This window comes from Micromonospora sp. NPDC000316, assembly GCF_042898885.1.
Taxonomy (GTDB): domain Bacteria; phylum Actinomycetota; class Actinomycetes; order Mycobacteriales; family Micromonosporaceae; genus Micromonospora.
The window spans coordinates 56,277-112,233 of sequence record NZ_JBIAZG010000013.1; the positions used below are offsets into that span (position 1 = coordinate 56,277).

Genomic DNA, 55,957 nt, shown 5'->3' on the forward strand with positions numbered 1-55,957 from the left:
GCGCCCCAGTCGGAGATCCCGAACCTGTTGCCCTGGCTGTGGCAGCCGATGATGCGGTAGCCGCGCGGTGGTGTCCAGTAGTCCTTCTGCAACTCCAGGAAGATGCCGTTGGTGCCGTTGGCAAGTGTGGTGCAGTTGGCGATGGTCAACCGCTCCATGTCGCCCCACCCGCCGATGCCCACACCGATGCCGGCGCCGCCCATCTGCTCGCCGTTGTCCAGCCGGCCGCAGCCGACCACCACCACGCCGTCGATGAGGCTGTCCTGGAGGAAGTCGCAGCCCAGGCCGGTGGCCGCCGTGTGGTGGATGAAGAGGTTGCGGAACACGCCGCGCACCACGTACTGCAGGCCCAGGCCCTTGGCGAGGTAGTTGTACTCGGCCATCGCCACGCCGGACCCGTCGATCTCGAAGTCGGCGAAGGTGCAGTCGGCGATGTGCCGGTCCCGGTCGGCGCCGTGTTGCAGCGTGGTCCAGAACGCCAACGGGGTGGGATCGGACCTGTTGCCCTCGTTGCTGAGCAGGAACCGGGTCGCCGCCGGGCCTGCCCCGATCAGCGAGACGCCGCTGCGCCACACCGTGCCGGCGTCCCGGATCGAGTAGATGCCCGGTGGGCAGTAGATGACCCGGGCTCGCCCGTCCGCCGCATAGCCGGCGCCCAGGCGGTCCACGAGGGCGGCCAACGCCGGCTGGTCGTTCGTCTCGCCGTCGCCGCGCAAGCCGTAGTCCCGCGCGTCGCATTGCAGCGGCGCGCCGGCCGAGGCGGGTCGTCGCTCCCGGACAGCGTTGGGTAGCACCTGGTACGTCACGGACCGACTCCCTCCGAGCGTCTGGCGCGCTCCGGCGGGGCCGACTTCCCGATCCGACGCCCGGGAAACCCCTGGGACGCGGGCGGCCCCGGCACCCGCACAAGGCGGCGCCGGGGCCGGGGTACGCCGTGTCAGACGGCGGCGATCAGCAACGCCGGGCGCTCCACGCAGTCGGCGACGTGCCGCAGGAAGCCGCCGGCCACCCCGCCGTCGCAGACCCGGTGGTCGAAGGTGAGGCTCAACTGGGTCACCTTGCGCACGGCCAACTGCCCGTCGACCACCCACGGCTTGTCCACGATCCGGCCCACGCCGAGCAGGGCCGCCTCCGGGTGGTTGATGATCGGTGTGGAGCCGTCCACGCCGAACACCCCGTAGTTGTTGAGCGTGAAGGTGCCGCCGGTCAGCCGGGCCGGGGGCAGCGTTCCCGCCCGCGCCGCAGCGGTGGTGGCCGCCAGCTCGGCGGCCAACTCGGCGGTGGTGAGCCGATGGGCGTCGCGCAGCACCGGGACGAGCAGACCCCGCTCGGTCTGCGCGGCGATCCCCAGGTGCACGCCCGCGGACTGGACGATCCGCTGCCCCTCGGTGTCGACCCGGGCGTTGAGCTGCGGGAACCTGCGCAACCCGCTGAGGCAGATCCGGGCCAGCAGGGCCAGGATGCTCACCGGCGCGTCCGGGGTCGCCGCGTTTATCGCGGCCCGGGTCTCCAGCAGGCCCGTGGCGTCCACGTCGACCCAGATGGTCACCTCGGGGATCTCCCGCCGGCTGCGGGACAGCTTGTCCGCGATCACCTTGCGCACGCCGGTGAGCGGGACGATCACGTCGCCGTCGCCGGTCGGCGCCGGTGCGACGTGCGGGTCCGGAGCGGCGGCGAGCCGGGCCGCGGGCGCGGCCAGCACCGCCTCGACGTCGGCGCGACGGATCACACCACCGGGGCCGGTGCCGCGTACCGTGCTCAGGTCGACGCCGCGCTCGCGGGCCAGCCGCCGGACGATCGGCGAGATGACAAGCGCCGTGCCCGCCGCGGAGTCGGCTGACGGGCCGGGGGTAGGCGCGCTGGCGGTGGCCAGTCCGGCGCCGACCGCCGGGCTGCTTCCGGCGGCCGGGGCGGCTGCCGCGCCCGCGTCGGTCGGCTCGGGCGCCACCACCAACCGGGGCCGGCGTCGACGTCGGGTCGCGCCGCCGTGCCCGGTGCCGTACCCGATCAGCACGTTGCCGGAGCCGGCCCGCTCCTCCTCGCGGTAGGTGGCGTGCCCCGCCGGTTCGTCGCCGTCGCCGTCCAGCGGCGCGATGGTGATCAGCGGCTGGCCGACCGGGCGAACCTCACCGGCCGCGCCGTGCAGGGTCACCACCCGCCCGGCGTACGGGCAGGGCACGTCGACGACAGCCTTGGCGGTCTCCACCTCGACCACGCTCTGGTCCACGGTGACGACGTCACCGACTGCCACCCGCCACTCGACGATCTCGGCCTCGCTCAGCCCCTCGCCCAGGTCGGGCAGGAGGAAGACCTGCGTCCGCTCGACAGTGGTCATGCCGCGCTGCCCTGCGTCGCCCAGCGCGCGTCCGGCTGGTCGTCCCACTGGAGGCGGGCCACCGCGTCGAGCACCCGGTCCACCCCGGGCAGGTGGGTGTGCTCCAGCATCGGCGCCGGGTACGGGATGTCCAGCCCGGCCACCCGCAGCACCGGCGCGTGCAGCGCGTGGAAGCAGCGCTCCTGCACCCGGGCGGCGATCTCCGCGCCGACACCGGCGAACCCGGGCGCCTCCTGGATCACCACGCACCGCCCGGTGCGCCGTACCGAGGCGGTGATTGTGGCGTCGTCGAACGGCACGATCGTGCGCACGTCCACCACCTCCAGATCCCAGCCCTCCTCGCGGGCGGCCTCGGCGGCCTCCAACGCCACCGGCACCGCCGGCCCGTACGCGACAAGGGTGGCGTCGCGTCCGGGCCGGCGGACGACCGCCCGGCCGAACGGTTCGGCACGCGTCGGCAGCTCGGCGTCGGCGCTGGCGAAGTAGAGCTTCTTGGGCTCCATGAAGACCACCGGGTCGGGGTCGTCGATCGCCTCGCGCAGCAACGAGTACGCGTCCTCGACAGTCGCCGGGGTGACGACCTTCAGGCCGGGCGTGTGCGCGTAGTACGCCTCGGACGAGTCACAGTGGTGCTCCACCCCGCCGATGCCACCCGCGTACGGCACCCGGATGACGATCGGCACGCTCAGCGCGCCCCGGGTCCGGTTGCGCAGCTTCGCCACGTGCGAGGCGATCTGCTCGAAGGCCGGGTACGCGAACGCGTCGAACTGCATCTCGACGACCGGCCGCAGACCGGACATGGCAAGGCCGACGGCGAAGCCGACGATGCCGGCCTCGGCCAGCGGCGTGTCGAAGCAGCGCTTCTCACCGAAGCGGGCCTGGAGGCCGTCGGTGATCCGGAAGACGCCACCGAGCTGGCCGACGTCCTCACCGAAGACGACAACCCGCTCGTCGGCCTCGAGGGCGTCGGCGAGCGCGGTGTTGAGGGCCTTCGCCATCGTGGTGGCCATCAGGCGTCACCGTCCTCGTCGCTCGCGGCGGCCAGTTCGGCGCGTACCTGCTCGCGTTGCTCCACCAACTGCGGGGTCGGCTCGGCGTAGACGTGGTCGAAGAGGCTCAGCGGGTCGACTGTGGGCTGGATGTTCATCCGGGCCCGCAGGTCCGCCGCGTACGCCTCGGCCTGCTCGGCGATCTCGGCGACCGCCGCGTCGTCGAGCACCCCGCGCGCCCGCAGGTAGGTCTCCAGCCGGGCGACCGGGTCGCGGTCGCGCCAGGCGTCGACCTCGGCGCCGTCGCGGTAGCGGGTGGCGTCGTCGGCGTTTGTGTGCGGCTCCATCCGGTAGGTGTGCGCCTCGACCAGGAACGGTCCGTTGCCGGCGCGGGCGTGCTCCACCGCGCGGGTCAGCACGGCGAGCACCGCCACCGGGTCGTTGCCGTCGACCTGCTCGCTGGGCACCCCGTAGCCGACGCCCTTGTAGGCGAGCGACGGCGCGGCGGTCTGCCGGGACAGCGGGACACTGATGGCGTACCTGTTGTTCTGGACGAAGAAGACGACAGGCGCCTTGAACACGGCGGCGAAGTTGATGCCCTCGTGGAAGTCGCCCTCGCTCGTCGCGCCGTCACCGATGAAGGCCAGCGCCACGGTGTCGCGCCCCTGGTACGCCTCACCGTGGGCCAACCCGGCGGCGTGCACGCACTGGGTGGCGAGCGGGGTGCACTGCGGTGCGGTCCGTACCTCGGTCGGGTCGTAGCCGCAGTGCCAGTCGCCGCGCAGCAGGGTGAGCACCTCGACCGGGTCGATGCCCCGGGCGACAAGCGCCATCGACTCCCGGTAGGTGGGGAACACCCAGTCGGTGTCGCGGACCGCGAGCACCGCGGCGACCTGGCAGGCCTCCTGGCCCCGGGAGGACGGGTACACGGCCAGCCGACCCTGCTTGGTGAGCGCTGTCGCCTGGGTGTCGAACCGGCGGCCGAGCACCATCCGGCGGTACATCTCACGCAGCGCCTCGACGGGCGGCTCCGGATAGTCGGTGCGGGCCGGCAGCGGCGTGCCGCGCTGATCGAGCAGGCGGACCGGTTCGGCGGTCGGCAGCAGCGGGCGCGCCGGGTCGGGCGGGGTGGCCGCCCGGCGGGTGCGCGGGGATGCCCTGCGGACCGCCTGGGGTGTGGTCGTCACGGCGGGACCTCCTGGGACGTGTGGTGGGCCTATGCTTCCGCCTGACGGATGATTGACTCAAGATCCACGGAGAAGGCGGGACGATCGGCATGGTAGGGACGCTTCCGTGAGCCAGGAGGCCGCCGACGGGGTGAGCCGCGCCACCGGATCGGGACGTTCGGCCCGAGCGCTCGACGAGGTGGACCGCAGGATCATCGACGAGCTGACCCGGGACGGGCGGACCTCGGTGCGAACCCTCGCCGAGCGCATCCACATCTCGCGCACCAACGCGTACGCCCGGGTGGAGCGCCTGCTGCGCGACGGGGTCATCACCGGGTTCCGCGCCCAGGTGGCGCCCGAGGCGGCCGGCTTGGGCACCTCGGCGTACATCGCGTTGACGATCCAGCAGAACACCTGGCGGGAGGTGTCGGCCGAGCTGGCCCAGGTGCGCTACATCGAGCACGCCGCGCTGCTCGGCGGCGACCACGACGTGCTCCTGCTGGTCCGCGCGCCGGACAACGCCGCGCTGCGGGACGTGGTGCTGGGTCGGGTGCAGAGCATCCCCGGGGTGCTGTCCACCCGCACCTGGCTGGTCTTCGAGGAGTTCGACGGCACCGGCAGCCCCTGGGCGTGACCGCTCAGCGCTCCGGCGGCGCTTCCAGCCCTTCCCGGTCGGCGAGCTCCAGCAGCGGTTCCAGGGAGTGCCGCTCACCGTCGAGGCCGGCGTGCGGGTCACCCCGCTCGGCGAAGCGGGCCGGCATCGACAGCACGTCGAAGTCCTCCGGCCGGGCGTCGTCCAGCTCAGCCCAGTCCAGCGGCGCCGACACCAGTGCCCGGGGCGTCGGCCGGATCGAGTACGCCGACGTCACCGTGTGGTCGCGGGCCATCTGGTTGTAGTCGACGAAGACCGGCCGGTCCCGTTTGTCGCGCCACCAGGTGGTGGTGACCAGTTCCGGCAGCCGGCGCTGCATCTCCCGGCCCAGCGCGAGCACCGCGCGGCGGCACTCGCCGAAGCTCCACCGCGGCTCGATTGACAGATAGACGTGCAGGCCGCGCCCGCCGGTGGTCTTCGGGTAGCCGGTCAGGCCCAGCTCGGCGAGGAACGCCCGCACCTCCCGGGCCACCGGCACCACCTGGTCGAAGTCGACGCCCGGCATTGGGTCCAGGTCGATGCGCAGTTGGTCGGGGCGCTCCACGTCGGCGGCCGACACCGGCCACGGGTGGAAGCGCAGGGTGCCCAGGTTGACCGCCCAAATCACCACGGCCAGCTCGCTGGGCGCGACCTCGTCGGCGGTACGGCCACTGGGGAACGTGATGTGGGCGGTGCGCACCCAGTCGGGCGCGCCCGCCGGCAGCCGCTTCTGGTAGAAGGCGTCACCCCTGTTGGTCTGCCGGGTGGCGATCGTCGCGCCCTCGAAGACGCCACGCGGCCAGCGTTCCAGCATTGTCGGCCGGTCGCGCAACGCGCGCAGGATGCCGTCGCCCACCGCCAGGAAGTAGCGCACCACGTCGAGCTTGGTCAGCCCACGCTCGGGAAAGTACGGCTTGTCGGGGCTGGAGACACGGACCATCCGCTCCCCCACCTGGATCTCCTGCGCCGCCGCGGCCACGCCCCCGAGGGTACGACGCCGACGGCGGGCCCGGGGGCTACCGGCCGGGGACCAGCGTGGCGCGCTGCTGCGGCAACTCCTGCGTCGCGTCGCCGACCGACACCTGTGGCGTGGAGGGCGGTTCCTCGGCCACCGCGGTCTGCTGCTCGACAGGCACCTTCTGGGACGTCCGGCGGGCCACGAAGCCCGGCGTCCAGTCCTTCAACCGCAGCGCCGGCCGCTCGACGAGCTTCCAGGACACGAACGCGGCGGCGAAGGCGACAGCCACCGACATCGCCGCGAACGGCACATACCCCCAGCGGCTCCAGCCGAGGCTCGCCATCACCTGCTGGAAGATGAACCCGTAGATGTAGATGCCGTACGAGTAGTCGTTCTTGCGGCCCACCCAGTGCAGTTGCTTCGGCATCCGCACCGACAGCCAGACCAGCAGGTACGCGAACGCGGGCAGCCCGATGACGAAGAAGCCGCCGAAGAGCAGCGACAGCCCGAGTGCCACCGCCGAGCCGATGCCGAGCGCGTCGTTGATCGGCACCCGCTCCCGGTAGAGGTCAAGGGTCGCGCCGAAGGCGAACAGGAAGCCCAGGTAGACGATGTAGTGGAAGCTCATGACGCCCACCAGGGGCGAGTCGAAGGTCCAGGCCGCCGTGGACACCGGGCCGCTCACCCGCCCGGAGCTCACCCAGTCCTGCAGGATGCTCAGGTAGAGGGCGACGGTCAGGAACAGCACGAACCGGCGGGCGTTGCGCAGGACCGCCGTCACGGCGAGCACGCCCACCACGACGTAGCAGAACATCTCGTACTTGAGCGACCACAGGGCGCCGTTGAAGACGCTGGAATTGCTCTTCTCACCCCACGGGGTGGTCTCCTTGAGCAGGTCCCCGATGCCGTACTGACGGACGCCGGTCCACCAGTTGGCCTGCAGGTATGCCAGCGGGCCGCCCCGGTCCCAGGGGTTGTCGAAGAAGCCGCTCGTGGTGCCGTGCTCGCGCAGCGCGACAAGCGGGGCGACCACGAGCGCGGTGATCAGCAGGCAGACCCAGAGACCGGGAAAGATGCGCAGGGCGCGGTGCCACGCGTAGCGGATGATGCCGGTACGCCTGGCGCTGCGGGTGATCAGCAGGCCGGAGAGCACGAAGAAGCCGTACACGGCCATGGTGCCGACGTTTGTCTGTCGACCGGTGAGGTGGTAGCCGAGGTCGTTGGCACCGAAGCCGAGCGGCTTGGAGTGCGACAACACGACGCCCACCGCGAGGCAGAGCCGGATCAGCCCGATGCCGTTGCTGCGGCCGGAGAGCAGGTCGGCGAGTGTGCCACGGGACCGGACGAGGGCGGGGGTAGTCATGCGGTCAGGAACCTCTCGACCATCAGGCGGGCACCTCGGCGCCGGCGTGCTCCCACAACTGCTTCATCTCGGTGTGCAGATCATCGCTTGGTGCCCAGCCGAGCACCTCGGCGGCCAGCCCGACGTCCAGCCGCTGCCAGGTCGTCTCGGCCGGACCGGTGCGCTCGCCCTCGACCAGGTCGGTCGGAACTCCACTCACATCAATGAGGAGCTGGACCATATCACGCGCGCTGGCCGCCACCCCCCGACCGATGTTGATCACTCGACCGGCCGCCTGGGGTCGGGCCGCGGCCAGCAGCACGGCGGCGACGACGTCGCTGAGCCCGACGAAGTCACGGCGGGAACCCAGCGGGGCCAACTCCAGCCGGGCCCGCTCACCGGCCCGCTGGGCGTCGCGCAGCTTTCCCGCGACCACACCGAGCAGGCTGTGCCCGGGCTGGCCGGCGCCGATGACGTTGCCGACCCGCAGGGTGACGCCCTCGATCAGACCCCGGCGGTCGGCCTCGGCGACCGCCGTGGTGCAGCGCAGCTTGAACTCGCCGTACGGCATCACCGGCGCGGCGGGCAGCTCCTCGGGCATCGAGGTGTCGACCGGGACCAGCCCGTACTCGTGCACGCTGCCGAGCTGGATCACCCGGACCCGCCGGGGCAACCGGCCGGCGGCCTCGATCAACCGCTCGACGAGTGTGACGTTTACCGCGAGCATCTGCTCGTCGGTGAGCCCCCACATCCCACCCGCCGCGTTGATCACCACGTCGGAGTCGAGCTCCCGCAGCACGTCGGTGATCTCGTCGACGTCGGCGGCGGCCAGGTCCAGTGCGCGGACCGCCACCCCCGGGCCGAGGTCTCTCGGCTGGCGTGCGACGGCGACCACGGCGTGCCCCTGGTCGGCGAGCGCTCGGCAGATGGGGCGGCCGAGGAAGCCCGTGCCGCCGAGCACCGTCACCCGCAGGGACGGCCCGGCGTCCTCCCCACGGTGCCATGACGTGATGTTCATACTGTTCCCCCGGCTGTCGTTCATCGGCCCGGCCCGAACGCGTGTCGCGACAGGCTGCGCACGCCGGTCATCTTGCCCGACCGGACGGCCGCCGGCAGCAGCGTGATGGCGTGCAGGCGCGACGAGGTGTAGCGGCGGGCCGCCCGGGCCGCCCGGGGCCAGCCCTGCTCGTCCATCCGCCGTGCGACGTCGACGAAGTAGGCCCGCGCCTCGGTGAACCGGGAGCCGTTGACCGCGTCGGCGGCGGACTTGCTTACCGCGTGCCGGCGGAACTGGAAGCAGAGGGTGCTGTCGACGGCCATCTGCTCGCCCCGCTGGACCAGGTCGATCACCAGGGCCAGATCCTGGATGACCTGGAACTCGTCGCGGAAGTTGACGGCCTTCAGCGCGTCCGTGCGCCAGCAGATCGACGGGAAGTAGAACCAGCAGCCGCGCAGCAGGCTGGCCGCCAGGTCTTCGCCGCCCATCAGCTCCCGGGTCTCGACCCGGGGCGCGTAGAGCCGTCGCTTTGCCTCGTCGACCATCGTGTTGACCACGTTGCCGTCGGCGTCGATGATCTCGACCCCGGGCTGGATCATGCAGACGCCCGGGTATTCCTCGATCACCGATCGCACGGTCGCGACGTAGTTGGGGTGCATGATGTCGTCCGTGCCCATCATCACCAGGTACTCGTGCTCGGCGAGGCCGACGCACTTGCGGTAGTTGCCGGTGACCCCGAGGTTGCGCTCGTTGCGCTGGTAGCGGACCCGCTCGTCGTCGATGCCCGCGAACCACTCCGGCACCCCCGGCTCCCGGCCGTCGTCGACTACCGTCAGGCGCCAACCAGGGTCACTCTGTGCCATCACGCTGCGTACTGCCGCCTGCATGAGGGGCACACTCCCGTAGTACGGCAGCATGATGTCGACAATCATCGGTCCGCAGGCCTAACTGTGCGTGGTGGAAGTGCGCGACAGGCGCGGGCCACATTATCAGGCATCCCGCTCGGATCGGTGATCGGCGAACCGCCCGCGCGACGCGCCGCGGCACCGCTGTGGGCCACGCCGCGCTGAGGGGTCCGACGGCGGGCCCGGTGACGGCTATCATCGTCGCGCCCGCACCGCACGCCCCCCGATCGGATGCCGATGTCAGACCGCGCCGTCACCACGGACGCGCCTCCCGCGCAGACCGACGTGGGTTCGCCCTCGCCGACCACCGAACCGGACCGTCGATCACTGCCACTCCTCCGTCGGCTGGCGCTGAGCGTCTGGTTCTGGCCGACGGCGTTCGCCGCCCTCGCGGTCGGCTGGCGCATCGGCAGCCCCGAGATGTGGCACGACGAACTGGTCACCGTCGACGTGGCGACCCGATCCACCCGGCAGATCCTGGGCATGCTGGTGAACGTCGACGCCGTGCACGGGGCGTACTACCTGTTCATGCACGGCTGGACCACCGTGTTCGGCACCGGGCCGGCGGCGGTGCGCCTGCCGTCGGCGCTTGCCATGACCCTGGCGACCGCGTGCGTGGCGCTTGTCGGGCTGCGACTCTTCGGCCGGACGGCCGGGATCGCCGCCGGTTTCGTCTTCGCCCTCGTGCCCACCGTCACCCGTTTTGGGCAGGAGACCCGCTCGTACGCCTTCGTCGTCCTCGCCGCGGCCGTGGCCACCCTGTTCCTGCTCCGGGCGTTGGAGCGCCCGGGGTGGCTGCGGTGGGCGGCGTACGTGCTCGCCGTGGCCGGCATCGGCCTGGTGAACGTGGTGGCCCTCACTCTGCTGCTCGGACACGGCGTGGCCGTGCTGCTGCACTGCTGGCGCCAGCGCCGCTGGTGGTCGCTTGCCTGGTTCACGCTCGCTGCCGGCGCCGGGGCGGGCATCGCCGCGCCGGTGATCCTGCGGGGCATGAAGCAGGCGGGGCGGCAGATCAGCTGGATCCCGGACAGCGCGCCCTGGACCGTCTGGCAGCAGGTCCTCGGCTCGACGTTGTTGGCCGTCGCGGTGACCGCGCTGGCCGTGGTGGGCGTCGTGACCCACCTGCGCCGCGACGCCGTTGCCCGGGCGGTCATGGCGGCGGTGATCGCGGCCCTGCCGCTGCCGGTGATCCTGCTGGCCTCCACCGGCGACATCAACTACTTCTTCTCCAAGTACCTGCTCTTCCTCGTGCCGGCCTGGGCGGTGCTCGCCGGTGCGGGGATCGCGGCGCTGCGCCGCGCGCCACTGGTGGCGGCGGCGCTCGTGGTGCTCGCCGCCCTCTCCGTGCCCGGTCAGCTCGCGCTGCGCGACGAGTTCTCGCATGGCTGGTACACGTACCCCCAGGCTCGTGCCTTCAAGCCGCTGTCCTACTCGGAGGCGGCACGGGTCATCGAGGCGGGCTACCAGCCCGGCGACGGGCTCGTCGCGGGCGGCCCCTGGTGGTGGATGCACGAGCCCGGGGTGCGCTACTACCTGCCGGCGGACGTGTCCCCGCGCAACGTCTTCCAGCAGCGGTCGGCGGCCCAGCGCAACGAGTTGTTCGGCGCGGACTGCGCCAACCCGGCCCGCTGCCTGCGGGACGAGCCTCGCCTGTGGGTGCTGTTGCCGACCGTCACTGACGCGCCGCTGACCGGGCTGCCGAAGAAGCAGTCGGCGGCGCTCGCCGAGCACTACGACGTGGTCCGCGTCACACACGTGACCGGGCTGACCGTGGCACTACTGCAACGGCGCGGCTGAGCGGCACGACGGCTGGCGCGGGCCGGCCGTGACACGGTTACCCCCGGCGGCCCCCGGGTAGGGGGTCGGGCATGGCGGAACTGTCGACGCTCTGGATCATCAGGCACGGGGAGAGCACCGCGAACGTGGCGGCCACCCAGGCCGAGGCCACCGGCGCGGAGCTGATCGGGCTCGACCACCGCGACGCCGACGTGCCGCTCTCCGCCACCGGCGAGGAGCAGGCCCGGGCGACCGGCCGCTGGCTCGCCGGGCTCCCCGAGGACCGCCGCCCCGATGTCGCGGTCGTCTCGCCGTACCTGCGGGCGGTGTCCACCGCCGAGCTGGCGCTGCACGGCACAGGGGTGCCGGTCAGCCGGGACGAACGGCTGCGCGACCGGGAGCTGGGCATCCTCGACGGCCTGACCGCACACGGGGTGCGCCAGCGGTTTCCGGACGAGGCCGAGCGCCGCGCCCGGCTCGGCAAGTTCTACTACCGGCCCCCCGGCGGCGAAGCCTGGACCGACGTGGCGCTGCGCCTGCGGGCCCTCCTCGGTGACCTGCGTCGGGACCACGCCGGCCAGCGGGTGCTGCTCTTCGGCCACGACGCGCTCGTGTTCCTGCTCCGTTACCTCGTCGAAGGGCTGACCGAGCCGGAGCTGATGGCGCTGACCCGCGAGCACGTCATCGCCAACTGCTCGATCACCGACTGGTCGGCCGACGGCGAGGGCCGGCTGACGCTGGGCGGGTTCAACGAGATCGGCCACCTGCGACGGCAGGGCGCCGAGCCGACAAGGGAGGACGAGGTCCATGCCGAGCCGGTCTGAGGTGCAGGTGATCACGCCAGGGCTGCTGCGGGACTGGGCGCTGCCGGTGCCGACCGGCGGCAAGGAGAGCCGGGGCACCGTGCTGGTGATCGGCGGCTCCCGCTTCACTCCCGGCGCGGTGCTGCTCGCCGGGGTGGCCGCGCTGCGCGCCGGCGCCGGGGTGCTTCAGCTCGCCGCCGCCGAATCCACTGCCGCCACGCTGAGCATCCAGGTGCCCGAGGCGCTTGTGGTGGGGCTGCCGGAGACCTCCACCGGCGCCGTCGTCGCCGACCGGGGCGGCCAGCTCGACGAGCTTGTCGGCCAGGCCGACGTGGTGGCGCTCGGTCCCGGCCTCACGGGCATCGACGAGACCGTCCGGCTGCTCAGCCTGGTCCTGGACGCGGCGGGTCCGCGCACCCCGCTGGTGCTCGACGCGTACGCCCTCGGTGCGCTCAGCCACGAGCCGACGCTGCTGGTCGGGTCGGGCCGCCCGGTGGTGCTCACCCCCAACGTCACCGAGGCCGGGCACCTGCTCGGCCGGGACCCGGGCGACGACCTCGACGCCGAGGCCGCCGAGTTGGCCGCCCGGTACGAGGCGGTCGTGTCGCTCTACGGCCATGTGGCCGCACCGGACGGGCGCGGGTGGCGGGAGGAGAGCGGCGACGCCGGGCTCGGCACCTCCGGCAGCGGGGACGTGCTCGCCGGCCTGCTGGCCGGGCTGCTCTCCCGGGGATCCGACCCGGCGCAGGCCGCCTGCTGGGGGGCCTTCGCGCACGCCGTGAGCGGTCAGCGGCTGATCCCCCGGTACGGCCGGATCGGCTTCCTGGCCCGGGAACTGCTCGACGAGATCCCCCGCACCCTGGCCACCGTCTGAGCAGACATTTCGGCTGTTTCCGCAGTTCGGCATCGGGGTACCAGATCGACACCAGACGAACCACCAAGGGGGGTCAGACAGGTGTCGACCGATGCCATCGTCCTGCTCAAAGAGGACCACAAGGAAATGCGCCGCCTGTTCAAGGCCTTCCAGGATGCCGAGGAGGGCCCGGCGAGCCAGCGGCAGAAGCTTGTAGACCAGATTCTCGAGGCCCTGACCGTGCACACCTACCTGGAGAACGAGGTGATGTACCCGGAGGTCCGCCGGCTCCTGCCGGACCTCGAGGACGACATCCTGGAGTCGTACGAGGAGCACCACGTGGCCGACGTGCTCTGCCTGGAACTGACGAGCATGGACGCCGACGACGAGCGCTTCAACGCCAAGACGACGGTGCTGATCGAGACCGTCACGCACCACGTCGAGGAGGAGGAGCAGGAGTGGTTCCCCAAGGTACGTGAGGCGCTGGGGCGTAAGCAGCTCCAGGAGATCGGGGAGAAGATGATCGCGCTGCGCGCGGACGCGCCCCGCAGCCCCACCGCGCCGAAGGCGATCAAGAAGGCACGCGACGCGGTGACCGCCTGAGCCGACATCGCACGACGAGGGGCCCGGCGCTGCCGGGCCCCTCGTCGTTCCCCCGCTCACCGGGGTCAGTCACCCGATCCGGGTTCGGCCATCCGACGGTGCTGCGCGGCCTTGAGCTTGTCCGGGACGATCTTTCCGGCGGCCGTCTGCACCTTGTTCACGAACGATCCCGCGGTGACGGTCTGGTCGCCCTTCATCAGCGCGGCGAAGCCCTGCGCCGCCACCTCGGCCGGGTCGTCCTTCTTCCCGGAGCCCACCCGGGTGTCCTCCATGTCGGCGCGCTCGAAGAACGCCGTGTCGGTCGGCCCGGGCAGCAGGGCGGTGACCGTGACGCCGGTGTCCTTGAGCTCGTTGCGCAGCGCCTCGGCGAAGGACTGCACGAACGACTTCGACGCGTTGTAGACCGCCTGGAACGGTCCCGGCATGGTGGCGGCGATCGACGAGGTGAACAGCACCCGACCGGCGCCCCGCTGGACCATTGCGGGCAGCAGCAGCTTGGCCAGGTGCACTGTCGAGCGCACGTTCAGATCCACGATCTCCAGCTCGTCGCGCAGGTCGGTGCCCCCGACGAACGCCCCGTCGGCGCCGCGGCCGGCGTTGAGCGCCAGCGCGTCCAGTGGGCGCCCGGCCGCCTCGACCGCCGCCACCAGCTCCTGTACGCCCTGCTCACGGGCAAGATCGACGCGGATCGGCTGGACCTGCGGCCCGCCGTCGCGACGCAGTTTCTCGGCCGCCGCAGTGATGCCGTCGTCGTCAGCGGCGACGATCAGGTCGAAGCCGTGTTCGGCGAACTGGACGGCAAGCTCGTACCCGATGCCGCTGGACGCCCCGGTCACCAGGGCGAGCGGTCGGTCGGTGGTCGGTGTGGTCATGGTGTCGACTCCTCTCCTACGGACGGCTGCCGGGTTCGCACCGGTGCGGACAGCCGTCCTTGCAATGCCCGGCCATCGGCCGCCCAACCACCTCGACAGCCCACGTCCGGAGGTCGGCCGGGCGGCCAGCGGCCGGCCCGGTAGGATCGGCCCGGGCCGTTACTGGCGCGTTTTGGGATGGACAACCATCGGGGAGCGGCCCCGTCACAAGGACGTTTGCCGAGCGCCTGGGCCTTCCGCACGTCTGTAGGAGGTCGCATGTCGCACAACGCCGAGTCCACCGCTTTCCGGAGTGCCCTTGAGGTGATCCGGGCTGTCGAGCCGCGGGTGGCCGACGCCATCGGCGCCGAGCTGACCGACCAGCGGGAGTCGCTCAAGCTCATCGCCAGCGAGAACTACGCCTCCCCGGCGACCCTGCTGGCAATGGGCAACTGGTTCAGCGACAAGTACGCCGAGGGCACCGTCGGGCGCCGCTTCTACGCCGGCTGCCAGAACGTCGACACCGTCGAGGCGCTCGCCGCCGAGCACGCCCGCGAGCTGTTCGGCGCCACGCACGCCTACGTGCAGCCGCACTCGGGCATCGACGCCAACCTGGTCGCCTTCTGGGCGATCCTCGCCGACCGGGTGGAGTCCCCCGCGCTGAAGAAGGCCCAGGTACGCCAGGTAAACGACCTCACCGAGGCGGACTGGTTCGCGCTGCGCCGCGAGCTGGGCAACCAGCGGATGCTCGGCATGTCGCTGGACGCGGGCGGTCACCTCACCCACGGCTTCCGGCCCAACATCTCCGGCAAGATGTTCGACCAGCGCAGCTACGGCACCGACCCGGCCACGGGCCTGATCGACTACGACCGGGTAGCCGAGGCGGCGCGCGAGTTCAAGCCGCTGATCCTCGTCGGTGGCTACTCGGCGTACCCCCGGAAGGTGAACTTCCGGATCATGCGGGAGATCGCCGACTCGGTGGGCGCGACGTTCATGGTCGACATGGCGCACTTCGCCGGCCTGGTGGCGGGCAAGGTCTTCACCGGCGACTTCGACCCGGTGCCGCACGCGCACATCGTCACGACCACCACCCACAAGTCGCTGCGCGGCCCGCGCGGCGGCATGGTGCTCTGCGGGCCGGAGCTGGCCGACCAGGTGGACCGGGGCTGCCCGATGGTGCTCGGTGGCCCCCTGCCGCACGTGATGGCGGCCAAGGCGGTCGCCCTGGCCGAGGCCCGCCGCCCGGACTTCGCCGACTACGCGTCTCGGATCGTGGCGAACGCGCAGGCCCTCGCCGACGGGCTGCTGCGGCGCGGCGCGAAGCTCGTCACCGGGGGCACCGACAACCACCTGGTGCTCATCGACGTGTCCGGCTACGGGCTCACCGGCCGCCAGGCCGAGCAGGCGCTGCTGGACTCGGGCATCGTCACCAACCGCAACTCGGTCCCGCAGGACCCGAACGGCGCCTGGTACACGTCGGGCATCCGGATCGGCACCCCGGCACTGACCACGCGGGGGCTCGGCACCGCCGAGATGGACCAGACCGCGGAGCTGATCCACACCGTGCTGACCCACACCACCGCAGGCGCCAACGCCGACGGCACCGCGTCGAAGGCGAAGTACACCCTCGACCCCAACCTCGCCGACAAGGTCTCCCGGCAGGCCACCGACCTGCTGGCCCCGCACCCCCTCTACCCGGGGATCGACCTGGCCTGACCCGGTCCCGCCGACCCGTCGCGGTCGATCATGGAGTTGTGGTGCCCGATACGGGCGGGTGGACGACTTTCGTCCACCACCACAACCGCATGATCGACCGCGAGGGCGGGGTGGAGGGTTAGTTCAGTGGGCGCTTGAGGTGGTAGCGGTGGACCTCCGTGCTGCCCTGGACGTTGTTGACATCCTCGGCGGCAGCGACCAACTCCCAGCCCTCGCGGCCGGCCCGGTTGAGGTGCGCGATGGCGGTGTCGCCGTAGGCGGTGATGTCCTTGCGCGACCCGTCGGGGGCGTACCAGACAAACGAGACGTGAAAATTGCGGCCCTGTCCCTGATAGCGGCGGACGAGCAAGGCGTACTCCCAGGCAACCATGCGTCCCATTATGACCGTCCACCGAGGACTGCGGTACGCCAGCGGTCGCGCATTGCCATCGAATAAACGCGGTGTGTCACGTGAAGAGCGGGCCGCCGCGCCGATCTTGCACTTTCGGTCGCCGAAACGCGTTAAATGCCCCCTATGTCGCGGCAGTAAGTGCAAGATCGCGGGAAGCGGGGCGGGGACGCCCCGCTCCCCTAGGTCAGCGCGGGGGTTTGGGCTTGGATGTGGAAGCGCAGTGAGCGGGCGTCGGTGAAGCACTCCCGCATCGGACGCACCAGATCCCGGTGTTCCTCGCTGCGTTCCCAGGCCTCGAAGTCGGCCAGGCTCGCCCACTCGCTGGTGATCAGCCACTGCTCCGGGTCGGTCGACGAGCGGCAGACCTGGTCGACAAGGTGCCCCGGCACGCCACCGGCCACCAGGTGCCGCACCTCCTCGTACGCGGCCAGGAACGCCTCGGTGCGCGGCACCGGCACCCGTACCAGAAAGACCACCCGGGCCCGCTGCTCGCTCATGGCGTTTCTCCCGTCGTCGGCGCTGCCCCCCGCAGGACCAGCGCGCTGTTGAATCCGTCGAAGCCCCGTGCGCAGACAAGCGCGAGGCGGCTACGCGGCCGACGGTGCTCGCGCAGGAAGTCCAGCTCGCACCCGTCGGCCACCTCGTCCGGGCCGGCGGACGCGGGCAGGGTGTCGTGCGCGAAGGCGAGCAGCGCGGTGGCCACGTCCAACGCCGAGCCGCCCTGGTGCGCCCGCCCGGTGAGTGGTTTCTGCGTGGTCACCGGTGGCGGCCGGTCGGCGAACACCGCGCGCAGTGCCTCGGCCTCGCTGCGGTCGTAGCGGGGGACGCCGAGCGCGTCGGGCAGCACCACGTCGATCCCGGCCGCCGCGACGCCCGCGCGATCCAGGGCCAGTCGCATCGCCCGGGCGTACTGGCCCGGGTCGCCGGCGCTGTCCGCCGTGGTGTGCGCGGCGTCGTGGGTGGACCCCCAGCCGCTGACCTCGCCGTAGACGCGGGCGCCCCGGGCGAGGGCGTGCCCCAACTCCTCCACCACGAACACCGCGCCGCCCTCGGCCGGCAGGTAGCCGCTGGCCGTGGCATCGAACGGCCGGTACGCCCGCTCCGGGTCGGACACGTCGCTGAGCAGTCCGGAGCGCAGTTGGCAGGCAAGCGCGTACGGGCTCAGCGGGCACTCGGTCGCCCCGGCGATCACCACAGGCGTCCCCCGGCGTACCGCGCGGGCGGCGTGCGCGAGGCTGTCCAGCCCACCCGCGGCCTCGGCGACGAGCACCCCGCTCGGGCCCTTGAACTGGTGGTGGATGGAGAGCTGCCCGACGCTTGCCGCGTAGAACCAGGCGATCGACTGGTACGCCCCGACCGTGCGCGACGACCCTCCCCAGAGCCGTTGCAGCTCCCGCTGGCCGAACAGGTTGCCGCCGGACGAGCTGGCCAGGGTCACCGCGTAGCCGTACGGGTCGGGTGCCCGGTCGGGCAGGCCTGCGTCGGCCAACGCCAGCCGGGTGCCGGCGAAGCCGAGGTGCGTCCACCTGTCGGTCTGCACACGTTGGCGGCTGTCGGCGTAGGAGTCGGCGGTGAAGCCAGGCACCTCCCCGCCGAAGCGGGTCGGATAGCCGGACGGGTCGAACAGGGTGATCGGCCCGGTGCGGCGGGTGCCGGCGAGGACCGTACGCCAGTGCGCGTCTGCGCCGATGCCGCTGGGCGCGACCACACCGATGCCTGTCACCACCGCCCGGGCGGTCACGCCGTCACCGCCGCGCGGCCCGGCCCGGCGCTCACGTCGCCACCGCCCCGGTCAGGCGCCGGAACACCATCGCCGACTGGAACCCGCCGAATCCGCTGCCCACCGACAGGGCCACGTCCACCGGGACCTCCCGCGCCTCGTTCGGCACGTAGTCCAGGTCGCACTCGGGGTCGCGGGTGCTCCAGTTCGCCGTCGGTGGCACCACGCCGAACTCGATGGCGAGGGCACAGGCGGCCATCTCGATCGACCCGATCGCGCCGAGCGAGTGGCCCACCATCGACTTGATCGAGCTGATCGGCACCCGGTACGCGGCCTGGCCCAGCGCCCGCTTGAACGCGGCCGTCTCGTGCCTGTCGTTCTGCCGCGTGCCCGAGCCGTGGGCGCTGATGTAGGAGACCTGGTCCGGGGCGATCCGGCCCTGCTTGAGCGCGTCGGTGACCGCCAGTCCCATCTCCAGCCCGTCCGGGCGCAGCCCTGTCATGTGGTAGCCGTTGCTGCGGCTCGCATAACCGGCGACCTCGCAGTAGACGTGCGCGCCGCGCCGCCGGGCGTGCCCGGCCTCCTCCAGCACCAGCACCGCCGCGCCCTCGGCCAGCACGAACCCGTGCCGGTCGGCGTCGAACGGACGGGAGGCGTGCGCCGGGTCGTCGTTGTCCGGGCTTGTCGCCTTGATGGCGTCGAACGAGGCGACGGTCACCGGCGAGATCGGCGAATCCGCCGCGCCGGCGAGCACCACGTCCGCCTCACCGTCGACGATCATCTGGTGGGCGTACCCGATGGCGTCGATGCCGGAGGTGCAGCCGGTCGAGACGACCTGCGCCGGGCCGTGCAGCCCGTGCCGGCAGGCCACGTCGGCGGCCAGGCTGCTGGGCACCAACGCCTGATAGAGGTACGGGCCACCGAGCGCCGCGTCGACAAGCCAGCGTCGACCGTGCTCGCTGACCCGGACGTACTCCTGCTCCAGGGCCATCGTGCCGCCCACCGCCGTGCCGAGCACCACCCCGGCCCGGTCCCGCTCGGCCTCGCTGAGCACCAGGCCGGCGTCGGCGACCGCCTCCGCCGAGCAGGCCAGCGCGAACTGCACGTACCTGTCGGCCCGTCGCCGCTCGGCGTCGGTCAGCCCGGCGGCGGCCGGGTCGAAGTCGCACTCGGCGGCGATCTGCGACCGGAACGCCGACGGGTCGAAGAAGCTGATCCGCCGGGTGGCCGTCCGACCCTCGGTGATTGTCTTCCAGAAGCGGTCCCGGCTGGCGCCGCCGGGAGCGACCACCCCGATGCCCGTCACCACCGTGCGCCGCCCGCTCATGATGACTCGACCAACTCGGTGTCGACGTGCCCCAGCTCGGGGCGGGGAGCGAGCGGGCCCAGGTGGAAGACCACCTCGGCCGGTTCGACGCCCGTGTTGCGCAGCCGGTGCCGCACGTTCACCGGCACGAACAGGGCCTCACCGGCGGCCAGCAGCGTGGGCTTGTCGTCCAGGTCCACGGTGATCGCGCCGCGCGCCAGGTACAGGAACTCCTCGCTGTACGGGTGGTAGTGCTCGGCGATCCGCTCCCCCGGCGCGAGCGTCGCCACCCCGAGGAAACCCGAGGTGCTGCCGACGGTGCGGGGGCCGAGCAGCACCCGCAGCTCACCGCCGCGCCGACGGTCGGCCGGTACGTCCGCCGCGGCGATCGGCCGCGTGCTCAGGTCACTCATCGCCGGCACCCGTCGACTCGTCGGTGGGGTCGCCCTGCTCGGCGCGCTGCCGGGCGATCCGCTCCACCCGGTCCTTGATGACCGTGAGCTGGATGACGCTGTTGGTGTTGATCCGCTCGGTCATCGCGGCGTTGTCGACGGGTGCTGTCGGTTTCATCGCGAAGTCCTGCGTCCAGGTCATCCGGGTGCCGCCGGCCTCCTCGGTGTAGCGCCAGTGGATCCGCATGTACTCGAACGGCCCGGTCTCCACCCGGCGCGCCCGGACCTGCCGGCTCACCGGGTCGGCGGTGCGTTCGCTTACCCAACTCCAGGACACCCCGTTCTCGTCCGGGTACATGGTGAGCCGGAACCGCACGGTGTGCCCGTCGCGGTGCAGGATCTCCACCACCGCGTACTCGGTGAACAGTTCGGTCCAGTTCGCCACGTCGTTGGTGATCTCCCAGACCAGTGGCAGCGGCGCGTCGATGACGATGCCGTTCTCGGTGTGCCCGGGCGGGTCGGCGCGGCGGGCCACCAGGTCGGCCACCGCCGGGATGCTCAACTGCCCGGCCTGCTCCGGAATGCTCACCTGCCACCTGTCGGCCACGACGGCGGAGAGTTCCAGCAGGGCGAGCGAGTCCATGCCCAACTCCTCAAGCGAGGCGGCGGGCGCGCGGGCCGCGGCGTCCGCGTCCAGCCCGCAGTGCGCCACCAGGATGTCGGTGATCTCGGCGGTCAGCGGGCGACCATGGGTGACGGTCATCGGGTCCTCCTGTGGGGTACGTCGGGCTCCACGGTGGGCGGGTTGCGTGCTGCGGTGGTGGCCGTCGACCGCTGCGCGGGCGTCGGAGGTGGTGTGGCGAGCAGGCGGTCGACAAGGTCTGTGGTGTAGCGGCCCTTGCGGAACGCGGCGTCGTCGAGCACCCGCCGGACGAACGGGATTGTGGTGTGCACGCCCGGCCCGGCGATGTCGAACTCCTCCAGGGCACGTTCCAGCCGGTTGAGCGCCAACTCCCGGTCCGGCGCCCAGACGACCACCTTGGCCAGCAGGGAGTCGTACCAGGGGCCGACCAGATAGCCGGCGCGGGCGTGGGTGTCCACACGTGTGAACGGGCCGCCGGGCGGGGTGAACCGTTCCAGCCGGCCGGGGGTGGGTGCGAAGTCGCGGTCGGGGTCCTCGGTGTTGACCCGGCACTCCACGGCGACGCCGTGCAGCCGGATCTCCTCCTGCCGCCAGCGCAACGGCACCCCGGCGGCGATGTGCAACTGCTCGTGCACCAGGTCGATCCCGGTGATCATCTCGGTGACCGGGTGCTCCACCTGGATCCGACAGTTGATCTCCAGGAAGTGGAACGCCTCCTCGGAGTCGACAAGGAACTCCAGCGTGCCGGCGCCCACGAAGCCGACCTCAAGCGCACCGCGCAGCGCCGTCCGGGCGATGGTGTCGAGGGTGGCGGCGGGCAGCGCCGGGGCGGGCGCCTCCTCGACGAGTTTCTGGTGCCGACGCTGCACCGAGCAGTCCCGGGTGCCCAGGTGCACACCGTTGCCGTGCGAGTCGCAGAGCACCTGCACCTCGACGTGCCGGGCAATGGTGAGGTACCGCTCGACGTACACCCGGTCGTCGCCGAAGGCTGCCTGCGCGGCGGCCCGGGTCCGCGCGTACGCCCGGGCCAGTTCGCGCGGGGCGTGCACCACAGTCATCCCCCGGCCGCCGCCCCCGGCGGCAGCCTTCACGATCACCGGATAGCCGATCGCGTCGGCCACCTCGGCCGCGGCGGCGGCGGTCGGCACCGGCGCGACGCTGCCCGGCGACAGCGGCAGGCCGGCGCGGCTCATCAGGGCTCGTGCCGACGACTTGTCGGCAAGCGCCGCCATCACCGCCGGCGGTGGGCCGATGAAGACCAGCCCGTTGTCGGCGCAGATCTCGGCGAAGTCGGCGTCCTCGGAGAGGAAGCCGTAGCCGGGGTGCACGGCCTGCGCGCCCACCTGCCGGGCCGCCTCCACGATGGCGGCGGCGTTGAGATAGCTGCGCCGGCTCGACGCGGGGCCGATCCGGACGGCCTGGTCGGCGAGGCGGACCGCCGCCGAATCCGCATCGGCGGCGGAGTAGACGACAGCCGTCCGGATGCCGAGTTCGCGGCAGGCCCGCAGCACGCGGAGCGCGATCTCGCCCCGGTTGGCGATCAGCACGGTCTCGAACATGGTCAGCCACCCGCGCCGTCAGGCCGGATCCAGCTCGACAAGCGGCTGGTCGTACTCCACCGGCTGCCCGTCCTCGACGAGGACCGCGACCACCCGACCAGCGCGGTCGGCTGTCACCTCGTTCATCAGCTTCATCGCCTCGACGATGGCGACCGGCTGGCCCGGGCGGACCAGGTCGCCCACCGCGACGAACGGTCCGACGCCGGGCTCCGGTGCCCGGTAGAAGGTGCCGACGATGGGTGCCCGGACGGCCGTACGCCCGGGAACCGGCGGCCGGATCGGCGACGTCGGCGGGCCGGGGACCACTGCCGTCGTCGGCGTCGCAGCGGCGGGCGGCGAATCCGCGGGTACGTCCGGCCGTGCTGGCGCCTCGGCGGGGTGCCACTCCACCTCCAGCACCGTCGGCCCGCTGCGCAACTGGATGCGGCGCACCGGCCCGGCCAACTCGGCGATCAGGTGCCGTGCCTGTCGGCGCAGCCCGGCGAGCACCTCCTCGCCGCCCACCACGTCGTCGGCGGATCCCGCCACGTCCGTCGAGCGGTGCCCGTCGGGGCGGCCGTTCGACGTCGTGGCAACCGGGCTCGGGTCGCGCGACGGGTGGGTGTCGCGACGGGGCCCGCCGAGCCGGTCGTCGAGGGCAGCGAGGCTGTCCGTCGCGGCGATGTCGGCGCCCGGTCCGGCGGTCACCGGGCACCCGCCCGGGTGCCGGCACGGGCCGCGCCGAACCGTCGGAACCGCTGCCTGCGCTGGCGGACCAGGATCGCGGGCGGCACGTCGAGCAACGGCAGCAGGTTGGCCAGCAACGCGGCGCGCAGCCGGTGGGCCGTCTCCCCCGGGTCGTCGTGCGCCGCCGTCGCCGGCTCGGGCACGATCTCGTCGACCACCCCGAGGCGGCACAGTTCGGGCGCGGTCAACCGGAGCGCGCGGGCGGCCTGCGGCGCCGCGGGTCGGTCCGGCCAGAGGATGGCCGCGCAGCCCTCCGGGCTGATCACCGAGTAGACCGCGTGCTGGAGCATCAGCACCCGGTCGGCGACCGCCAGGGCCAGCGCGCCGCCGCTGCCACCCTCCCCGGTGATCACCGCGAGTACGGGCGTGGGGAGCACGGTGAGGGTCAGGATGTTCTCCGCGATCGCCGCGGCCTGGCCGTGCTCCTCGGCAGTCACCCCCGGGTCGGCGCCGGGAGTGTCGACGAGGGTGACCACCGGCAGGCCGAGCCGGGCGGCGAGGCGCATCAGTCGCAGCGCCTTGCGATGCCCGGCAGGGCTCGCCATGCCGAAGTTGCGGGCCACCAACTCGGCTGTGGTGTGGCCCTTCTGGTGGCCGATCACCATCACGTGCCGGTCGGCCAGCCGGGCCACGCCGCCGACGACGGCAGGGCAGTCGCCGCCGAGGCGGTCGCCGTGCAGCTCCACGAACCCGTCGAAGACGGACTCCAGATAGTCCAGTGTGGTCGGTCGGCCCGGGTGGCGGGCGATCCGCACGGTGTCCCACGCGTCCCGTAACGCCGGCTGCGGGCCGCCGTGGACCGGGTCGCCGGCGGTCGACCGCGACGGGGCCGCGTCCACCGCCGGGCCGCCGCCGGCCAGACGCTCGCGGCGTGATGCCGGCTCCTGACGGGGTACGGGCGGACGGGCCGGACGGCCCCGGGGAGCGGCGGCGGCGAGCAGCGCCGACAGTCGTCCGCGCAGTGACCGGCGCTGCACCACCATGTCCACCTGGCCGTGACGCAGCAGGAAGTCGGCGGTCTGGAACCCCTCGGGCAGCGCACGGCCGGTGACCTGGCGGATCACCCGAGGGCCGGCGAAGCCCATCCGGGCGCCGCTCTCGGCAAGCACCAGATCGGTGTTCGTGGCGAACGACGCGGCCACCCCACCGTAGGTCGGGTCGGTGAGCACGCTCACCGTGAGCAGACCCGCCTCGCGCAGCCCGGCGATGGCCTGGCTGACGGTGGCCATCTGCATCAGCGACAGCGCGCCCTCCTGCATCCGCGCTCCACCGGACGCGGTGACGAGGACGAGCGGGATGCGGTCCTCCAGCGCCCGCTCGGCGGTCCGGGTGATCAGTTCACCGACCGCGCAGCCCAGGCTGCCCCCGAGAAAGCGGAAGTCCATCACCGCCAGGGCCGCCGGGTGCCCGCCGATGGTGGCGGTGCCGCAGACGACAGCCTCGGCCAGGCCGGTGCCGGCCCGCGCGGCGGTGAGTCGGTGCGGGTACGGCAGCACGTCGACGAAGTCGATCGGGTCCACCTCGGACGCCAGGTCGGGCAGGAGGCACAACGACCCCGGGTCCACGAGCTGCCGCAGCCGCTCCGGGGCGCCGAGCCGGGCGTGCTGCCCGCACTCCGGGCAAACGTCCAGGTTGCGCCGCAACCGTTTGCGGTAGAGCAGACTCGCGCAACCGGCACAGCGGGACCACAGTTGCTCCTCCCGAGGCGCGGTGGCGGTCACGAGCGCCGCCCGGCGTCCGCCGAGTCGAACCGGTAGAAGCACTGCGCCATCGCGTCGCGCGGTGAGCGCCACGTCGGCAGGTACGGCGAGACGTACGGCCGGAGCCGGTCGCTGACCCGTACGAACTCGGGGTGGTCGCGGACGGCCTCCACGGCCCCCTGCGCCGGTTGCTCGGTTTCGAGCAGGTGCACGTAGAGGTCGTGCAGTCGATACAGCGAGCGGTGCCGGACGCCGACCAGGCGCGGCAACTCCGTCGCGTCCGACTCGGCGAAGATCTCGGCCACCTGTTCCTCGGCGGTCGGGACGACCTTCGCGACAATCAACGATCGGTCCATGGCTGGGCCTCCCCCCACGTCGTCCGCCCGGCGGGTGAGCCCCCGGGCGCGCTGGACGACTGCCGACACGATGCGGCAGCCCTCGTCACGACGGCGTCACCGCGACCGACCGGCCAGCGACGCCAGATGGTGACGCTGCGTTGATTCAACCTGTGGGCCAGCTATGAACCCACCACCCCGCGATCAAAGTTTGACCAGTTCAGAACCGATTTCACGGTTGCCCGGCTATCGACAGAAGGCCGACGCCGCCGTTGACTCACCGTGATCACGATTGATAATCTTCACAGTGGTCAGCCCGGCGGCTCCGGCGGGCGGCACCACGCCCGGGTGGCCGTGGTCGCGCCCCGCCGCAGGCGTCGACAGCGGCGTCACGGGCAACCGTCCGGGACACAGCAGACAGTCGGGACGAGCGTTCCGCAGGGGGTGCCGCCGTGACCGCTGATCCGTCCATGCCGACCGCCGGAGGTCCTCGCGCAGCCGACGTCTCGCTGCACCTGCTCGGCGGTTTCCGGCTCCTGCGCGACACCACACCTGTCGTGGTGCCGCGCGGTCTGCAACGCGTGATGGCGCTCATCGGGTTGCGTCCCGGCGCCCCTCGCAGCCAGTTGGCAGGGCTGCTCTGGCCCGACGCGTCGGAGGAGAGGGCGCTGTCGTCACTGCGCACCGCCCTGTGGCGACTGCGGCAGGACCCCTGCTGCCCGATGACGATGGCCGGCGACACGGTCCGGCTGCACCCGGCGGTCCGATTGGACGTCGACGAACTTGTCGGCACGGCCGCCCGGGTCCGCGACGGCGACGACGCGCGGACCACCGCCGGGGCGCTCGCCGCCGGCCGACACGACCTCCTGCCCGGCTGGTACGACGACTGGGTGCTGTTGGAACGCGAGCGACTGCGTCAGCTGCGCCTGCACATGCTGGAGCAGGTCGCTGCGCAGCACCTCGCCGCCGGCCGGCACGGCGAGGCGTTGCAGGCCGCGCTCGAGGCGATGGCGGCCGAGCCGCTGCGCGAGACGCCACACCGGCTCGTGGTCCGCATCCATCTCGCCGAGGGCAACGCCTTCGAGGCCGTACACGCCTTCTACGTCTACCGCGACCTGCTGCGCCGAGAACTGCGGTTGGAGCCCAGCCCGGCGATGAGCGCCCTGCTCGACGACACGCTCGCCCCGATCCGCGCGGCGAGCACCGGCCGGGAGGTCGCCGCCCGGCCGTCACCGGCGGGCCGGCGCACGTGACGGCCACGTGACACGCGGTGCGCCACGGTGGGCGAAACGAGCACGTGACCGCCGGCCCGCGGGCCGGAGAACGGCCACCGGCGGAAGGGGTTCCATGAGTCGTCTGCTGATCGTCAGCCGGATCGTGCCGGGCGCGGAGAGTCAGGTCGCGCAGATCTTCGCCGAGTCCGACGCTACCGAGTTGCCCGGTCTCACAGGTGTCGTCCACCGATCGCTCTACAGCCTGCACGACCTGCACGTACACCTGATCGAAACCTCGGACGTCGACCCGGGCGCGCTCGCCGCCGCCCGCAACCATCCGCTCTTCCGGCAGGTAAACGAGCGGCTCGCCGCGCACACCTCGCCGTACCTGTCGGCCTGGCGCTCCCCCCAGGACGCGATCGCCGACTGCTTCTACCGATGGGACGCGGCCGACGCGACCGCGGCACACCCGGCCGGCTGACGTGTCCGCCACGCCGCCCCACGTCCTGATCATCGGCGCCGGCACCGGTGGGCTGTGCCTGGCGCAGGGGCTGCGCCGCGCCGGGATCAGCGTCGCCGTCTACGAACGGCACCACCACCGCGCCGAAGGGCTGCTCGGCTACCGGGTGGGCATCGGCCCGACCGGCAGCCGAGCGCTGCGGGAGTGCCTGCCCCCGGCGTTGTTCGCCACCTTCCTGGCCACCTGTGCCCGCCCGCCGCGCTACTTCAACGTGGTCACCCAGAAGCTGAGCGAGACCGCCTCGTTCGCACTGCGACCGGACGCCGACCCGGTGCACACCGAGCACTCGGTGGCCCGGATGACGATGCGCCAGGTGCTGCTGACCGGCCTGACCGACGTGGTGCACTTCGACAAGACCTTCATCCGGTACGAGCAGCGCGACGACGGCACCGTCACCGCGTACTTCGCCGACGGCACCGACGCCACAGGCGACCTGCTGGTGGCCGCCGACGGCACACATTCGGCGGTACGCCGGCAGTACCTCCCGCACGCGGTCGTCCGGGACGCCGGCACCATCAACATCGCCACGAGGATCCCGCTCACCCCGCACACCCGCGACCTCGTTCCGGAGCGGGTCCGTCAGGGCATCTCGCTGATCTTCGGCACCGGCGGGATGATGGGCGTCCTGCACGTCATGGAGTTCAGGTGGGACGCCGATCGGGCGATCAAACCCGGCGTCGGTGACGCCGACGCCGCTCTGCTGCGCGGCTGGCCCGGCCTGGCCCACGACACCACTACCGACAACATCAACCTGATCATCTGGAGCACCGCCCGCCGATTTCCCCCCGACGTCATGCAGCTGCGTGGCGACGCCCTGATCGGGCTCGCCCTGGACCTCACCCCGAACTGGCATCCGCACCTGCGGGAACTGCTCAGTCGCGCCGACCCGGGCAGCGCCCTGCCGATCAGGGTGGCCACCTCCGTGCCGGTGCCGCCGTGGAAGAGCAGCACTGTCACGCTGCTCGGCGACGCCATCCACACCATGACACCGGGACGCGGGGTGGGCGCGAACACCGCGCTGCGCGACGCCCGCCTGCTCTGCCAGCAACTCACCCGCGCCGCCCACGGAGACAAGACGCTCGTGCAGGCCGTGGCCGACTACGAGGCCGCGATGGTGCCGTACGGCTTCGCACGGGTCACCGAATCACTCAACCGCAGTGGCACCAACGGCGACGACCGGATGTACCGGCCGGTGGTGGGTCGGCTCGCGCTGCTCGGCGCACGCGGCTACTTCGGAGTGACAAGCCGGGTACCGCGGCTGCGTCGCCGGTTCGTCGACGACTTCCACACCTACGAGGGCGACCAGGACTGACCCCGCCGCCACCGACCCGGGTGCGGCATCCCCGCGCCCGGGTCGGATGCCGTGCGACGCCGTCCCGGCGCGACGCTGCGTCACCTGTCACGCACCCCGCGAGGTGCCCGTCCCGCGCATACCCGCCCCGACCGATCCTCCCTGTCGTCGCCACAGCGCATGTGCAAAGCTGCGGCGAGTTTTTCTCGTGATTTTTCCGACGACATGAGAGGGAGGTTCGCCGTGGAGTGGTCTATCGGACACTCGCTGATAGTGGTACTGGCACTGTTGCTGGGCCTGGCCGCCGGGTGGTTGCTGCGCGGCCGGCAGGCAGCACAGGCCAGCGGGCAGGCGGGATCGATCGTGGACGGTGACCCCGTCGCCGGCCTGGCCGTGGTGACCGCTCCGGTGGCGCCGGCCACCACCGACGAGGCCCGGCCGGCCGCGACCGTCGACCCCGCCCCGGTAGCGCTCATCGACGAGCCGACCCCGGTCGACACCGTCAGCGCTCCGGACGCGGTGACCACCTCCGACGATCCCGCCCCGAACACCGTCGACCTGGGCGACATGGCCCTGACCGAGACCCCGCCGCCCGTCCCGGCCGCGACGCTCACGGACACGGCGGACGTGCGCCCCGAGCCGGAGTCGGCCCCGATCGAGGATCAGCCCGTCCCGGCGACAATCGTCGCTCCCCGCGAGCCGGCGGACGACATCGCGCACGCCGACACCCCGCAGACCGAGCCCACGCCGGCCGAGGCCTCTCAAGCCGACACCACGCCGGCCGAGGTCGCTCCGGTCGAGGTCGCTCCGGTCGAGGCCACGCCGGCAGAGGTCGTGCAGGCAGACGTCACGCCGGTCGAAGCCGCGCCGGCGGAGGTTGCGCCGACGGAGGTCACGTACACCGAGGTTGGCCCGGCCGGGACGACGGCCGCGGTTGCCGCGGTCGCGACGTCGGCGGACGCCGACGACACCGAGCCGGCACGGGCCACGCCGCCGGTCCGGCCGGCCACCACGCCGCTGGCACCCTCGGTCGCCGACAGCGCACCGGATGCCACGGACGCCGGCCCGGCCGACGACTTCCGCCGGATCCAGGGGGTCGGGCCGAAGATGGCGGCCGCGTTGCAGGCCGCCGGTGTACGCACCTACGGCCAGCTCGCCGAGCTGGACGAGGCGGCGCTGCGGGACCTGATCCGGGCCGCCGGCCTGCGGGCCGCGCCCAGCCTGGCGACCTGGCCTCAGCAGGCGCGGGTGCTGGCGGGTGCCGCTGACGAGGCGGTAGCGGTGCTGCCCGGCGGCGACCAGGGCTGACGTTCAACATCGAGCCCCCGGCGGCCGTTCCCACGGGACGGCCGGCCGGGGGCTCGGCCGTTCGAGGGCACGACCGTTCGAGGGCACGACCGTTCGAGGGCACGGCCGTTCGGGCAGCCGCGCGCCGCCGCATCCGGCTCGGCCCGGCGGCTGACGGCCGGCTCGGCCGCAACCGGGCGGCTGGCGGCCGGCTCGGCCACGGCCGGGCGGCTGGCGGCCGGCTGGGTGGAATCACGCTCGGTAGGGGGAGAACCTGACGAGTGCGGGCGGCGCGGCCCTCTGCTCGCTAACGTCGGTCGAGGTGGCCCGGACGGTCCGCCGAGTCGTCGGCACCGCAGGAGCGACAGTGCCCCACTCCGCGTCGGAGCCCGGGCCCCGCGAGGCCCGAGTGCCCGCACGCGACCCGGAGGCCTCACGCCGGGTGACGCTTCTCGAACTCTTCTTCGACCTGGTGTACGTGGTCGCGCTCGCTCTCATCTCGCGCGAGTTGGTCGAGCAGCTCGACTGGCACCAGGCCGGCCGGGCGCTGATCCTGCTGGCCGCCGTCTGGTGGACGTGGGCGATCACCACTCTCGTCACCGACCTGTACGACCCGGAACGCACCGAGATCAAGCTGCTGATCAGCGCGGTGATGTTCGGCGCGCTGCTGATGACGACAGCGATCCCGGAGGCGTTCGGCGCCCGAGGGCTCGTCTTCGCCGGCGCCTACGTGGCGATCCACCTCGGACGCGGGCTGTTCCTGATGCCTATCGTGCGTCACGAGCCGAAGTTCCAGCGCCGGGCGGCGCGGATCTTCATCTGGTTCGCGGTGTCGGCGATTCCCTGGCTCGTCGGCGCGTTCGTCAGTGGTGACGCCCGGCTGGTCTGCTGGGCCCTCGCGCTCGCCATCGACTACGTCGGCTTCCGGCTGGCGTACCCGGTGCCGGGCCTCGGGGTGGTGCCGGAGGAGCAGCGCAACGTCACGGCCGAGCATCTGTCCGAGCGGTACCAGCAGTTCTTCATCATCGCCCTCGGCAACGCCATCCTGACCATCGGCACCATGTTCAGCCTGGCGCGCTCCGAGGCGGTGAACATCGGGGCGTTCGCGGTGGCGTTCGCGACCACCCTGCTGCTGTGGCGAATCTACGTCCACAAGTCCGGCCAACTGCTGCCGGTGGCCATCCAGACGGCCCGGTCGCCGAGCAAGTTCCTGCTCAGCGCGCCGTACACCCATCTGCTGATGATCGCCGGGGTGGTGGCCACCGCCTCCGGGTTCGAGTTGCTGCTGCGCGAACACCCCGGCCGTACGCCGGCGGCCTGGCTGACGGTGATCCTCGGCGGCCCGGCGCTGTTCCTTGTCGGCCGGTCCGCCTTCGAGTACGAGGTGTTCAGCAGGGTGTCGCCGTCCCGGCCGGGCGGCATCCTGGCGCTGCTGACCATCGCGTCGGCTGCGCTGTTCCTGCCACCGTTCGTCGCCTCGCTCGGCGCCATGCTGGTGCTGGTCGGGGTCGCCTACGCCGACTATCGCCGCAGTCGGGGCAAACCACCCGAGGCGCCGGTCCCACCGCACTGAGCCGGGCGATCCCCACTCACACAAGCGCCCCCGCGTACCCCCGGACCCGCAGCCGCTGCCCGGCGGCACCGCCGAGGCGCACCTGGAGACCGAGTGGCGCCGCGGCCCGGCGTACGTCGTCCACGTGCAGCGAGCCGTGCCGGTCCACGGTGAGCACCGGCGGTTCCTCCCACTCGCCCTCCGGCGCGTGGAACGACAGCAGGGTCACCGAGGTGGTGAGGTAGCCGGGGTAGGCGGCGCGGGCCGCCGCCTCGTCGCGGTGCAGGAGGACCACCAGGTCGTCGAGGTGGGCGAAGTCGGCGGCGAGGGCACCCGACTTCCAGTGCGCCGGCTCGTCGGTCGCGCCGGTGCGGTGCCGGGACCGGTTCGCCGAGGTGATGTAGAGGTGGTCGGAGCCGGTCTCGGCGAGCGCCCGTTCGAAGAAGGCGTTCGACGGGCACGTCAGTCCGGGCGCGATGACCTGTGTGGTGCGCATACCGCAGTCGATCTGGGTCAGGTGTTCGGGCAGCCGGTCGGTGGCGGGGCCCCGGAAGCCGAACGGCCCGGCGCCGTAGAGGGCGTCCATCAGGGCCCGCACCCGGCCCACCGGCAACCGGGGCGAGATCCGCGACCAGTCGAACATCGCGGGGATCCGCCCGACGCCTGTGGTGATGCTGCCGACCTGGTTGATCGGGCGGCCCTTGGCCAGGTTGACCCGGCGCACCGTGGCGGCGTCCGGGCGGGTGACGATGGCGTAGAAGTTGGCGAACGCCACCGCGACGACCGCGCCGCGGGCCAACGCGCGGGCGGCGACCGCGACGTCTTCCGGGCAGTCGACGTACAGGGGCGGTGTCGGGGCGTCCATGAGTCCTCCTGGGCAAGGCCGTGACGCAGTTCTACGTCCCGCGACCCGTGCTACGGCGAGGTCCGTCGTCGATCCGATAGCCGAGCACCTGTACCCGGTGCGGGCGGCCGATGCCGGTGCGGTACCGACGGACCGATGGCATCGGCCGGACGGATGAGGCGGCCGGGTCGTGGGTGACCACAGTTAGCCGCGCGACGCGATTGGGTACAACGCGTACACCTCAGATCCACCACATTCCTTCAGGAGGCAGCGATGCGCGGCACCTCGATACTCGGAGTCATCGTCGTGATCTGGTTGGTGATCGGCGCGATCGCCGGTGGCCAGCGGGGCTACTACAGCGGAGACGACACCAACTGCGCCGAGGCCGGCACCATCCTGGTCACCATCGTGGCCGGGCCGTTGAACTACATCGGCGCCAACCCCAAGGTCGACTGCAAGCTGCCCGAGCCGTCCAAGTAGGACATCCCCGGTGCCGCCGGCCCGCGCCCGAACGGGGCGCGGGCCTTTTTGCTGCCCGCCAGCCGCCGTCCCGGGGTACGCCGCATGGTGTCGCACACACCACCTCGGGCATCCTAGGAGGCTGCCCTGCGCTCCCCCGGATCGCGTTTGTCGGCCCGGAGGGCGGGAACCGAGCGGCGTCAGTCGACGGACGGAACCGGGAGCGTGGCATGCGGATCGGCTACAAACTGGCCTCGGAGGGCTTCGGGCCACAGGAGATCATCCGGCAGGCCGTCCGGGCCGAGCAGGCCGGTTTCGACTTCGTCGAGATGAGCGACCACTTCCACCCCTGGCTGGACGCGCAGGGCCACTCGTCCTTCACCTGGAGCGTGCTGGGCGCGATAGCGGCCAGGACGACCACCCTGGGCCTGGCCACCGGCGTCACCTGCCCGACCGTGCGCTACCACCCGGCGATCATCGCGCAGGCCGCCGCGACAATGGCGCTGATCTCCGACGGGCGGTTCACCCTCGGTGTCGGCGCTGGCGAGCGGCTCAACGAGCACGTCGTGGGGCAGGGCTTCCCCAGCGTACGAGGCAGACACGAGCGACTGCGCGAGGCGCTGGAGATCATCCGGCTGCTCTGGCAGGGCGGCTACCAGTCGTACGAGGGACGGCATCTGCACCTGGAGGACGCCCGGATCTTCGACCTGCCCGACACACCGCCGGTGATCGCTGTGGCCGCCAGCGGTGAGGGGTCGGTCCAACTCGCGGCCGAGCTGGGTGACGGGCTGTTCGCCACCGAGCCGGAGGCCAGGCTCGTCGAGCTCTATCGGCACGCCGGCGGAATGGGCCCACGCTATGCCGAGGTGCCGCTGGCCTGGGCCACCGACGAGCAGCAGGCGGTGCAGGCGGTGTGGCAGACCAGCCGGTGGATGGTCACCGGCTGGAAGGTGATGAGCGAACTGCCGAACCCGGTCAACTTCGACGCGGCAAGCAGGCACGTCGAGGAGAAGCACATCCGTGAACTCTTCGCCGTCGGCCCCGACCCGGAGCCGCACGTGGCAAAGGTGCGGTCGTACGTCGACGCGGGCTTCGACCACATCGTCCTGCAGAACGCCGGCGGCGACCCGGACGGGTTCCTCGACTTCTTCGCAGACGATCTGTCCGGCCGGCTCCGCGCGCTGGCCTGAACCGGCAGACGGCACGGCACCGGCCGCCCGGACGGTGATCGTCCGGACGGCCGGCGGCGTGCTCGGGATGGGACGCGTCAAGTTCAGCGGAAGCAGTGCGGGATCGGCACGGCGCTGCCCTCGCAGTTGGTCGGCTCGTTCTCGACGACCACGCTCTCGTCGTCGAGCTTGACCTGGGCGTGGGAGGCGAAGATGCCGCCGGGTTTCACAGTCGCCGCGTTGTGGGTGACCTTGCTGGTGTAGAGCGCCACCGAGCCCGCCGTGGCGTAGATGCCGCCACCCTTGGACGCCGCGCCGACCGCCTCGTTGCGGGTGACGTCGCTGCCGCGTACCAGCAGGTTGGCCTTCTCGGCGTAGATGCCGCCACCGATGCCGTGCGTGGTGTTGCCGTCGACAACGCTGTCGTCGAGCGGCGTCAGGCCCTTGACTGTGGAGATGCCGCCGCCGTTGACGGTGGACGTGTTGCCGCGGATCGTCATCTTGCGCATCACCAGCACCGCGTCGGAGTTCGCGGCGCCGCCACCGATCTGCGCGGTGTTGTTCAGCAGCTCGGTGTCGAAGACCTTCGTCCGGGCCGAGAAGCTGGCCAGCCCGCCGCCCTGCGCGGCGCTGTTGTGGGTGAAGGAGACACTCTCCACGTCGGCCGCGCCCCGGTAGTTGCCGAGCCCTCCGCCGTACGCGTTGGCGCTGTTGCGGTGGAACTCGGAGCGCTTGAGCGTCAGCACACCACCGTTGAGCAGGCCCCCGCCCTTGCCCGCGGCGCCGGCGGCGCTGTTGCCGATGAACGTGGAGTCGGTGACCACCATGTTGCCGTCGTTGAAGAAGCCACCGCCACCGCCCTCGGGCGACAGCGACGTGCTCTGCGTGACGGTGACGCGCTCCACCACGGCGGTGGCGCCGTGCACCACGTGCAGGCTGCCACCCTCGATGGCCGAGCGGCCGTTGTGCAGTTCCACGTCGCGCAGGGTCAGCTCGCCACCGTCGCGGACGGTGAAGAAGCGGAACGCGGCGGCCTGGGCGTCCCGGGCGATGGTGGCGCCCGCCCCGTCGATCGTGATGGGCTGGTAGATCACCGGCAGGCCAGCGGTGTCGTCGGCCGGGTTGCGCGGCGGCGCTTCCGCGTCACCGGGGGTCTCCGCGGCGTCGGCCGCCTCCCGTGCGTCGCGGATCCCACCGTCGTACTGGTCCTTCTCCTGGAACGCGTCGGCGAGGGTGTAGCGGCACTTCGGCGCGAGCCGCAGCTCACCGCCGCCCTCGGCGTTTGCCGTCACCAGCGCCGCCACCAGCTTCGCCGGGTCACAGGGCACCTCGACCACACCACGCTTGCCGGTGCCCGGTGCCTGTCGTGGGGCCCGCGCGGTGTCGTCGCCGGCACGCTCGGGCCTGTCGTCGGCGCGCCTGCCGTCGTCACTTGTCGCGGCGCTGAGCCTGCCCAGGCCCGGGAGCGAGAGGTCGCGGTCGGCGGCCGCGGCGACGCCCGCCACGCCGGCCGCCCCCACCACAAGGCTCCCGGCCAGGAAGCCGCCGGCTAAGAACCGTCGGGACCGCCGTCTGGGTCGTGCCGGGTCTCCTCCGCGGTACGTGGACATCAGGATGCCTGCCTTCCTGGCTGCGTGAACGTGACCGCGCACCGATCCGGGCGCGGGGCGACCGACGAACCGCCGACCACCAAACGTCACGATAGGTCCGCAATACGGACAGGAAGGTGTGAACGTGAATAGTGCTGCTATTCATCTTTTTTGTCACCAGATGGCGTGCAACTCACCCGCCGACGTGGATACCGGGCCGGCGCGACGGATCCGGCTCGGTACGGCGCAGGATCTCCCGTACGACGGGTGGGGTGTCGCCCCGGCCGAGGATCAGATAGCGCAGCAGGTGCGCGATCGGGCTCCCCTCCGACCATTCGAAGTGCGCGTGCGGCCGCACCCCCGTGGCGTCCCGCAACGCCAGCAGGATCGCGGCGATCGCGTTGGGCGCGGCCGGGCTGCTGGCCCGCAGCAGCCGGAAGCCGCCCACCTCGACCCCGTGCACCCGCAGCACCTGACTGAACCCCGACGGGTCCACCACGTCGATCTCCAGGAACAGCACGTCGGCGGCCCCGGGCACCGGGTTCATCCCCCGCTGCCCACGCTCCTTGATCGTGTATTCCTTCAGCGAGCCGGACTGCCGCTTGTTGGCGATAAGGTGCAGTTGCCCGTCGTGGGCCAACGACTCGCTGATGAACCGGCGGGCCGGCTCGTCGAACTCGATCCGCTCGGCCCGCAGTTCGGTGGTCCGGGTGATCCGGGAGATCAACGACACCGCGATGATGCCGAGGATGAACAGCGCCGAGATGGTGATCCCGTCGGGCTGCTCGAAGACGTTCTCGACAAGCGCGTACAGCAACACCAGGCTCAGGACGCTGAAGCCGACGGCGGCAGGCCGTTGGTGGCGGCGGGCCGCCGAGATGGTCACGGCCACCGCGCCGGAGACCATCATCGCCAGGATGCCTGTCGCGTACGCGCCGGCCTGGGCGTTGACGTCGGCCCGGAAGGCGATCGTGATGGCGACGCTCACCACCGTGTAGACGATCACCACGGGGCGCACCGCCCGAGCCCACTCCGGGGCCATCCCATACGAGGGCAGGTACCGCGGCACGATGTTGATCAACCCGGCCATCGCCGAGGCGCCCGCGAACCACAGGATGAACACGCTGCTCAGGTCGTAGACAGTGCCGAACACCTCACCCAGGTAGGTGTGCGCCAGGAAGGCCAACGCCCTGCCGTTCGCGCCGCCGCCCGGGCGGAACTCCTCGGCCGGGATGAGCGCGGTGGTCACGAACGTCGTCGAGATCAGGTAGACCGACATGATCAGCGCGGCGGTGGTGAGCAGGCGGCGGGTGTTGCGGATCCGGGCCGCCAACCGTGCCTCCCGGTCGGGCCCGTCGGCAGCCACCAGGGGCATCATGCTGACCCCGGTCTCGAACCCGGAAAGGCCCAACACCAGCAGCGGGAAGGCAAGCACTGCGGTGACGAAGACCCCGCCCGGGCCCCCGCCGCTCTCGGTAAGCGCCGCCGTCCAGTTCGACACGATGCCCGGGTCGGCGACGATCCGCGACACCGCGACCACCACGATCACCGCGTTGAGCAGCAGGAAGACCGCCACCAGCGGGATCGCGACCACCACCGCCTCGCGGAACCCGAGCAGGAACACCCCGCCGAGCACGAGCAGCAGCACGACAGTGACCACCACCGGGACCGCGGGGCTGTGCATGGCGTCCGGCAGGTACGGGTTCTCCAGCAGGTGCACTGTGGCGTCGGCCGACGACAGGGTAATCGTGATGATCCACGAGGTGGCCACGAACCCGAGCAGCACCAGCACGAAGATCTTGCCCCGCCAGAACGGCAACAGTCGCTCAAGCATCGCCACCGAGCCCTGCCCGTGCGGGCTCTCCTGGGCCACCCGGCGATACATCGGCAGCATGCCGAACAGGGTCAGCGCGACGATCAGCAGGGTCGCCAGCGGGGAGAGCGCGCCGGCGGCCACCGCCGCGATGCCCGGCAGGTACGACAGTGTGGAGAAGTAGTCCACCCCGGTCAGGCACATCACCTGCCACCAGGCGTGCCTGCGGTTCTGCCCCTCGGCCGTCTCCGGGCCGGGCGGCTGCACCTGGTGCTCGAAGAGCCACCGGCGCAGCGGGCTCGTCGGCGGCGCCGACCGGGCCGGGCTCGGGACCCGCTCGGGCACCGCCACGCCCCGGCGACCGCCCCGGTGCGGTCGGGCCGGGTCGCGGGCGGCGCGCAGCGCCGGGTCCGGGCCGGTCGGTGTGTGGCGTCGGCCGCTCCAGCGTCGCGGTTTCGCCCGGTGCTCGTCAGCCATCGCCCGTCCCACCCTCGCAGGTTCTGATCCGACGGTAGGTGGTAGCCCACGGTCCGACCGGCGGAACCGGGCATGACCTGCTCAGAGTCGGTCCGGTGCGTCGACCGGCCGGGGGTCGACCACTGTCACCGTGGCCGCCGGACGCCCACGCGCCCGGACGCCCGCCAGCGCCGGGCGGGAGCGGATCGGGATGCCGGTCATCGCGTACCCGGCTGTGCGGTGGGTCGCCGCACCGGGCCACCCGGCCGCAGCGGGCCGGGTCGGGCGGGCCGTGGTCGGGCGGCGGGCCGGCGCCGGGCCAGGACGGTCATGGCGCGGGCGTACCCCGTACGGGCCCCGCGACACCCTGTAATTCCCGGCGGGGCCGGCCCCCTCCCCCGCCGGCCGGCACCCCCCGGGCCGGCCGACGGCGGCGGACGGTCGACACCCCCCGGGCCGACCGGCCACCTCCCCCCGCGCCGCGGAACACGCGGGGCGGATGGAGGGCCTGACGCGCCCCCGCGCTCCGCCGCCCCCCACCGGGCGGAACGCGGGGCCCCCCGTCCCGGCTACTGCAGGAACGCCCCCAACGGCGAGAGCAGCAGCCGGCCGAGCGCGGCGGCGTTGTTGTCCAACCGCCTGCGCTCACTCTCGCGGGCGTCCGGATCGTGCCGGCACCGCCAGATCCTCTGTGCGTTGCGCCAGGCGACATCGCGGGTGTACTCGACCAGTTCCCCCTGGTACCAGTCGTCGATCTCACCGTTGAGCATGTCGATCAGCAGCTGCCAACGCTCCAGGTAGCCGCGGCGCAGGCCGGGGATCTTGTCCGCGAAGATGTTGTTGATCTCTAGGTAGTCGTGGTGCTGGTCGCTGCCGTCGACCGGCTCCGACTCCAGGTGGTCGAACGTCGTCACCAGCGCGAACGGCAGGTCGAAGTTGATGTGCGCGTTCACGCCCGCCGCAGCCGACGGCAACGGCCGGGCGTCCGGCCCGCGCATCCGCTCGAAGAGGCACGACCACGCCTTCGGCGTGCCGGGGCTGGAGTCGGTCCACAACCGCATCGCGTCGAAGTACCGGGCGGCGAACTCGACGTCCAACCGCGAGAGGAACGCCGGGTCGACGAAGCGATCGTCGTACAGGCCGTCGAGCACACTGCTGGTGATCGTCAGATAGAGCTTGTTGAAGTCGGCAAGCGGGCAGCTCTCCTCCAACGGCGGCAGTCGCACCAGCAGGTCCTGGAGCTTCGTGAGGTGATCGACCACCGCAGGCACGTCCGCGGGGTGATCGGCGAGCAGGTCGACGATGTCCCGGTGGACAGGCCCCCAGACCGGTTCGGTCATCTCTCCTCCATGGCGTGCGCGGCACCGTGCCGCCGTCGACGGGGCACAGCCTCTCAGCCGTCACCCGTACGCGGGATCAGTAGAACGACGTATCCGGCGCGCACACGCGCCGCCGACGGACCGGTCGGTCAGCCGCGCCCGTTGCGGAGCTGGATCGCGCTGGCCTGGACCCGGGTGCGGACCTGGAGCTTGTCGAAGATGTGCGACACGTGCACGCCGATCGTCCGCTCGCTGATGAACAGCCGCTGCCCGATCTCCTTGTTGGTCAACCCCTCGGCGACCAGGGCGAGCACCTCCCGCTCGCGCGCGGTGAGAGCGGCCAGGTCGTCGTCGACCGGCTCGGCGGTCACGCCGCCCCGGGTGGCGGCGTTGTCGGGTTCCTGCAACGGCACCCGGGCCCGTCCGGCCAACTCCCGGATCTCCGAGGTCAACGGCACCGCGCCCAACCCCTGCGCCATCTCGTACGCCTCACGGAGCAACCGGCCGGCGAACGCCACACGACTGCGTCGGGCCAGCAGGGCCTCGGCCTGGCGCAGTCGCGAGTACGCCGCCGGGTAGGGGTGGTTGCGGCGGTCCCACTCGGCTGCCGAGGTGGCCCACAGCTCCGGGTCGCTGCCGTCGAGGCGGCTCACCTCGGCGGCGCACAGGGCCAGGAAGCCGTCCACCACCGACCGCACCGGCGGGGCCGCGGAGAGGCTCTTGCGAGCGACGCGATCGGCCACGTCGCGCAGCCGACGTACCGCAGTGGCGTCCACCTCGACGGTCCGGCTCGCGTGCGCCTCCGCCTCGGCGCGCAGGCCGTGCCAGACGAGCGCGGACAGGATCGTCACGTCGTCCGAGCGGCTCTCGATCAGGCCGCGCTGCACCGCCTGCCGCGCCACGTCGTGCTTCCCCTCCCACATGGCCAGTCCGGCGCGCAGGGTGAGCAGCGGGATGACGTGCCGGGCACCGCCACCGGCGAGCACTGTCGCGACCGCGTCGAGATCCCGGTCGGCGGCCTCGATGTCGCCGTAGCCCACCGAGAGCCGGCAGCGGGCCAGCAGCAGCTCGACGGCGTCCGCCCCGGACGGTCGGTGGCGCAGCGCGGCGGCGACCACCTTCTCCGCCTCGGCCCACTGGCCCACCCGGAACAGCCCGTTTGTGGCGATGGCCAGCAGCCGGGTCTCCCAGGTGCGGCCCAGACCCAGCTCGGCCACCCGCTCGGCGCCCCGCCGGGCCACCACCACGCCCTCTTCGAGGATGTTCAGCGGCCCGGTCAACAGCTCCGCCAGGTGCAGGTACGCGCAGGCCACGTCCTCCGGCTGGCCGGCACGTTCGGCGGTCTCGAGGGCCTGGCGCATGACGGCAAGCCCGGCCTCCGGGTCCTCCAGGCAGGCGTCGCTGAAGCCGAGCGCCGAGCTTGCCAACACCACCTCGGTGGCGGAACCCTCCACATCGGCGGCAAGTGCCAGCGCCTCCCGGGCGCGCTGCCCGGCATCGGCGTACCGGCCCAGGTGCAGCAGCAGCTCGGCGAGGCGCGCGGCGGCGGTGGCCCGCTCGCGGGGCGAGCAGTCCGCTGCCTCCAGTGCCCGCTCGTACTCCTCCTCGGCAAGTGCCGAACGCCCCGCCGCGGCCAGGTAACGGGCCCGGCGGATGTGCAGCGTGCAGGTCGGCTCCCCGCCCTGCACCTCGGCCAGCTCCTCCAGCAGGGCCAGCGCGCGGGCGTGCTCGCCGCAGTGGTGGGCCGATTCGGCCGCGTTGCCGAGTAGTTCGACCCGGTCGGCCGCCACCGACCCCGAGTCGCCGGCCAACTGCAACGCCGCCGACCAGTGCCGGTGCGCCTCGGCGTAACCGTGCAGCCGCTCGGCCTCCTGGGCCGCCGCCACCGCCGCCGGCAACGCCCGGGCCGGCTCGCCGGCCAGCCGCCAGTGATGCGCCAACCGGGCCTGGTGCAGCTCGCCCGGCACCGCCGTCAGCGCCTCGGCGTAGCGACGGTGCAGCCCGGAGCGTTCGGCCGGCAGCAGCTCGTGTGCCAGCACCTCGGCGACGAGGCGGTGTCGCAGCCGGTAGCCGTCGTCGGCGCCGACCAGCAGCCGGTGGGCGACGGCGGCGCGGGCCGCGTCGATCAGCTCCTCCTCCGGCAGCCGCAACACCTCGGCCAGCAGCCAGTGCTGCACCGGCTCGACGCCGGCGGCCACCGCGTGCACCACCGCGTGCGCGTGCTGCGGCAGCGCGTCGACCCGGTCGAGGAAGATCTCCCGCAGCGTCTCGGACAGCCCGTCCCGCCCGTCGCGCAGATCGCGCGCCAACTCCTCGACGACGAACGGGTTGCCGCCGCTGCGCTGCCACACCTGCTCGGCCGCCTCGGCGGCCAGCGCACGGCCGACCACCGCCGCGGCGAGCACCTCGGTGTCGGCGCGATCCAGCGGCGCCAGGTCGAGCACCCGCACCGTCCTCAGCCGGCGCAGCTCGGTGAGCACCCGGCGCAGCGGATGCGCGCCCTGCAACGACTCGGCGCGCACCGCGGCCAGCACGGAGAGCTGGAGGTCACCGAGACCGGCCAGCAGATAGAGCAGGAGTTGCCGGGTGCTGCGGTCGACCCACTGGAGGTCGTCCAGGATCAGCACAAGCGGTCGACCCTCGGCGATCAGGTGCAGCCCGCGGGACACCCGCTCCAGCAGGGCGCCCGCGCCGTCCGGGCTGCCGGTCTCGTCGGCGAACGTCTGCAACAGGCCCCGCACGGCCGCCGAGGTACGCGCCTGCGAGGGGGCCAGGTCGTTGTCGAAACGCCGCAGTGCCTGCAACAACGGGTGCAGCGGAGAGGCGTCGCCGATGTCCAGGCAACTGCCGGTGAGCACCAGTGCGCCCTGGTCACGCAGGCCGGCACCGATCTCACCGAGGAGGCGAGTCTTGCCCACACCGCTCTCGCCGGTGAGGAAGACGGCGGCCGTCTGCCCCTGTGCCACGTCACCGAGCAGGGCGGACCGAACCGTCTGCACCAGCTCGGCCCGGCCCACGAGCGGTGCGGTGTCCACATCGCTGGCCATGGCACGCAGCCTAATCACACCGCCCCGGACCGTTCTACGGCTATCTGCCGCTTGTGGTACTCCTCGCGTCGACATTGCGACTAAAGGTTGCGTGTGGCCGACATACGTCGTTCGGCAGATCCCCTGTCAGCCCACAGATGCCAATCTCCGGAGGTCGTAAGCCGTCAGCGGGAAAGGGCCGGTGCGCTACCCATGATCACCATTGTCGCCGACAGTCCGCGTACCGACCGCCCACACTGGCCGGTCCCGGCGGAGAGACGCACCGTCACCGTGCTGTTCGTCGACATCGTCGGCTCCACCGCACTTGTCGACCGGCTCGACCCGGAGGACGTCCGCGCCCTGCAACGCGCGTACTTCGACACCGTCGCCGGCGTGCTGCACCGCTGGCAGGGCGTTGTCGAGAAGTACGTGGGCGACGCGGTGATGGCGCTGTTCGGGGCGCGGCACTCCGACGGCTTCGACGCGTACCGGGCGGTGCGCGCGGGGCTGGAGATCCAGGCCGCCCTGGACCGTCGGTCGATGGTCGACGACATCAGGCTGCGGGTCCGCGTGGGCGTCGCCACCGGCGAGGTGGTCGTCGACCTGGGCGACGCGGTGAGCGGCGGCCACGGCGTGGCAAGCGGCGCGGTGATCACCACCGCGGCCCGCCTCCAGGAGTACGCCCCACCCGGCGCCGTCGCGCTCTGCGCCACCACCGCCCGGGCCACCGCCGGCCTGATCGCCCAACGCCAACTGGCGTCGGTGCCGGTCAGCGGCCGGGTCCCGCCGATGCCGGTCTGGCACGCCGTCGGCCCGGTACGCGCCAGCGCCGACCGGCACGACGGCCCACTGATCGGCCGCCGCCGCGAGCTGGCCACCATCTCCGAGCAACTGACCCGGGCGCTTGTCGAGCGCGCTCCCCGCTGGCTGTCCCTGGTCGGCCCCGCCGGCAGTGGTCGCAGTCGCCTGCTGCACGAGCTGACCCGGGCACTGCCCACGGTGGACGGCACGCCGGTGCGCTGGTGCGTGGTGGGCTGCCCGCCGTACCCCGATCAGGCCCTCGCGCCGGTCGCGGAGCTGCTCCGCGGCGTCGCCGGGATCCGTGCTGGTGATGGCCCGGCCACGATCCGCAAGCGCCTGGCCGACACGCTGACGCCGCTGTTCGCGCCGGACCGGGTCGCCACGGCGGTGCCGGCGTTGCAGCGCCTGTTGGCCGCCCCGGACGGCACGGCCGACGCGCTTACCGGCGCGGCGATCTGCCGGGACATTCTGCTGCGCCTGGCCGCCGACGGCCCGTTGGTGGTCGCCGTGGACGACGTGGACCGGGCCGCGCCCGCGGCGAGCCGGTTCCTGCACACGCTGTTCAGCACGGCGGCGGCGCGCGGACTGCCGCTGGCCGTCATCACCGTGCACCAGCCGCAGTGGGCCGACACCCGACCCGGCCCCGCCCGCCGGGTCACGATCCGGCCGCTGGCCACCGTGCAGTCCGGTCGGCTGTTGCGTCAACTGCTGACCCGTGCCGGCCAGCCGGTCGCCCTTGTGGATCGGCTGTTGCCGTTGGTGGGCGGGCGTCCCGGGCACGCGGTCGCGTACGTGGCAGCGGTCACGGTGGGCGCGGGCCCGGCGGCTCCCGAGCTGCCCGAGGCGGTCCGCCGGGCCGCCGGCGCGGAGCTGGACCGGTTCGGCGGTGAGCACCGGGCGGTGCTGATGGCGGCCAGCACCATCGGCGGCGGGATCTCCGCGGTGGCAGTCGACCGGGCCCTCGGCTGGACGCCCGGGCGGTCGACCGCGGCGCTGCGCGACCTGGTCGTCGCCGGGCTGCTGCTCCCCCGCCGTGCCGGCGGCTACGTGTTCGCCGCGCCCGCTCTGCGCCAGGTCGCCGCTGAGCGGCTGCCCCGCGCGCTGCGGGCCGTCTTCGCCCGGCGGGCCGCCGACATCCCGCGCCTGGACACGGTCCACCCGCTCGCCGTCACGCGCGACGATAGCGCTGGTGCCGTTCGTGCCGTCGCCCCGCAGGTGGAGGACGCGCACGAGCGCATCCCCACCCCGACGGCGCTCACCCGGGCGTTCACGCAGACTTTCGGGATCAGCGGGCCGCCGTTCTCCCGCCGCCTACGCGCCGTCGCGGCGGCCGATGCCGTGCCGGCGACCCACTCGTCCTGGCCGCCCGCCAACGCGGCTGTCCGCCGGTCCCCGGACCGACGCCCCACGCCGACCCGCACGCCGCCCGCCGTCCTGGCCTCAGCCGGACGCGGCCCGCTCTCCGGCGTCGGCGCTCCGCCCGGCACCGCACGCACGGTGCCCCGTCCGCCGCTGATCCGCCGATCTGGCGAACTGGCCGCCGCCTGAGGATCGTGGATGGCCGGGCACGGCACAGAAACTCCGTGCCCCACATTCTCGACGCGGTGGCACGCGGCCGTGGCCGGTCGCCCTACGGCACGGACGCCGAGGCCAGCAGCGCCGCGGTGGGCAGCACGAGCAGCCCGTCAGTGTCGCGGTAGGCGGCTGTCCGCTCGTCGTAGGCGGCCCGAATGCGGGAGATCATCTCTGGCGGCTGGGCCTCCATCACCAGACCCGGCGTGCTGATGCCGTTGGCGGGGCCGCTCCACCACGCCTCCGGGTCCGTGCGATGCGCCCAGCTGATCGTCACGCACCGCACGTCGGCGAGCCCGGCGGCGTCGAGCAGACCCACCAACCCATCCGGGGTACGCGGGAAGTCCTTGTCCGTGTCCACCCTGGGTGGGGCCGTCGGGCGCTCGACCCCGGCGGCGTCGAAGACCTCGCCCCAGAGAGCCTGCGCCGGGGGCTGAGGGTTGGGCCAGATCGTCACCGCGATCCGACCATCCGGGCGGACGACCCGCCGGAGTTCGTTGATCGCGGCCAGTGGGTCGCCCACGTGGTTGAGCACGAAGTTCGCCACTGCCGCGTCGAACGTCCCGCTGGGGAACGGGAGGTGGGGCAGAGCCGCGAGGCGGACCTCGTCGGCGGACGGCACCCGCCTGCGCGCCCACTCCACCATGCTCGGCTCGGCGTCGACCGCGACGACGGTGGCGCCCCGAGCACACGCCAGCCCGGCTACCGTCCCGGAGCCGGTGCCGACATCGAGCACCCGCGTGCCCGCACCGACGTCCGCGGCGTCCAACAACGAGGGTGCGGGATGGCCGCAGAGCGCGGCGAAGCTGGCGTCGAACGCCGCCGCCCGGCCGGCCCAACGGGACCGCTCATGGTCGTCGAAGGCCGTCGTCATCGCCACACCGTTCCGGAAAGGGATCTTGGTGGGTCAAACGTATCGGACCGTGGGTGCCTTCGATGACCCCTCCGCAGGTCGGCAACGCCACGGTCAGCGGGCGGCCAGGAAGGCAAGCACCCGCGGCCACGCCTCCGCGGCAGCCTCCGGGTCGTGCTCGGGCAGGTCCGGGTCGGTGAACAGGTGCTCCACGCCGGGATAGCGGAAGACCGTCAGGTCGGCGCCGGCGTCGGTCATCGCCTGCCGCCACTCGTCGACCTCCTCCGGCGCGTCGTACGGGTCCGGATCGGCGAGGTGCAGTTGCACAGGCAGCCCGGCGCGGACCGCGTCCGGAGCGCCACCGGTGCCGTGCAGCAGGAGCAGCCCGGCGGCGTCGGGGCGTTCGGCGAGCAGCGCCCCTGCCACACCGGCACCCATCGAGAAGCCCGCGAGCACGGTCTCCGGTGGCAGGTCGCGCAGTGCCGCGCGGGCCCGGTCGAGCACCACCTCGTGGCCGACCTTGTCGAGCAGCGCGAAGCCCTCCTCGACGGTGTCGGTGGCGGGCACGCCGTACAGGTCGGGGGTGGTGACCCGGTGCCCGGCGGCGCGCATCCGGTCGGCGGCGGCGCGCACGGCGGGCCGCAGCCCGTACACCGAGTGGAACAGCACGACGTGTCGCATCGCCTCATCCTGCCGCAGGCAGGCGTTTGTCCGGTGTGGCCACGCGGGACGTCCGTCACTCCGACCATCGTGTTGCCATCAATCTGCAATTGCAAGATATGTGCAGCAAGGTCTGGACAGGTGCCGCGAGATGTAACTAGCCTGCTCGTCATGACTCCTTACGAGATCGATTCCTGGGCGTGGCAGGAGAGCTGGGACCGCCAGCAGGAGGCGTACATGCCGGATCGGGAACACCGGTTCACCGCGATGCTCGACGCCGTTGACGCGGTCCTCGACGGCCGGCCGCCACGCCTGCTCGACCTGGCCGGCGGCACCGGCACCATCTCCCTGCGCGCGTTGGCCCGCTTCCCCGGCGCGAAGGCGACCCTGCTGGACCAGGACCCGGCGCTGCTCGCCATCGCCGGCGCCTCGCTTGCCGATCGGGCCACCATCGTCACCGCCGACCTCGGCACCCCTGAATGGCGCTCCGCGCTCCCCCACCAGGAGTACGACTGCGTGCTCACCGCCACCGCCCTGCACTGGCTGCCGGGTGAGCGGCTCGGCACGCTGTACGGCGAGATCCGCGACGTGCTGCGGCCGGGCGGGATCTTCGTCAACGCCGACAACATGCCCGACGACACCCTGCCCGAACTGACCAAGCGGCTGGCCGACCGGGCACGTGACCGCCGCAACGCGCGGTACGCCGCCGGCGCCGTCCTGTCCTGGTCGGACTGGTGGGCGCGGGCCGCCGCCGATCCTGCGCTGTCCCCGCTTGTCGCCGCGCGACACGCCATCTACCCGAGTGGGCACAGCCCCGAGTGGACCCCTCCGCTGTCCTGGCACCTGACCGCGCTCACGGCAGCGGGGTTCACCGAGGTCGGAACGGTGTGGCGCGGCGGCTCGGACGCCGCCGTAGCGGCAGTACGCTGACCAGTCGTGCCTGAGCCGTTCGAACCGCGTACCGACCCCGACGTCGACCTCCGCGTCCCCGCCGACCGGCGGGAGGTGACCGCGCGGCCCGCGGCGGTCCTCGCCACGATCGCGGCCGGAGGGGTGCTCGGCGCGCTGGCTCGTGCCGGTCTGCAACACGCCGTCCCGCACCCGCCGACCGGTTTCCCGTGGGCGACTTTCGGCGTCAACCTGTCCGGCTGCCTGCTGATCGGTGCGCTGATGGCGGTGCTCGGGCACCTCGGCGGCGGGCACCCCCTGGCCCGCCCGTTTCTCGGGGTCGGGGTACTGGGCGGTTACACCACCTTCTCCACCTACGCGGTGGACGTCCAACAGGCGCTGGTCGCGGGCGCTGCGGGAACAGCGCTGGCCTACCTGGCCGCCACGGTGTTCGGGGCACTCGTGGCGGTCGGCGTGGGCGACGCCGTCACCGGCGCCCTGCTGCGGCGCGGGGCGACCCGATGACCGTGCTGCTCATCGCTCTGGGCGCGGCCGTCGGGGCGCCGCTGCGCTACCTCACCGACCGGGCCGTGCAGTCCCGGCACGACTCGGCGTTCCCCTGGGGGACGCTTACCGTCAACGTGGTCGGCTCGCTGCTGCTCGGCGTACTCGTCGGACTGCCGGCCGGCCCGGCGGTCACCGCGTTGCTCGGCACCGGGTTCTGCGGCGCGCTTACCACCTACTCCACCTTCAGCTACGAGACGCTGCGCCTGGCGCAGACCGGCAAACGGCTCCTCGCGCTTGCCAACGTGTCGGTAAGCGTCGCCGCAGGGCTGGCCGCGGCGACCGCCGGCTATGCCGTGGCCCGCGCCCTGACCGGCTGACCGCCCCACCCACGCCCGAGACCGTCGCGGCCCAACGTACACCGAGGGTATATACGCGGGGTATACCTTCGGTGTACGGTCCTTGCATGAGCGTGCCACTGACCCTTCTCGGCCTCCTCGAACGGGAGCCCAGCCACGGCTACGACCTGAAGCGCGACTACGACGCCTTCTTCGGCCGAGGCAAGCCGCTGCCCTTCGGCCAGGTCTACTCCACCCTCAGCCGGTTGGCCCGGGACGGGAAGGTGGTGATCAGCGACGTCGCACCCGGCTCCGGCCCCGACCGCAAGCGCTACATCATCACCGACCGGGGTGCGACCGAGGTCGAGCAGTGGCTGACCCAGCCGGTCGATCCGGAGCCGCACCTCCAGACAGTGCTCTTCGCGAAGGTCGTGCTCGCGCTGATGCTGGACCGCCCGGCCGACGAGTACCTCGACACCCAGCGCAGCGCGCACCTGCGGCGGATGCGCGAGCTCACCAAGATCAAGCGCGATGGCGGCCTTGTCGACGCGCTGCTCGCCGACCACGGCCTGTACCACCTGGAGGCCGACCTCCGGTGGATCGAGATGACCGGCGCCCGACTGGACGCCCTGCGGAAAGAGGTGCGGCCATGAGTGTCGTGATCGAAGCACGCGACGTGGAGTTCTCCTTCGGCCGGACCCCCGCCCTGCGCGGCGCCAGCGTCGCGGTGGAGGCGGGCGAGATCCTCGCCGTCATGGGCCCCAGCGGCTCGGGCAAGTCCACCCTGCTGCACTGCCTGGCCGGCATCCTCGTGCCCGATTCCGGCGAGATCCTCTTCGACGGCGCCCGGGTCGACACTCTGGCCGAGACCGCACGCAGCAGTCTGCGCCGCGACCGCTTCGGCTTCGTGTTCCAGTTCGGCCAGCTCGTCCCCGAGCTCACCGTGGCGGAGAACGTCGCCCTGCCCCTGCTGCTCAGCGGGGTACGCCGGACGGAGGCGCTGCGCAGGGCGTACACCTGGTTCGAGCGCCTCGGCCTGGACGGCATGGAGCAGCGCCGGTCGGGTGAGCTGTCCGGCGGGCAGGCGCAGCGGGTCGCCCTCGCCCGGGGCCTGGTCGCCGAGCCGCACGTGCTCTTCGCCGACGAACCGACCGGCGCGCTCGACTCGCTCACCGGCGAACAGGTCATGGACCTGCTGGTCGGCGCCGCCCGCGAGCAGGGCACCACTGTCATCCTGGTGACCCACGAGCCCAGGATCGCCGCGTACGCCGACCGCGAGGTAATGGTCCGCGACGGGCGCGTGAACGCGCCGGACCGGATCGCCTCGTGATCGGCTTCGGACTCCGCTTCGCCGTGGCCGGGGGCCGGGAGGCGCTCACCCGCCTGGCCGTCATCGCCGCCGCCGTCGCGGTCGGCAGCGGGCTGCTGCTGGCCACCCTCGCCGGGGTCAACGCCGTCAACTCCCAGCTCACCCGCTACGCGTCGACGTATCCGAGCGCGTCGGCCGGTGGCGACGCCGACCCGCTGTGGTGGTCGACCCGTGACGACTTCTTCCACGGCAAGCAGATCACCCGGGTCGACGTCGCCCCCACCGGGACGAGCGCGCCCACCCCGGCCGGCATCCCCACCACCCCCGGCCCCGGGGAGTTCTACGCCTCGCCCGCATTGCGGGAACTGCTCGCCACGCACCCGGCCGACCAACTGGGCGACCGCTACCCGGGGCGTGACCTCGGCAGCATCGGCCCGGCCGGGTTGGCCTCACCGGGCACACTGCTCGTCGTCGTAGGTGGCACCCCCGACGAGGTCGCCGAGCTGCCCCTGGCCCGGCAGGTCACAAGCGTCGCCGACGCGCCCGCGCTGCCCGAGGCCACTGTGAACCTCATTTTGGGCGTGGTCGCCGGTGGGCTCCTGTTCCCGGTGCTGATCTTCATCGGCACCGCCACGCGACTCAGCGCAGCCCGCCGGGAGCAGCGCTTCGCCGCGATGCGCCTGGTCGGCGCGACACCGAAGCAGATCGCGATCGTCGCCGCGATGGAGGCGGCCACCGCGGCCGTCACCGGCACCGCCATCGGCGTCCTGCTGTTCTTCGCATTCCGGGGATCGCTCGCGGACATCCCGTTCACAGGTATGCCGTTCTTCCCCAGTGACATGTCGCTGGGCGTCCTGGACGTCCTGCTCGTCGCGCTCGGCGTCCCCGCCGGCGCGGCGGTGGCGGCGGCCGTCTCGCTGCGCCGCGTACGGATCTCGCCGCTGGGCGTCACCCGCCGGGTCACTCCGCGCCCACCTCGGGCGTACCGGCTGATCCCGCTCCTGCTCGGCGTCGGCGTGCTGGTGTTCGCGCTGGGCTACCGGCCACCGACCTCCGACGGTCAGGCGGCGGTGTTCCTGCCCGGTCTGCTGCTCATCATGGCCGGGCTGGTCCTGGCCGGCCCCTGGCTGACGATGCTCGGCGCACGCCTCATGGCCCGGCACGCCAGCCGCCCGGCGACCCTCATCGCCGCGCGACGCCTCGCCGACAATCCGAAGGCCGGCTTCCGGGCCATCAGCGGCATCATGCTCGCGCTCTTCGTCACGACAGTGGCCGTCGGCGTGATCACCACAATCGTCGACAACCGCGGGCCGGCGCCGATCGGCTCGACAGCGGCCGGCACGGTGTCCATGGACTTCGGCGAGAAGGCGCCGATCATGCCCGACACGCTGCTCACCGACATGCGCTCGATCGCCGGCGTGCGGCACGTGTCAGCGGTCCTCGAAAACCCGGACATGCGTACCGCCAGCGAACCCGGGCTGATCGCATGCGCCGACCTCCCGAGCGCGTACGGGCGGTGCCCCGACGGCGCGGACGTCGCCGAGGTGGCCACGGGCCTCGTCCCCTTCCGGGAAGCGGCGTCGTCCGCAAGGGTCTGGCAGGCCGCGCCGGTCCCGCTCGGTGAGCTGCAACGGCTGCCGGTGATGTCGATAGTCGTCAACACCGACGGGTCCTCCGCCGCCGTCGAGCGTTCCCGTACGGTCCTGGAGACCGCCCTACCGGCCTTCCGGGTGGCGCCGAGCGTGCCGGGTGACTTCGAGTCGGAGTTCGCCGACACGCTGCGCGGCTGGGGACAACTGGCAAACGTCACAATCATCGCCAGCCTGGCGCTTGCCGGGTGCAGCCTCGCGGTAAGCGTGATCGGCGGCCTCACCGAGCGCCGACGCCCGTTCAGCCTGCTACGCCTCAGCGGCGCGCCGGTGCGGGTCCTGCGCCGGGTGGTCGCCCTGGAGAGCGCGGTACCGATGCTCGCCGTCGCCGGGGTCGCCGTCGGAATGGGTCTGCTCGCCGCGCACCTGTTCCTCCAGGCGCAGATGGGCTACACACTCGTCGCGCCGGGGCCGGGCTTCTACGTGATCGTCGTCATCGGGCTGGCAGCCTGTCTCGGCATCATCGCCTCCACCCTGCCGCTGCTGGAACGCCTCACCGGCCCGCAGACCGCCCGCAGCGAATGAACGTCGGTGGCCCGGTGGTCGTGGGAGCGACCACCGGGCCACCGATGTGTCGGGCCTCAGCGGGCGTGACGTTCCGGGTGTGCCCGGTTCCACACCCGCATCCGCTCCGGATACCCGGTGCGGGCCGCCTCGTAGAGCGGCACCGCGTGCTTGCGGGCGATGGCGCCCGCCGCGCGCGGCGTGCCCGTCCGGCGGCGGATCCACTCGCCGTCGTGCGCGATCGCCATCACTGTCGTGTCGGTCGCGGTGGTCTCCGGCTCCAGGTAGAACTCCACCCCCTGCCGGCTGGTGACGAACGCCTCCAGCGCCGCGAGGTCCTCCCGGGTCGCCTCCCGGTCCAGCTTCGTCGGGGTCGCCCCGGTGTCCCGGGACCGTCGACTGAACCAGCCCATGCCCCACCCCTCTCCTCGACGCCGTCCAGTGCACCACCGAATCCTGGCAATACGCTGCACGCGAGGTGGGAGTGACCTGGTCGGGCCGGGGATGGAACCTCCGGAGCACGGGCGGTGTCATGAGTGTGACCCAACCGGAGGACCCCCTGGACGACGACGTGCTCGTCACCCGCGCTCGGGCCGGCGACCTGGAGGCGTACGACCTCCTGGTGGCCCGACACACCGCGTCCGCGCACCGGACGGCGGTGCTTCTCGGCGCGGGATCGGACTCCGAGGACGTCATCCAGGAGGCCTTCGTGAAGGCGTACCGCAGCCTTGCCCGCTATCGGGGCGAGTCGTCCTTCCGGTCCTGGCTGCTGGCGATCGTCGCCAACGAGACCCGCAACCTGCACCGGTCACGCAGCCGGCGGGACGGCCTCGTCCTGCGGGCCGCCACGGCGAACCCGGGGTCCGAGATCGCCGAGGACGACGCGGTCGACGCCGTCCTGGCCGGGGAGCGCCGCGCCACGCTTGTGGGGGCCCTGCGCCAACTTCCCCAGCGGGATCGTGAGGTGATCGTCTGCCGGTTCCTCCTCGACCTCAGCGAGGACGAGACGGTGGCGATGCTGGGCTGGCCCCGAGGCACTGTGAAGTCGCGGACCTCGCGGGCACTGGCGAAGCTGCGCGGCCTGCTCGACGGTGCGGAGGCCCGGCATGGGTGACCTCGAAAGGGAACTGCGCGACCTCTCGGCCTGGTTGGAGACACCCGATCCGCCCGACGTGACCGCACGCGTACGCGCACAGCTCACCGCGCCCCGGCGACGCCGATGGCTCCGGTACGCCGTCGCGGCGCTTGTCGCAGTGCTGGTGGCGGTGCTGCCGCCGGGGCGGGCCGCGGTCGCCGACGCCGTCGCCGGACTGCTCCGCCTCGCCGGAGTCACAGTCGACACGTCGTCCGCCCCGCAACTGCCCACCGGCAGTCCGTCGCCGTTGCCCACGCAGCGGGCCACCGCCCTGGACGAGGCGCAACGCGCGGTGCGCTTCCCCATCCGCCTACCGGCGGGGTTGGGCGTACCCGAGCAGGTGCTTGTGGCCGACCCCGACGATGCGGGCAGATGCCGGGTGGCGACGCTTGTCTACCGTGGTGGCGCGCTGCGTGTCGACGCCTTCGACGGCCGTCTCGACCTGGCCTTCCACAAGCAGGCCAGCAGTGCCGGGGTGGACTGGACGCACGTGTTCGGTGACTTCGCCGTGTGGGTCGACGGGCCGCACACGCTCGCCTATGTGGACCGGGCCGGAACGGTTCGGACGGAGACCGCCCGGCTGGCCACCTCGACGCTGATCTGGGAGCACCGTGGCGTGAGCTACCGGCTCGAGGGCGACCTCACCAGGGCCGAGGCGGTGAAGATCGCCGAGTCGCTTGTCTAGCGGAACCCGGCGGGCTCGACAGGTGTCGCCCTGGTGAGACGCGCGTCAACGCTTGTCGGGAGGGGCGAGATGGGTTTCCGGGGCAGAGTTCTGCTGGCGTCGGTTGTCCTGCTGGCGGGCTGCACGACCGGCCAGCCGGCCACGCCGGACGGTCCCGGGGCGACAAGCGCCTCGGCGGCCGGCTGCGGCTCGCGGGTCGAGACGGGGTCGCTGCCCGACTGGGCGGACGCCGGGTTCAGCGGGGACGCCCACCCACCGCACGTCCTCGGCGCGGGAGGCGACATCGTGGCCGTGCTGTTCGGCCACCCGCTGGCGCACACCAGGCGGGACGGGTCGAGCAACAAGATCCTGTGGGTTGCCCGCCCTGCCACGCCGTCGTCCGGCGCGCTGTCGCCCGATCCGCTGGCGATCACCGCCACGCTTGACGGCACCGACACCACTGTGAGCCGGGAGGTGGCCGGCGGCCCCGGGCCGTCGATCATCGACCTGCCACGGGCGGGTTGCTGGCGCCTCGAACTCCGCTGGGCGGGGCACACCGACACGATCGACCTTGTGTACGCCTGACCAGGGGCAAAGGGAGGTAACACCCACTCCCTGCCACTCTCAACATATATCGCAGACGGGGCCTTGTGGCAAGACCCGGGTGATGCCCCAGAATGGCCCGGCCAACGCCATAACCTGCGGAAATGGGAGTCACAAGAATGCGGGCCGATGACGTCAAGCCGCCGGACACAAGCGTGTTCGACCTCCCCGACCGCCTCCGCGCCAAGGCCGACCCGACGCTGATCGCCGCAGATACGCAGCACTTCACCGCCATCGCGGAGAGCCTGGAGCAGGCGTTCGCCGACCTGTCCGAGCGCCTCGACACCGCCCGGAAGGCGCCCGCCGGCAAAGGCCGACAGGCGTCGGACCGCGACCAGGAGGTCCGCCGGTTGACCGGCCGGCTACGTACGCTGCGGCGCTTCGGTCTGGATCTGTGCCTCGGACGCATGGTGAGCGCCGACAATCGCGAACCCGTGTACGTCGGACGACGCGGCCTCACCGACAGCACGGGCCGACGGCTGCTCCTCGACTGGCGCTCCCCCGCCGCCGAGCCGTTCTTCGGAGCGACCCACGCCAACCCGATGGGGCTGGCGAGCCGCCGCCGCTACCGCTGGACGCTTGGCCGGATCAGCGACTACTGGGACGAGGTGTTCACCCCGGACGGGTTGGAGGGGCACGTCGCGCTCGACGACCAGTCCGCCTTCATCGCCAGCCTGGGCAGCAGCCGGTCCAGCCGGATGCGGGACGTCCTGAGCACCATCCAGGCCGACCAGGACGCGATCATCCGCGCCGGATCCAGCGGCGCACTCGTCGTCGACGGCGGGCCGGGCACGGGGAAGACGGTCGTCGCGCTGCACCGCACCGCCTACCTCCTCTACGCCGACCCGCGCCTCGGTCACCGCCGCGGCGGCGTGCTGTTCGTCGGGCCGCACCAGCCCTACCTGGCGTACGTCGCCGACGTCCTGCCCAGCCTCGGCGAGGAGGACGTACAGACCTGCACCCTGCGGGACCTCGTACCCGAGGGTGCCGGGGCGGTCGTCGAGACCGACCCCGACGTGGCCCGGCTGAAGTCGTCAGTGCAGATGGTGAGTGCGATCGAGGCGGCCGTCCGGTTCTACGAGGAGCCGCCGACCACGGGGATGACTGTCGAGACCGACGACGTCGATCTCCGGCTGAGCGCCGACGACTGGGCCGAGGCGTTCGAGGCGCCGGGACCGGGCACACCGCACAACGAGGCGCGGGACGAGATCTGGGAGGCGCTGCTCACGATCCTCGTCGACAGGTACGACGGCGACGAGCCGGAGGACCTGGTCCGGGGGTCGCTGTCGCGCAACCGGGAACTGCGTGCGGCCGTCAACCGCGCATGGCCGCTGCTCGACGCGGCAGACCTCGTCGGAGACCTGTGGTCGGTGCCCGCCTACCTGCGCGCCTGCGCTCCCTGGCTCAGCCCCGACGAGGTTCGCAAACTCCAGCGCGGCGACGCCCGAGCCTGGACGGTGGCCGACCTGCCGCTGCTGGACGCGGCACGGCAGCGGCTCGGCGACCGGGAAGCCTCCGGGCGCCAACGCCGGCACGACACCACGATCGGCATCGAACGCGAACGCATGGCCGCTGTCGTCAACGATCTGATCGAGGCACACGCCTACGACGACGGCGAGGGTGTGTTGTCCAGCCTGCGTCAACTGGACCTCCAGGACGCCCTTGTCGACGAGGCCGTGCTGCCAAGCATCGAGCCGGACCAACTCGCCGGCCCGTTCGCGCACATCGTCGTGGACGAGGCCCAAGAGCTGACCGACGCCGAATGGCAGATGCTGCTGCTGCGCTGCCCGTCGCGGAGCTTCACGATCGTCGGGGACCGCGCCCAGGCCCGGCACGGGTTCACCGAGTCCTGGCGGCAACGGCTCGAACGGATCGGGCTGGACCGGATCACCCTGACCTCGCTGAGCATCAACTACCGGACGCCGGCGGAGATCATGGCGGAGGCCGAGCCGGTCATCAGGGCCGTGCTACCGGACGCCAACGTGCCGACCTCGATCCGGGGCAGCGGCGCTCCCGTCGTACACGGATCTGCTGTTGATCTGGATTCGGTCCTGCACACCTGGCTCGCCGCGCACGACGAGGGCATCGCCTGCGTCATCGGCGATCCCACATTCGCCGCGACGCCCCGCGTCCGGTCGCTGACCCCGGAGTTGGCGAAGGGGCTCGAATTCGACCTGGTAGTGCTCGTCGACCCCGACGCGTTCGGCGAGGGCGTCGAAGGTGCGGTAGACCGTTACGTGGCGATGACCCGCGCCACCCAGCAACTCGTCGTCCTCACGAGCTCCTAGGCTGCGGGGCGTGGACCGGGACGTACGGACGGCAGCAGCGCGCAACAACGCCGAATGGTGCGACGTCGTCTGCGGCACCCACGGGGTGGCCGGCCGGTTCGACGACGACGCCTGGTCGGCTCCCCGCCGCTCCCCGACCTGGTACCCGGATGCCGTCACACTGCGCCCCGGCGTCGACGCCGACGCTCTGCTGGCCCGGATCGACGCAGGGCCCGGCGCGTCAGTGAAGGACAGCTTCGCCGACCTCGATCTCTCCGGGTACGGCTTCCGGGTGCTCTTCGACGCCCAGTGGATCCACCGCCCACCGACGGACCCACCGGCCGGACCGCTGCTCACCCGGGTCACGACCCCGCAGGGGTTGGCCGCGTGGGCGACGGCGCACGGCGGCGGGGACCTGTTCAGGCCGGCCCTGCTGGCCGACGACCGGGTGCGCGTGCTGGCCCGGTACGACGGTCGTGGCGAGATCACCGGCGGCGCGGTGGTCAGCGGCGACGGCCCGTACGGGGTCTCCAACCTGTTCTCCCGCACCGACAAACCCGGCGAGATCTGGCACGGGGTGCTCGCCACAGTGCCCCGCCTGCCGCTGGTCGGCTACGAATCCGGCCCTGATCTCACCCCCGCGCTCGAAGCCGGCTTCACCGCGGTGGCACCCCTCCGGGTCTGGCTCCGCGCCAACCCCCCACCCCGTTGATCATGAAGGGTGGGGTGGGGTCAGGGGAGCCGGGTCAGGTCTTTTTTGGTTAGGCGCAGGGCTGCTGCGGCGATGTTGGCTTTCAGGTGTTCCGGGTCGGTGGTGCCGGGGATGGCCAGGACGTGGGGGCCCTGGTGCAGGGTCCAGGCCAGGCGTACCTGATGGGGGGTGACGCCGTGGGCTCGCGCGACGGTTTCGACGGCCTCGTTTTGCTCGGCGCTCGCGCCCGCCTCCCGGCCGGTGCCGGCAAGCGCGAAGAACG

53 protein-coding genes and 1 riboswitch (2 of these 54 only partly in view) are annotated in these 55,957 nt (G+C 72.4%); of the genes, 25 read left to right on the forward strand and 28 right to left on the reverse strand.

The features are described 5' to 3' along the window. The 4 genes from ACFY2Q_RS22580 to pdhA all read right to left on the reverse strand — a co-directional run. Window positions 1-806: the start of a right-handed parallel beta-helix repeat-containing protein gene (locus ACFY2Q_RS22580; RefSeq protein WP_387133316.1), read on the reverse strand. Its footprint begins 874 nt before the window's first position; the window shows 806 of its 1,680 coding nt (coding positions 1-806); the start codon lies at window positions 804-806; the stop codon falls past the left edge of the window. A 131-nt stretch (window positions 807-937) separates the two neighbouring features. After that, on the reverse strand, window positions 938-2,335 hold the full coding sequence (locus ACFY2Q_RS22585) for a dihydrolipoamide acetyltransferase family protein (RefSeq protein ID WP_387133317.1): 1,398 nt from the start codon (window positions 2,333-2,335) through the stop codon (window positions 938-940). Continuing rightward, window positions 2,332-3,348 carry an alpha-ketoacid dehydrogenase subunit beta gene (locus tag ACFY2Q_RS22590; protein ID WP_387133470.1) on the reverse strand — a complete coding sequence of 339 codons (1,017 nt, stop codon included), beginning with the start codon at window positions 3,346-3,348 and terminating at the stop codon, window positions 2,332-2,334. The genes ACFY2Q_RS22585 and ACFY2Q_RS22590 overlap by 4 nt, the downstream gene beginning before the upstream one ends. Beyond that, complete coding sequence (gene pdhA, locus ACFY2Q_RS22595) at window positions 3,345-4,511, reverse strand: pyruvate dehydrogenase (acetyl-transferring) E1 component subunit alpha (RefSeq protein ID WP_387133318.1); 1,167 nt, start codon at window positions 4,509-4,511, stop codon at window positions 3,345-3,347. Before pdhA ends, ACFY2Q_RS22590 begins: the two co-directional genes overlap by 4 nt. Window positions 4,512-4,641: 130 nt before the next feature. On the opposite strand from pdhA, the gene ACFY2Q_RS22600 reads away from it, so the two are divergent. Next, window positions 4,642-5,124 carry an Lrp/AsnC family transcriptional regulator gene (locus tag ACFY2Q_RS22600; RefSeq protein WP_387133471.1) on the forward strand — a complete coding sequence of 161 codons (483 nt, stop codon included), beginning with the start codon at window positions 4,642-4,644 and terminating at the stop codon, window positions 5,122-5,124. A gap of 4 nt (window positions 5,125-5,128) precedes the next feature. On the opposite strand, the gene ACFY2Q_RS22605 is transcribed toward ACFY2Q_RS22600, so the two are convergent. The 4 genes from ACFY2Q_RS22605 to ACFY2Q_RS22620 form a co-directional block, all read right to left on the reverse strand. After that, on the reverse strand, window positions 5,129-6,061 hold the full coding sequence (locus ACFY2Q_RS22605) for a DNA polymerase domain-containing protein (protein WP_387133473.1): 933 nt from the start codon (window positions 6,059-6,061) through the stop codon (window positions 5,129-5,131). A 76-nt stretch (window positions 6,062-6,137) separates the two neighbouring features. After that, window positions 6,138-7,442: an acyltransferase family protein gene (locus ACFY2Q_RS22610; protein WP_387133319.1), complete on the reverse strand. Its 1,305-nt coding sequence runs from the start codon at window positions 7,440-7,442 to the stop codon at window positions 6,138-6,140. 22 nt (window positions 7,443-7,464) lie between these two features. Further along, on the reverse strand, window positions 7,465-8,439 hold the full coding sequence (locus ACFY2Q_RS22615; RefSeq protein WP_387133320.1) for an NAD-dependent epimerase/dehydratase family protein: 975 nt from the start codon (window positions 8,437-8,439) through the stop codon (window positions 7,465-7,467). Between the two features lie 20 nt (window positions 8,440-8,459). After that, window positions 8,460-9,350 carry a glycosyltransferase family 2 protein gene (locus ACFY2Q_RS22620; protein ID WP_387133321.1) on the reverse strand — a complete coding sequence of 297 codons (891 nt, stop codon included), beginning with the start codon at window positions 9,348-9,350 and terminating at the stop codon, window positions 8,460-8,462. Between the two features lie 210 nt (window positions 9,351-9,560). Here ACFY2Q_RS22620 and ACFY2Q_RS22625 point away from each other — a divergent pair, with 210 nt between their 5' ends. From ACFY2Q_RS22625 to ACFY2Q_RS22640, 4 genes are all read left to right on the forward strand, one after another. Then, entirely contained in the window at window positions 9,561-11,120 is a 1,560-nt protein-coding gene (locus tag ACFY2Q_RS22625) for a glycosyltransferase family 39 protein (protein ID WP_387133323.1), read from the forward strand. Between the two features lie 71 nt (window positions 11,121-11,191). Then, a complete protein-coding gene (locus ACFY2Q_RS22630) occupies window positions 11,192-11,923 on the forward strand; it encodes a histidine phosphatase family protein (protein WP_387133324.1) in 732 nt (243 codons plus the stop codon). Then, window positions 11,907-12,776, forward strand: coding sequence for an NAD(P)H-hydrate dehydratase (locus ACFY2Q_RS22635; RefSeq protein WP_387133325.1), 870 nt, complete (start codon window positions 11,907-11,909; stop codon window positions 12,774-12,776). The genes ACFY2Q_RS22630 and ACFY2Q_RS22635 overlap by 17 nt, the downstream gene beginning before the upstream one ends. Before the next feature lie 81 nt (window positions 12,777-12,857). Continuing rightward, window positions 12,858-13,358 (forward strand): hemerythrin domain-containing protein, encoded by a 501-nt coding sequence (locus tag ACFY2Q_RS22640; RefSeq protein WP_387133326.1) that lies wholly within the window; start codon window positions 12,858-12,860, stop codon window positions 13,356-13,358. Between the two features lie 65 nt (window positions 13,359-13,423). On the opposite strand, the gene ACFY2Q_RS22645 is transcribed toward ACFY2Q_RS22640, so the two are convergent. Beyond that, window positions 13,424-14,230 (reverse strand): SDR family NAD(P)-dependent oxidoreductase, encoded by an 807-nt coding sequence (locus ACFY2Q_RS22645; RefSeq protein ID WP_387133328.1) that lies wholly within the window; start codon window positions 14,228-14,230, stop codon window positions 13,424-13,426. A 148-nt stretch (window positions 14,231-14,378) separates the two neighbouring features. Beyond that, window positions 14,379-14,470, forward strand: a riboswitch (ZMP/ZTP riboswitch). A gap of 18 nt (window positions 14,471-14,488) precedes the next feature. Here ACFY2Q_RS22645 and ACFY2Q_RS22650 point away from each other — a divergent pair. Continuing rightward, window positions 14,489-15,925 (forward strand): glycine hydroxymethyltransferase, encoded by a 1,437-nt coding sequence (locus ACFY2Q_RS22650; RefSeq protein WP_387133330.1) that lies wholly within the window; start codon window positions 14,489-14,491, stop codon window positions 15,923-15,925. Window positions 15,926-16,043: 118 nt separating this feature from the next. Here the strand turns inward: ACFY2Q_RS22650 and ACFY2Q_RS22655 are convergent, their stop codons facing one another. From ACFY2Q_RS22655 to ACFY2Q_RS22700, 10 genes are all read right to left on the reverse strand, one after another. After that, window positions 16,044-16,304, reverse strand: a complete 261-nt coding sequence (locus ACFY2Q_RS22655) for a hypothetical protein (RefSeq protein ID WP_387133331.1) — start codon at window positions 16,302-16,304, stop codon at window positions 16,044-16,046. 191 nt (window positions 16,305-16,495) lie between these two features. Beyond that, entirely contained in the window at window positions 16,496-16,813 is a 318-nt protein-coding gene (locus ACFY2Q_RS22660; RefSeq protein WP_387133332.1) for an antibiotic biosynthesis monooxygenase family protein, read from the reverse strand. Further along, window positions 16,810-18,057 (reverse strand): beta-ketoacyl synthase N-terminal-like domain-containing protein, encoded by a 1,248-nt coding sequence (locus tag ACFY2Q_RS22665; RefSeq protein WP_387133334.1) that lies wholly within the window; start codon window positions 18,055-18,057, stop codon window positions 16,810-16,812. The genes ACFY2Q_RS22660 and ACFY2Q_RS22665 overlap by 4 nt, the downstream gene beginning before the upstream one ends. Window positions 18,058-18,088: 31 nt before the next feature. Beyond that, a complete protein-coding gene (locus tag ACFY2Q_RS22670; protein ID WP_387133336.1) occupies window positions 18,089-19,363 on the reverse strand; it encodes a beta-ketoacyl-[acyl-carrier-protein] synthase family protein in 1,275 nt (424 codons plus the stop codon). Further along, complete coding sequence (locus ACFY2Q_RS22675; protein ID WP_387133338.1) at window positions 19,360-19,755, reverse strand: cupin domain-containing protein; 396 nt, start codon at window positions 19,753-19,755, stop codon at window positions 19,360-19,362. Before ACFY2Q_RS22675 ends, ACFY2Q_RS22670 begins: the two co-directional genes overlap by 4 nt. Further along, window positions 19,748-20,497: an SRPBCC family protein gene (locus ACFY2Q_RS22680; RefSeq protein ID WP_387133339.1), complete on the reverse strand. Its 750-nt coding sequence runs from the start codon at window positions 20,495-20,497 to the stop codon at window positions 19,748-19,750. The genes ACFY2Q_RS22675 and ACFY2Q_RS22680 overlap by 8 nt, the downstream gene beginning before the upstream one ends. Then, on the reverse strand, window positions 20,494-21,936 hold the full coding sequence (locus tag ACFY2Q_RS22685) for an acetyl/propionyl/methylcrotonyl-CoA carboxylase subunit alpha (protein WP_387133341.1): 1,443 nt from the start codon (window positions 21,934-21,936) through the stop codon (window positions 20,494-20,496). Before ACFY2Q_RS22685 ends, ACFY2Q_RS22680 begins: the two co-directional genes overlap by 4 nt. Window positions 21,937-21,954: 18 nt before the next feature. After that, the gene (accB, locus tag ACFY2Q_RS22690) at window positions 21,955-22,599 is read right to left on the reverse strand and encodes an acetyl-CoA carboxylase biotin carboxyl carrier protein (RefSeq protein ID WP_387133475.1); all 645 of its coding nucleotides are present in this window, start codon (window positions 22,597-22,599) and stop codon (window positions 21,955-21,957) included. A 20-nt stretch (window positions 22,600-22,619) separates the two neighbouring features. After that, window positions 22,620-24,383, reverse strand: coding sequence for an acetyl-CoA carboxylase carboxyltransferase subunit alpha (locus ACFY2Q_RS22695; RefSeq protein WP_387133343.1), 1,764 nt, complete (start codon window positions 24,381-24,383; stop codon window positions 22,620-22,622). Further along, a complete protein-coding gene (locus ACFY2Q_RS22700) occupies window positions 24,380-24,718 on the reverse strand; it encodes a TcmI family type II polyketide cyclase (protein ID WP_387133345.1) in 339 nt (112 codons plus the stop codon). The genes ACFY2Q_RS22695 and ACFY2Q_RS22700 overlap by 4 nt, the downstream gene beginning before the upstream one ends. 431 nt (window positions 24,719-25,149) lie before the next feature. Here ACFY2Q_RS22700 and ACFY2Q_RS22705 point away from each other — a divergent pair, with 431 nt between their 5' ends. The 5 genes from ACFY2Q_RS22705 (at window position 25,150) to ACFY2Q_RS22725 (ending at window position 30,582) form a co-directional block, all read left to right on the forward strand. Beyond that, a complete protein-coding gene (locus tag ACFY2Q_RS22705) occupies window positions 25,150-25,950 on the forward strand; it encodes a BTAD domain-containing putative transcriptional regulator (protein ID WP_387133347.1) in 801 nt (266 codons plus the stop codon). Between the two features lie 94 nt (window positions 25,951-26,044). Further along, a complete protein-coding gene (locus ACFY2Q_RS22710; protein ID WP_387133348.1) occupies window positions 26,045-26,392 on the forward strand; it encodes a TcmI family type II polyketide cyclase in 348 nt (115 codons plus the stop codon). 1 nt (window position 26,393) lies between these two features. After that, window positions 26,394-27,743 carry an FAD-dependent oxidoreductase gene (locus ACFY2Q_RS22715; RefSeq protein ID WP_387133349.1) on the forward strand — a complete coding sequence of 450 codons (1,350 nt, stop codon included), beginning with the start codon at window positions 26,394-26,396 and terminating at the stop codon, window positions 27,741-27,743. 222 nt (window positions 27,744-27,965) lie between these two features. After that, entirely contained in the window at window positions 27,966-29,030 is a 1,065-nt protein-coding gene (locus ACFY2Q_RS22720) for a hypothetical protein (protein ID WP_387133350.1), read from the forward strand. Window positions 29,031-29,331: 301 nt separating this feature from the next. Then, on the forward strand, window positions 29,332-30,582 hold the full coding sequence (locus ACFY2Q_RS22725; RefSeq protein WP_387133351.1) for a low temperature requirement protein A: 1,251 nt from the start codon (window positions 29,332-29,334) through the stop codon (window positions 30,580-30,582). A 16-nt stretch (window positions 30,583-30,598) separates the two neighbouring features. Here the strand turns inward: ACFY2Q_RS22725 and ACFY2Q_RS22730 are convergent, their stop codons facing one another. Further along, entirely contained in the window at window positions 30,599-31,426 is an 828-nt protein-coding gene (locus ACFY2Q_RS22730; protein ID WP_387133353.1) for a hypothetical protein, read from the reverse strand. Between the two features lie 252 nt (window positions 31,427-31,678). Between ACFY2Q_RS22730 and ACFY2Q_RS22735 the strand changes: the two genes are divergently transcribed. Next, window positions 31,679-31,885 (forward strand): hypothetical protein, encoded by a 207-nt coding sequence (locus ACFY2Q_RS22735; RefSeq protein ID WP_007460667.1) that lies wholly within the window; start codon window positions 31,679-31,681, stop codon window positions 31,883-31,885. Window positions 31,886-32,094: 209 nt separating this feature from the next. After that, entirely contained in the window at window positions 32,095-33,054 is a 960-nt protein-coding gene (locus tag ACFY2Q_RS22740) for a TIGR03557 family F420-dependent LLM class oxidoreductase (protein ID WP_387133355.1), read from the forward strand. 83 nt (window positions 33,055-33,137) lie between these two features. On the opposite strand, the gene ACFY2Q_RS22745 is transcribed toward ACFY2Q_RS22740, so the two are convergent. From ACFY2Q_RS22745 to ACFY2Q_RS22760, 4 genes are all read right to left on the reverse strand, one after another. Beyond that, complete coding sequence (locus ACFY2Q_RS22745; RefSeq protein ID WP_387133357.1) at window positions 33,138-34,643, reverse strand: hypothetical protein; 1,506 nt, start codon at window positions 34,641-34,643, stop codon at window positions 33,138-33,140. Window positions 34,644-34,815: 172 nt separating this feature from the next. Continuing rightward, on the reverse strand, window positions 34,816-36,912 hold the full coding sequence (locus tag ACFY2Q_RS22750; protein WP_387133359.1) for an amino acid transporter: 2,097 nt from the start codon (window positions 36,910-36,912) through the stop codon (window positions 34,816-34,818). 548 nt (window positions 36,913-37,460) lie between these two features. Continuing rightward, complete coding sequence (locus ACFY2Q_RS22755; protein WP_387133361.1) at window positions 37,461-38,231, reverse strand: DUF5995 family protein; 771 nt, start codon at window positions 38,229-38,231, stop codon at window positions 37,461-37,463. 128 nt (window positions 38,232-38,359) lie between these two features. Further along, window positions 38,360-41,257 carry an AAA family ATPase gene (locus tag ACFY2Q_RS22760; protein ID WP_387133363.1) on the reverse strand — a complete coding sequence of 966 codons (2,898 nt, stop codon included), beginning with the start codon at window positions 41,255-41,257 and terminating at the stop codon, window positions 38,360-38,362. 192 nt (window positions 41,258-41,449) lie between these two features. On the opposite strand from ACFY2Q_RS22760, the gene ACFY2Q_RS22765 reads away from it, so the two are divergent. Next, a complete protein-coding gene (locus ACFY2Q_RS22765; RefSeq protein WP_387133365.1) occupies window positions 41,450-43,585 on the forward strand; it encodes an AAA family ATPase in 2,136 nt (711 codons plus the stop codon). Between the two features lie 82 nt (window positions 43,586-43,667). On the opposite strand, the gene ACFY2Q_RS22770 is transcribed toward ACFY2Q_RS22765, so the two are convergent. After that, the gene (locus tag ACFY2Q_RS22770; protein ID WP_387133366.1) at window positions 43,668-44,483 is read right to left on the reverse strand and encodes a class I SAM-dependent methyltransferase; all 816 of its coding nucleotides are present in this window, start codon (window positions 44,481-44,483) and stop codon (window positions 43,668-43,670) included. 93 nt (window positions 44,484-44,576) lie between these two features. After that, entirely contained in the window at window positions 44,577-45,143 is a 567-nt protein-coding gene (locus ACFY2Q_RS22775; protein WP_387133367.1) for a dienelactone hydrolase family protein, read from the reverse strand. 150 nt (window positions 45,144-45,293) lie between these two features. Here ACFY2Q_RS22775 and ACFY2Q_RS22780 point away from each other — a divergent pair, with 150 nt between their 5' ends. The 6 genes from ACFY2Q_RS22780 to ACFY2Q_RS22805 all read left to right on the forward strand — a co-directional run bounded on the left by ACFY2Q_RS22780 (window position 45,294) and on the right by ACFY2Q_RS22805 (window position 50,335). Then, a complete protein-coding gene (locus ACFY2Q_RS22780; RefSeq protein WP_387133369.1) occupies window positions 45,294-46,052 on the forward strand; it encodes a class I SAM-dependent methyltransferase in 759 nt (252 codons plus the stop codon). A gap of 6 nt (window positions 46,053-46,058) precedes the next feature. Continuing rightward, on the forward strand, window positions 46,059-46,535 hold the full coding sequence (locus tag ACFY2Q_RS22785) for a fluoride efflux transporter FluC (protein ID WP_387133370.1): 477 nt from the start codon (window positions 46,059-46,061) through the stop codon (window positions 46,533-46,535). Beyond that, entirely contained in the window at window positions 46,532-46,894 is a 363-nt protein-coding gene (gene crcB / locus ACFY2Q_RS22790) for a fluoride efflux transporter CrcB (RefSeq protein ID WP_387133371.1), read from the forward strand. Before ACFY2Q_RS22785 ends, crcB begins: the two co-directional genes overlap by 4 nt. An 86-nt stretch (window positions 46,895-46,980) precedes the next feature. Then, window positions 46,981-47,505: a PadR family transcriptional regulator gene (locus ACFY2Q_RS22795; protein WP_387133373.1), complete on the forward strand. Its 525-nt coding sequence runs from the start codon at window positions 46,981-46,983 to the stop codon at window positions 47,503-47,505. Continuing rightward, complete coding sequence (locus ACFY2Q_RS22800; protein WP_387133375.1) at window positions 47,502-48,182, forward strand: ABC transporter ATP-binding protein; 681 nt, start codon at window positions 47,502-47,504, stop codon at window positions 48,180-48,182. Before ACFY2Q_RS22795 ends, ACFY2Q_RS22800 begins: the two co-directional genes overlap by 4 nt. Next, window positions 48,179-50,335, forward strand: a complete 2,157-nt coding sequence (locus ACFY2Q_RS22805; RefSeq protein WP_387133377.1) for an FtsX-like permease family protein — start codon at window positions 48,179-48,181, stop codon at window positions 50,333-50,335. Before ACFY2Q_RS22800 ends, ACFY2Q_RS22805 begins: the two co-directional genes overlap by 4 nt. 56 nt (window positions 50,336-50,391) lie before the next feature. On the opposite strand, the gene ACFY2Q_RS22810 is transcribed toward ACFY2Q_RS22805, so the two are convergent. Further along, a complete protein-coding gene (locus ACFY2Q_RS22810; protein ID WP_387133378.1) occupies window positions 50,392-50,727 on the reverse strand; it encodes a hypothetical protein in 336 nt (111 codons plus the stop codon). Between the two features lie 119 nt (window positions 50,728-50,846). Here ACFY2Q_RS22810 and ACFY2Q_RS22815 point away from each other — a divergent pair, with 119 nt between their 5' ends. The 5 genes from ACFY2Q_RS22815 (at window position 50,847) to ACFY2Q_RS22835 (ending at window position 55,695) form a co-directional block, all read left to right on the forward strand. Then, on the forward strand, window positions 50,847-51,428 hold the full coding sequence (locus tag ACFY2Q_RS22815; protein ID WP_387133380.1) for an RNA polymerase sigma factor: 582 nt from the start codon (window positions 50,847-50,849) through the stop codon (window positions 51,426-51,428). Continuing rightward, window positions 51,421-52,134, forward strand: coding sequence for a DUF4367 domain-containing protein (locus ACFY2Q_RS22820; protein ID WP_387133382.1), 714 nt, complete (start codon window positions 51,421-51,423; stop codon window positions 52,132-52,134). Before ACFY2Q_RS22815 ends, ACFY2Q_RS22820 begins: the two co-directional genes overlap by 8 nt. Window positions 52,135-52,167: 33 nt before the next feature. Further along, on the forward strand, window positions 52,168-52,698 hold the full coding sequence (locus ACFY2Q_RS22825) for a hypothetical protein (RefSeq protein ID WP_387133384.1): 531 nt from the start codon (window positions 52,168-52,170) through the stop codon (window positions 52,696-52,698). Between the two features lie 122 nt (window positions 52,699-52,820). Then, complete coding sequence (gene helR / locus ACFY2Q_RS22830) at window positions 52,821-55,004, forward strand: RNA polymerase recycling motor ATPase HelR (RefSeq protein ID WP_387133386.1); 2,184 nt, start codon at window positions 52,821-52,823, stop codon at window positions 55,002-55,004. A 10-nt stretch (window positions 55,005-55,014) separates the two neighbouring features. Next, the gene (locus ACFY2Q_RS22835; protein WP_387133388.1) at window positions 55,015-55,695 is read left to right on the forward strand and encodes a hypothetical protein; all 681 of its coding nucleotides are present in this window, start codon (window positions 55,015-55,017) and stop codon (window positions 55,693-55,695) included. A 20-nt stretch (window positions 55,696-55,715) separates the two neighbouring features. Here ACFY2Q_RS22835 and ACFY2Q_RS22840 read toward each other — a convergent pair whose 3' ends face one another. Then, window positions 55,716-55,957, reverse strand: the 3' end of a protein-coding gene (locus ACFY2Q_RS22840) for an aldo/keto reductase (protein ID WP_387133389.1). 655 nt of this gene lie beyond the right edge of the window; only the last 242 of its 897 coding nucleotides appear in the window; the start codon falls outside the window, past its right edge; its stop codon occupies window positions 55,716-55,718.

Excerpts from the sequence above, each read along its gene's own strand:
- ACFY2Q_RS22585 (WP_387133317.1), bottom strand. The coding sequence starts at position 2,335 with ATGACCACTGTCGAGCGGACGCAGGTCTTCCTCCTGCCCGACCTGGGC.
- ACFY2Q_RS22605 (WP_387133473.1), bottom strand. The coding sequence starts at position 6,061 with ATGGTCCGTGTCTCCAGCCCCGACAAGCCGTACTTTCCCGAGCGTGGG.
- ACFY2Q_RS22610 (WP_387133319.1), bottom strand. The coding sequence starts at position 7,442 with ATGACTACCCCCGCCCTCGTCCGGTCCCGTGGCACACTCGCCGACCTG.
- ACFY2Q_RS22615 (WP_387133320.1), bottom strand. The coding sequence starts at position 8,439 with ATGAACATCACGTCATGGCACCGTGGGGAGGACGCCGGGCCGTCCCTG.
- ACFY2Q_RS22620 (WP_387133321.1), bottom strand. The coding sequence starts at position 9,350 with ATGATTGTCGACATCATGCTGCCGTACTACGGGAGTGTGCCCCTCATG.
- ACFY2Q_RS22625 (WP_387133323.1), top strand. The coding sequence starts at position 9,561 with ATGTCAGACCGCGCCGTCACCACGGACGCGCCTCCCGCGCAGACCGAC.
- ACFY2Q_RS22630 (WP_387133324.1), top strand. The coding sequence starts at position 11,192 with ATGGCGGAACTGTCGACGCTCTGGATCATCAGGCACGGGGAGAGCACC.
- ACFY2Q_RS22635 (WP_387133325.1), top strand. The coding sequence starts at position 11,907 with ATGCCGAGCCGGTCTGAGGTGCAGGTGATCACGCCAGGGCTGCTGCGG.
- ACFY2Q_RS22645 (WP_387133328.1), bottom strand. The coding sequence starts at position 14,230 with ATGACCACACCGACCACCGACCGACCGCTCGCCCTGGTGACCGGGGCG.
- ACFY2Q_RS22650 (WP_387133330.1), top strand. The coding sequence starts at position 14,489 with ATGTCGCACAACGCCGAGTCCACCGCTTTCCGGAGTGCCCTTGAGGTG.
- ACFY2Q_RS22655 (WP_387133331.1), bottom strand. The coding sequence starts at position 16,304 with ATGGGACGCATGGTTGCCTGGGAGTACGCCTTGCTCGTCCGCCGCTAT.
- ACFY2Q_RS22660 (WP_387133332.1), bottom strand. The coding sequence starts at position 16,813 with ATGAGCGAGCAGCGGGCCCGGGTGGTCTTTCTGGTACGGGTGCCGGTG.
- ACFY2Q_RS22670 (WP_387133336.1), bottom strand. The coding sequence starts at position 19,363 with ATGAGCGGGCGGCGCACGGTGGTGACGGGCATCGGGGTGGTCGCTCCC.
- ACFY2Q_RS22675 (WP_387133338.1), bottom strand. The coding sequence starts at position 19,755 with ATGAGTGACCTGAGCACGCGGCCGATCGCCGCGGCGGACGTACCGGCC.
- ACFY2Q_RS22680 (WP_387133339.1), bottom strand. The coding sequence starts at position 20,497 with ATGACCGTCACCCATGGTCGCCCGCTGACCGCCGAGATCACCGACATC.
- ACFY2Q_RS22685 (WP_387133341.1), bottom strand. The coding sequence starts at position 21,936 with ATGTTCGAGACCGTGCTGATCGCCAACCGGGGCGAGATCGCGCTCCGC.
- ACFY2Q_RS22700 (WP_387133345.1), bottom strand. The coding sequence starts at position 24,718 with ATGGACCGATCGTTGATTGTCGCGAAGGTCGTCCCGACCGCCGAGGAA.
- ACFY2Q_RS22710 (WP_387133348.1), top strand. The coding sequence starts at position 26,045 with ATGAGTCGTCTGCTGATCGTCAGCCGGATCGTGCCGGGCGCGGAGAGT.
- ACFY2Q_RS22730 (WP_387133353.1), bottom strand. The coding sequence starts at position 31,426 with ATGGACGCCCCGACACCGCCCCTGTACGTCGACTGCCCGGAAGACGTC.
- ACFY2Q_RS22735 (WP_007460667.1), top strand. The coding sequence starts at position 31,679 with ATGCGCGGCACCTCGATACTCGGAGTCATCGTCGTGATCTGGTTGGTG.
- ACFY2Q_RS22740 (WP_387133355.1), top strand. The coding sequence starts at position 32,095 with ATGCGGATCGGCTACAAACTGGCCTCGGAGGGCTTCGGGCCACAGGAG.
- ACFY2Q_RS22745 (WP_387133357.1), bottom strand. The coding sequence starts at position 34,643 with ATGTCCACGTACCGCGGAGGAGACCCGGCACGACCCAGACGGCGGTCC.
- ACFY2Q_RS22750 (WP_387133359.1), bottom strand. The coding sequence starts at position 36,912 with ATGGCTGACGAGCACCGGGCGAAACCGCGACGCTGGAGCGGCCGACGC.
- ACFY2Q_RS22755 (WP_387133361.1), bottom strand. The coding sequence starts at position 38,231 with ATGACCGAACCGGTCTGGGGGCCTGTCCACCGGGACATCGTCGACCTG.
- ACFY2Q_RS22760 (WP_387133363.1), bottom strand. The coding sequence starts at position 41,257 with ATGGCCAGCGATGTGGACACCGCACCGCTCGTGGGCCGGGCCGAGCTG.
- ACFY2Q_RS22765 (WP_387133365.1), top strand. The coding sequence starts at position 41,450 with ATGATCACCATTGTCGCCGACAGTCCGCGTACCGACCGCCCACACTGG.
- ACFY2Q_RS22770 (WP_387133366.1), bottom strand. The coding sequence starts at position 44,483 with ATGACGACGGCCTTCGACGACCATGAGCGGTCCCGTTGGGCCGGCCGG.
- ACFY2Q_RS22775 (WP_387133367.1), bottom strand. The coding sequence starts at position 45,143 with ATGCGACACGTCGTGCTGTTCCACTCGGTGTACGGGCTGCGGCCCGCC.
- ACFY2Q_RS22780 (WP_387133369.1), top strand. The coding sequence starts at position 45,294 with ATGACTCCTTACGAGATCGATTCCTGGGCGTGGCAGGAGAGCTGGGAC.
- crcB (WP_387133371.1), top strand. The coding sequence starts at position 46,532 with ATGACCGTGCTGCTCATCGCTCTGGGCGCGGCCGTCGGGGCGCCGCTG.
- ACFY2Q_RS22795 (WP_387133373.1), top strand. The coding sequence starts at position 46,981 with ATGAGCGTGCCACTGACCCTTCTCGGCCTCCTCGAACGGGAGCCCAGC.
- ACFY2Q_RS22800 (WP_387133375.1), top strand. The coding sequence starts at position 47,502 with ATGAGTGTCGTGATCGAAGCACGCGACGTGGAGTTCTCCTTCGGCCGG.
- ACFY2Q_RS22810 (WP_387133378.1), bottom strand. The coding sequence starts at position 50,727 with ATGGGCTGGTTCAGTCGACGGTCCCGGGACACCGGGGCGACCCCGACG.
- ACFY2Q_RS22815 (WP_387133380.1), top strand. The coding sequence starts at position 50,847 with ATGAGTGTGACCCAACCGGAGGACCCCCTGGACGACGACGTGCTCGTC.
- ACFY2Q_RS22820 (WP_387133382.1), top strand. The coding sequence starts at position 51,421 with ATGGGTGACCTCGAAAGGGAACTGCGCGACCTCTCGGCCTGGTTGGAG.
- helR (WP_387133386.1), top strand. The coding sequence starts at position 52,821 with ATGGGAGTCACAAGAATGCGGGCCGATGACGTCAAGCCGCCGGACACA.